Origin of the sequence: Leucobacter sp. MMO-125 (genome assembly GCF_037148395.1) — a bacterium.
In the GTDB taxonomy this organism is placed as follows: Bacteria; Actinomycetota; Actinomycetes; order Actinomycetales; family Microbacteriaceae; genus Leucobacter.
The window spans coordinates 114,137-171,594 of record NZ_JBBCTL010000003.1; the positions used below are offsets into that span (position 1 = coordinate 114,137).

Genomic DNA, 57,458 nt, shown 5'->3' on the forward strand with positions numbered 1-57,458 from the left:
CGAGAAGAGCTACGCCGAGATCTGCCGGGATCGCACGCAAACAGGCATGGTGTTTCAACACTTCAATCTGTTCGCGCACATGACCGTGCTTGAGAACATCATGCTCGCACCCAAGACCGTGCTCGGCGAGAAGCATGCCACGGTGCTGCCGCGCGCAATGGCGCTGCTCGAGCGGGTCGGCCTCGCCGATAAGGCGAAGTCGTATCCGCGGCAGCTTTCGGGCGGCCAGCAGCAGCGTGTCGCGATCGCGAGGGCGCTCTGCATGGAACCCAAGCTGATGCTCTTCGACGAGCCAACCTCGGCCCTCGACCCCGAGCTCGTCGGCGATGTGCTCGCGGTGATGCGTGATCTCGCAGCCTCGGGCATGACGATGATCGTGGTCACTCACGAAATGGGCTTTGCTCGCGAGGTGGCGGATCGCGTCGTGTTCATGCACGGCGGGCAGATCGTGGAGCAGGGTCCGCCGGAGCAAGTGCTCGGTGATCCGCAGCACGAGCGAACCAGAGCATTTCTCTCCGCGGTGCGCTGACGCGCAACGATTGAGGGGGCCGGCGCATGCGCCGGCCCCCTCAATCGTGCGTGCCGCCTCAGATGAGGTCGAGGCGCTGCACGGTCTGCTCGATACGCCCGATGCGCTCGCGAGCGGGCAGGCCGATCCGCGTGACGAGTTCTTCGAAGAGCGCCTCGATGAGCGCCATGACGGGCACCACCGAGTCGAAGGGGCCACGTTCAGCGGCGACGCTCGTAAGCACTGCGTCGGCTTCGCTCGCGCAAGGCGAGACCCATTTGTCGGTGACAACGATCACCGTGGCCTTGCGCGACTTCGCGTGCTGCACGAGGTTGCGCGTCTCGGTCTCGTAGCGCCGGAAGTCGAAGGCGACGAGCACGTCTTTGGAGTCGAATTCGGACATCGCCGCACCGCGCAAACTCGCCATCTGCGGCACCATCTGAACGCCGGATCGGAGCTGCAGGAGACTCGCGGAGAAGTACTCGCCGAGAAACATGCTGTAGCGCCCGCCGACGATCCAGATGCGTCGCTTCGGGTTTGCGAGCGCGGCGAGTGTTGTCTCGAAGTCATGCTCGGAAAGCCCAGCGAAGGTCGCTTTGAGATCGTCGGCGGGCACGGTGGCGAGGTCGGCGAGATCGTCTGGGTTGGCGGATCGCCGCACTCGATTCGTGCGCTCGTACAGCGTTGACGGCGAGGCGCTGCGCTGGTCGAGCTCTTCACGAAGCGCCCGCTGGATGTCGGGGAAGCCGCGGTATCCGAGCCGGGTGGTGAAGCGCACGACAGTGGCCCCGCTCACGTCTGCGAGCTCGGCGAGGCCTGCAACGGTTTCGAATCCGGCGACCGGGTAGGCGGCGAGAAGCGTACGGGCAACCTTCCGCTCAGATGGCGTGCATTCCCCCATACGTTCTCGGATGCGCGATGCCACCGTGTCGTCATCGGTCGACGGCGAGGAGTTTGATTGCTTCGCCTGTCGCGGGTCGCGGGTCACGTCGGCTCCTCGGTCTGCATGTACGTATCGCCGACTTGTGGTGAGCGCGCTCACCTCACCCTGTCAGCGATGACGTCGGGTGCCGCCGATTCTAGCAACGCAGAAGCGTTATGACACTGAAATGTTGAAATGTTCGTTTCTGCATTGCAGAAATATTCTCAACATGAAACACTTACGCCGAAGTATCCCCTCAACGACGAGACCAGGAGTGTGCCGTGTCCGCAGTTTCCCATCGAGGCAGACGCATCCGCGTCGGCCTCCTCACCGCTTCACTGACCGCAGGCCTCGCCGGCTTCGCCGCAGCCCCCGCCACCGCGCTCCCCACCGTGCCGAGCGGCACGGTCGTCGCAATCGGCGGCGCGATCTCCCCCGGCGAGCCCTACAGCACCGCGATCGTGCAGCGCATCGTCGACCTCGCCCAGGCGCACGCCGGAGCCGGGAACACTCCGAAGATTGCGGTGTTCACCACCGCCTCAGAGGTCGCGACCAACGCCGCGGAAGCCGCAGACTGGCAGAACGAGGACAACGCCACCGCCAACGGCCTGTACTACGCCAACTGGTTCCAGGCCTTCGGCGTCGACGTCTACCCCGTGCCGATCGACGTGAACGCCGGCGAAGACTACCCTGGCGACCCCTACAGCGCCGACAACGCACTTGACCCGTCGGTAGCGGCCGAGATCGCCTCCTCGGACGCGGTGTACTTCGGCGGCGGCGATCAGATCAACTACGTGCGCGCGCTTATGGGCTGCACCGCAGCCGATCCGGCAGACGCAGCGATCTTCCTGTTCGATACCTGCTCGGGCACCCCCGCCATGGCGGCGATCCGCTCGGTCGTCGACTCCGGCGGCGTATCCGCAGGCACCAGCGCTGGCCTCACCATCCAGCAGGGAAGCGACATGATCACCGGCGGCGACCCCTACCCGGCTTGGCGCGACGGAGCAGTCCCCGGCTGGTTCGAAGACGACCGTCTCGCCTACTCCCCCACCGGCGGCTTCGGATTCTTCAGCGAAGGCATGCTCGACTCCCACTTCGCCCGCCGCGACCGCCAACCGCGCATCGTAAAGCTCGCACTCGAGCGCCAGCACACCCTCGCCTTCGGCGTCGAAGAGAAGACTGCGCTCGTCGTCGATCGCGCCACCCGCACCGGTGAAGTCATCGGCGAACTCGGTGTCAGCCTGCTCGACGTCGGCGCCGCATCCACGGACGGCACGAACGCTGCGGGCGTCGTCTACTCGTACCTGAGTTCCGGATCCACAATCGACTTCGCAAGCGGCGAGATGACCCTCGCAGGCACGCCGCACAACGGCCCAGGCACCGCGGCGCCACCCGCCGCGCCCACCGACATCTGGGGCTCGTATGAGTGCGACTACGGCACCTTCGGCACGCTGCACCTCGCCCAGGGACTGGTCACCTCAACCGCATCGACAGCCTTCGGAGACAGCTGCGATACGCCGGTGGAATCACCTCGCTTCCGCACCACCTACCACCGCACCGCCGCCACAACATGGAACGACGATGGCGGCTTCACCAACCTCGAGATGAGCATCACCCGCATCCCCTCATTCACCGCGAGCGCCCGACTCATCGGCGCAGCCGCCAGCGGATCGCTGCCCGTCGGCAGCGAGGCCGACATCGAAGTCACCGTCACCAACACCGGCGGCACCCCACTCGGCGGCATCAGCATCAATGGCGCCGCAGCCGCGGGCGCACCCGCCTCCCTTGCACCCAACGCCTCAGCGGTGCTCACGATCCGCCGCACCGTCGCCGCCGGCCCTCAGACCTTCACAGTCGAGGTGGGCGCCACCGCGCTCGACACGAACGGAGCCGAGCTGCGTGTCGCCGCAGCCCCGCAGACGGTCTCCGCTCAGATCACCGGCACCCCGGCACCGCAGCAGCCGACGACCCCCGCCCCGAATGGCGGGTCGGCCACGCCTGCCACGCAGCACGGGAACGCCACCCTGGCGCGCACCGGCGGGCCCGAGTTCGGCTGGCCGCTCGCCATCGCCGGCCTCCTCCTCGCCGGAGCAGCCGGCGCCCTCGCAGGCACCAGGCGTCTCGCCCGCCGCTGACACCAGTGCCTCCCCGACCACACATCATCAACTCCGCAGAAGGAGCACCATCCATGCTGACCACAGCACCAGCCCTCCGGCAACGCCACAGCGCCCGCCGTCCGATCACCGTCGCCGCGGCACTCACCGCAGGCGCCCTGCTCCTCTCGGGCTGCGGCGCATCAGGCGGCGGTGACGACGCCACGAAGAACATCGTGAACGTCGTCACCCCGGCACAGCCCGAAAGCCTCGACCCGCAGATCGCCACCGACTCGATCATGGCGGAGATCACCCTCCCCGTGTACGAGACCCTGCTCGCCGCCGACGCCGAACTCCAGCCGCAGCCGATGCTCGCCGAATCCTTCGAACGGAGCGCCGACGGCCTCGAATACACCTTCCGCCTGCGCGAAGGCGTGCAGTTCCAAGACGGCAGCGCGCTCGACGCCGATGACGTGGTCGCCTCAATGAACCGTTGGGATCGCGTCTCGATCGCCGCTCAGGAAGCCTTCGCCGGGGCAGAATGGACAAAAGTCGACGATCTCACCGTGAAGCTCACCGTGCCGAGCGCGAGCTTCCTGCACCTGCTCTATCTCTCAAACGTCACCACCGCCTACGCCGCGATCATGCCCTCCGAGGTCATCGACAAAGTGGGCGACGAGCCGATCTCCGACGTCGCCGACATCATCGGCACCGGGCCGTACCGTCTCGCGAGCTGGGATGCCGACCGTGAGATCGTCATCGAGAAGTGGGACGACTACCAGTCGCGAGACGAAGCATCGAGCGGCTTCGCCGGGGCGAAGCACGCAAGCCTCGACAAGGTGGTGTTCAACTTCGTGTCCGATGCATCCACCCGGGCCATGGGCATCCAGTCCGGCCAGTACGACGCAACCACCGAACTCCCCTTCGACAGCCTCGACCAGTTCTCCAACGACCCCAATCTCGTGCTCGACACTTACCTCGTCGGCCCGATCAACCTGGTCTACAGCGACGACCCCGCGAGCCCCTTCTCGAACGTCACGAACCGGCAGGCGGTGAACACCGCCCTCGATCGCGACCCGATCATGCTCGCAGCGGTCGGCTCGGAAGAGCTCTACGACCTCGTGCACCACAACATGACCCGTGAGCAGCAGGCGATCTGGGATACCGAAGTCGGGAAAGACGGCTTCAACGTGCACGATGCGGCACAGGCGAAGGAAATGCTCGCGGAGGGCGGCTACACGGGAGAGCCCATCACCCTCCTCGCGAACAAGGACTACACCGAGGCGTACAACTCGGCCGTCGTCGTCGCAGAGCAGCTCAAGGCGATCGGCATGGACGTCACCCTCGACGCCTACGAGTGGGGCGCCTTCAGCGAGAAGTGGCGCGAGGCCCGCGACGAATGGGATCTCGTGGTGTTCCCGTTCAGCACCGAGGTGGATCCGACCCAGACGATCGGCTTCCTCCCCGACCGCGCCGGCTACTTCGACGGCCCTGAACTCCAGAGTCTGCTCACGCGCTTCCGTGCGGCACCGACGCAGGCCGATGCGAGCGCGATCTACGACGACATGCAGGCGTACGTCGAGAAGACCCGCCCCATGAGCCGTATCGGCGACGCGCACAACGTCTACGCCGCGAACAAGGATCTTGACCTGCCCTGGTTCCACGAGCACTTCGTGTGGTGGAACGCCGGCTGGAAGCAGGCCGACTGACCCGGTGCCGGGCCGTTCGCGGCCCGGCACCCCACCCCCACCCGTTCCTCTCACGGAAATCGCATGCTCACGTTCATCTTCAAGAGGCTGCTCAGCCTCGTCCCCGTCCTCTTCGTCGTCTCCGTGGTGATCTTCTCGCTCATCCACCTCACCCCCGGCGATCCCGCACGCCGCATTCTCGGCCAGAAAGCCCCCGACGAGCAGGTGGCGGCGCTGCGCGAAAGCATGGGTCTCGACGAACCCGTCATCACCCAGTACCTCAACTGGGTGGGCGGGGTGTTCCGCGGGGATCTCGGAGATTCCTACTTCCTCCACAAGAGCGTCGTGCAGGCCATCAGCGACAACGCGGTGCCGACCGTGCAACTCGCAGCAATCGCCATCATCGTAGCGATCCTCCTCTCCGTGCCGTTTGGCACCCTCGCCGCCCGCTACCGAGACGGCTGGCTCGACCGCTCGCTGCTCGGTTTCACCCTCGTCGGCATGACCGTGCCGAGCTTCGTGCTCGCCCTCGGCATGATGCTCCTCTTCGGGCTCGCACTGCGCTGGCTGCCGGTCTCCGGGTACGTGAACCCGTTCGACAACTTCAGCGACGGCATCCGCACGCTCATCATGCCCGGCATCGCGCTCGGCGCGATCACCGCAGCGATCATCACGCGCACCACGCGCGCCGCAGTGCTCGACGTACTCAACGCCGACTACATCGACGCCGCCCGTTCGCGAGGCGTGCTCGAACGCCGGCTGCTTTTCTCCCACACCCTCAAGAACGCGAGCCTCCCCGTGCTCACCATCGTCGGGCTCTCGCTCGGCGGGCTCGTCACCGGCGCCGCCGTCACCGAAACCATCTTCAACATCCCAGGGCTCGGACAGCTGCTCGTCACCTCGATCTCACGCCGCGACTACCCCGTGATCCAGGGTGTCATCCTGTTCGTCACCCTCATCTACCTGCTCACAAATCTCCTCATCGACCTGCTCTACGGCATCGTCGATCCACGGATCCGCGTCGGAAAGGCCTGACACCGATGACCGATCACACCCCTCGCACCGGCCAGGCCTCGGTGCCGAGCACTACGATGCTCTCCATGCGCCCGGCCCCGCCGGCCCGTATCTCGCTCTGGCAGCGCATGCTCGCGAACACCGGGCTCATGTCAGGCATCGTCATCGTGCTCGCGATGTTCCTCCTCTCCGTCGTGCTCCCGCCGCTCCTCCACCTCGACCCCTTCGCGGTGGATCCAGCGGATCGCCTCGCCCCGCCCTCCGCCCAGCACCTCTTCGGCACCGACAATTTCGGCCGAGACCTCCTCGCCCGCATCCTCTCCGGCGCCTCCACCTCGCTCCTCGTCGGCTTCGTCGTCGCACTGGTGAGCGGCGTGCTCGGCGCGATCATCGGTGTGCTCGCGGTGTTCTCGAGCGTGCTCGACGCAATCCTCATGCGCATCTGCGATGGCCTCATGGCGATCCCCGCGATCCTTCTCGCGGTCGCGCTCGCTGCGGCGCTCGGCCCCAGTGTGACCAACCTCATCATCGCGCTGACGATCGTCTACACCCCGGGCACCGCCCGGCTCGTACGCTCCCGGGCGCTCGCAGTGCGCTCGGAAACCTTCGTCACTGCAAGCACGATGCAGGGCGGCAGCATGCTCCACGTCATGCTCAGACACATTCTCCCCAACACCCTCTCCGTGCTCGTCGTGCAGGCCACCTTCACCTTCGCCGAGTCGGTGATCACCGAGGCCGCCATGAGCTTCCTCGGCGCCGGTGTGCCCGCCCCGCACGCGAGCTGGGGCAACATCCTCTACGACGGGAAATCGGTGATCATGCAGGCCCCGCAGATGATTCTCATCACGAGCGCCTTCCTCATCGTGACGGTGCTCGCGCTCAACCTCATCGGCGACGGCCTCCGCGACCTCGTGGATCAGCGCTCCCGCGCACTCGTGGCTCGACCCGGCATCTTCGCCAGGCTTGCCGCCGTCGTCACCCCGGGCCGATTCCGTCAGGAGAACCAGCGATGACCACGCCCTCTGCAGCTCCGCTGCGCTTCGAAGACCTCACCCTCGACATCGACACCCCGCAGGGCGTCGTGCACGCGGTCACCGGCGTCTGCTTGGATCTCGCCCCTGGCGAGATCCTCGCGATCGTCGGCGAGTCCGGCTCAGGGAAGACGCTCACGGCCCGTGCCGCGCTCGGCCTCCTCCCTCCCCGCACCCGCGCGCACGGCGCAGTCATTCTCTCCGGCACCGATGTGCTCACCGCCGACCCGCAGCGTCTCAGGGAGCTGCGCGGCGGTGAGGCCGCAATGATCTTCCAGGAGCCGTCGACCGCCCTCAACCCGGTGTTCCGCATCGGATGGCAGATCGAAGAGGGGCTCCGTGCGCACGGTATGAGCGACCGGGCCGAGCGACGCGCACGCGCCATCGAGATGCTTCGCGCGGTCGGCATCCCCGATCCTGAGCGCCGCATCGACGATTACCCTCATGAGTTCTCCGGCGGGCAGAAGCAGCGCATTGTCATCGCCACGGCGCTTGCGCTTCGCCCTGCGGTGATCATTGCCGACGAGCCGACGACAGCACTCGATGTCACCGTGCAGGCCGAGATCCTCGATCTGCTGCGCGCCTGCCGCGACGATTTCGGGGCCTCGATCGTGCTCATCACCCACAATATGGGCGTGGTGGCCGACATCGCCGACCGAGTCGCCGTGATGTACCGCGGCGACCTCGTCGAAGAGGCGCCCGTCGATGAGCTGTTCGCCGCGCCCCGCGAGGTATACACGCGCGAACTACTCGCAGCGGTGCCGCGCCTGGGCAGCGGGCTGGGCCCAGACGGCACCGTGCGGGTGGCGCCTGCGCACGACACGGGCATCCCGTCGGCCGAGGGCGCAACATCTGAGCCGGCGGTCAGGCTCGACGGCCTCGACATCGTCTACCGCGGAACCTTCGGCAGGAACCCTGTTCGCGCGGTGCACGGAGTCGATCTGACGATCGGGCGCGGCGAGGTGGTTGGGCTCGTTGGCGAGTCCGGCTCGGGAAAATCGACCATCGGGCGCGCGATCGGCGGGCTTGAAACGATCGCTGCGGGGCATCTCGAAGTGCTCGGGGCAGATCTCGCGCGGACCCGCGGGCGCGCGCTCCGTGCGCTGCGGCGGCGGATCGGATTCGTGTTCCAGGATCCGGCCGCGTCGTTCAACCCCTTCATGACCATCGAGGAGTGCGTCATGGAGCCGCTGCGCATCCACCGCAGCCCCGGCGGGCGGGCGGCGCATCGGGCGCGCGCAGCCGAACTGCTCGACGCGGTTGAACTCCCCGGCTCGTATGCCACGCGATACCCGTTCGAGCTCTCAGGCGGGCAGCGTCAGCGGGTGGGGCTCGCCCGCGCGCTCGCCCTGCACCCAGAACTCGTCATCGCCGACGAGCCGACCTCAGCGCTTGACGTTTCGGTGCAGGCGCGGGTGCTCGAGATCTTCTCGACGCTGCAGCGCGAACTCGGCTTCGCGGCGCTGTTCATCAGTCATGACCTCGCAGTCGTCGAGATGCTCGCCCACCGCGTGGGAGTGCTCTGCTCGGGCGAACTCGTCGAGATCGGGCGCACAGAACAGGTGCTGCACGCACCAGAACATCCCTACACGCAGCGGCTCATCGCCGCGGTTCCGGTACCCGACCCCGAAGTGCAACGGAGACGACGTGCCGGGGCGGGCGACCCCGCGCATCCGCTGCTCATCGAGGAGGCTCAGGCATGAACACGCAGCTGACGGCCGGCTCGCACCCCGCAGAGGCGATTCGCGCCGATCTCGTGATTCTCGGCGGCAGGGTGCACCGGGGGCTCGCGCCCGAGGCGTCGCAGGGCGAAGCACTCGCCGACGCTGTCGCCGTGAGCGGGCGCCGCATCGTGGCTGTCGCTTCGCGGGCCGACGCCGCAGGCTGGGACACTGCCGACGCTGAGGTGATTGATCTCGGTGACGCCACGATCACCGCCGGTTTCGTCGACGCCCACGTGCATCCGCTCTCCGGAGCAGAATCCCGGCATGAGGCGCTGCTGCTTCACGACTGCACCTCGATTGAGGATGTTGCTGCACGGCTCGCCGCATTCGCTGCGGATCGCGGGCCAGACGAGTGGATCCGCGGCTTCGGCCTGTCCTTCGACCTGTTCGTGGGCGGCGAGGTATCGAACGCGCCCTTTGCGGAGGCCTTCGGCGGCCGCCCCGGCTATCTCCTCCTCTTCGACGGCCACTCGGTGATCGCAAGCCCCCGCGCCCTCGAACTCGCAAGCATCGACGGTCCCCGCGACTTCGGCAACAATTCCTCGATCGAGGTCGACGCCGCAGGCGTGCCCACCGGATACCTCATCGAATCAGACGCGGAAATGCTCGTGACCGAGCTGTTTCCACGGATGCCCTTCGCCGAGCGAGTCGAAGCGGTGCGGGCGAAGCTCGCCGAGTTCGCAGCGACCGGCTACACCTCCCTCCACCAGATGAACATGGAAGAAGGCGACATAGACGTGCTCCGCGCCATCGAGGAGACCGGCGAGCTTGCCGTGCGCGTGCGTGTGTCGCCTCTGTGGCGGGCGACAGACCCCTGGCACGCCACCTTCGAACGCATGCTCGCACTGCAGGGTCTCGCTGGCAGGCGTTGGCAGGTCGAGGGCGTGAAGTTCATGCTTGACGGGAGCATCGACAACGGCTCCGCGTGGCTCTTCGAGCCGGATACGCGCGGCGGCGGCGGGGAGCCCTACTGGGTGCCGAGCGCTACCTTTGTGCGCACCATCCACGCGCTGGCCGAGAGCGGAGTGCCAACAGCAACCCACGCAATCGGCGACCGCGCGGTCGAGTTCGTGCTCGACACCGTCGCTGCGATACCGCCGCACGCACCGAAGGTCACCCACCGCATCGAGCACATCGAAACGATCCCTGACAGTCTCGTGCCGCGTTTCGCGGAGCTCGGTGTGCCCGCAAGCATGCAGCCGATCCACGCCTTCACCCAGCGAGCCGACGGCTGCGACATGTGGACCACGCTGCTCGGTAGGGGCAGCGAGCGCGCCAAGCACGGGTGGCGGATCGCGGATCTCGATCGCGCGGGAGCCACTGTGGCGCTCGGCTCGGATTGGCCAGTCGAAGAGTTCGATGCTCGGCGCGTGTTCGCGGCGAATGTCACCCGGAGGCGGCACGGATCGGAGCGTCCGGCTGTCGATCCGCATCAGGCATTGAGCCCTGAACGCACCCTCGCCGCGATCACCAGAAACTGCTGGACCGCGATCGACCGCGAGGGCGAGGGGGTGGTCGCCCCCGGCGCGATCGCAGATCTCGCGGTGTTCGCCGTTGATCCGCTCAGCGATGACCCTGACCGCTTTGCTGAGGGCGAGGTGCTGCTCACCGTCGTCGGAGGTCGTGTTGTGCACCGGGCAGAGGCGCAGCTTCGCCCCGAATCATAGACTGGGTCCATGACCGAGGATGACTCCCGAAACCGCATCGTTGCGGTGATCAGCCGCACCCCGTTCACCATTGCGTTCACACTCGCGCTCCTCGTGATCGCAGCGGCCACAGGCACACTCTTCACCCCGGCCTCGCAGCAGCCCTGGTATCCCCAGGTCGCCACGGGCATTCCGTCATTCGCCGACGGCCGGTGGTGGACCGTCTTCACCTCAGCATTTTTCGTCGATCATCCGCTCGTGCTCATCACGCTGCTGCCGCTCGTGCTCGGCGGGCTCGGCTGGGCGGAGTGGCGATTCGGGTCGCTGCGCACGATCGGCCTGTTCGCGGCGGGCCACCTCGTCGGAGTGCTCGGGGCGGCCGGCATCCTCGCACTCGTTGCGAGCACCGGCTGGCCCTGGGCGGTAGGCCTCACGAGGGTCTACGATGTGGGCCCGTCCTGCGGCGCCCTGACCGCGCTGGTCTTCGCGATCGCCACGCTGCCGGCTCCGTGGCGCCTGCGCGCCCGCATCGCGGTGGGGTTGTGGACCGGCATTTCGGTGCTCTACCTGGGCCATCTGCACGATCTCGAACATGCGGTCTCCATGGCAGCAGCGCTGGCGGTGAGCGGCTGGCTGCCGGCTTTCCGTCGCCGGGCGGGGCGGCCGAGTCAGCGCGAATGGCGGCTGATCGCGCTGTCGCTGCTCATCGCGATCGGCGCGATTCAGGTGCTCGATCTGATGGTTCCCTACAACGGGCCGCTCGGAGCGAACGATCCGATTGCGTCGTTCACCGATGTGACGATCGATGTGGTGGTGATCGCGCTCATCGCAAACGGTATTCGGCAGGGCTATCGCCTGGCCTGGACCATCGCGATCGTGCTCGGGGTCTTCAACGTGGTCACAGCGGCAGTGGTGCTGCCGCTGCTGCCGCTGCTCGTCGAGCAGGGCGTGCTCAGCGCCCCTTCGGAAGTCGTCGGTCTCGTGCTCGCGCCGGCCTTGTTCTGGCTCGGGCTCGTGCTCTTGCTCGTGCTGGCGCGGGGTGCGTTCCGGGTGCGGCTGCGCAAGTCCAATAGGCGGCTCGACGCGCAGGCGCTCAGCCGGCAGCAGCTCATCGAGCGGTTGCAGCACAGCGGCGGTGGCACGATCTCATGGATGTCAACGTGGGAGGGCAACCGGCGCATCGCTTCTGGTGAGGTCGGCGCTATCGCCTACCAGTCGCACTCGGGGGTCGCGATCATGCTCGGCGACCCGATCGTGCCTGCGGGTGAAACAGGCGCGGCGCTCGCCGATTTCGCGCGGGTGACCCAGCAGGCTGGGCTGATCCCGTGCGTGTTCTCGGCGGGTGAGGAGGCCGCTGCGGCGCGGCCGGAGGGGTGGCGCTCGGTGATCGTAGCGGAGGACACCATCGTCGATCTGCCGGGGCTCGCGTTCACGGGCAAGGCTTGGGGTGCTGCGCGCACTGCCCTCAATCGTGCCGCCCGCGAGGGCGTCGAGTTTCGCATGGTGCGGCTCGCCGAGGAACCCTGGAACGTGCTCGCTCAGGTGCGCGCGATCTCGGAGCAGTGGACGGGCGACAAGGGGCTTCCCGAGATGCGGTTCACGCTGGGTACTGTCGATGAGGCGCTGGATCCCGAGGTGCTCGTGGGCATCGCCGTCGACGGGCGGGGCGACCTGCACGGCGTCACCTCGTGGCTGCCGGTCTACGGGCCTGCCGATCCTGCGACCGGCGAACCACGCATCGTGGGGTGGACTCTCGACCTGATGCGTCGCCGCGACGGCGGATTCGGCCCGGTCATGGAGTTCTTGATCGCCGCGTCGGCGCAGCACCTGTCGGAGCAGGGCTACGAGTTCATCTCGCTCTCGGGCGCCCCGCTGGTGCGCCCGGCCGAAGCGGAGGCCGGCCCGGTGGATCAGGTGCTCGAGCAGATCGGCGGCCTCATCGAACCGCTCTACGGATTCAAGTCGCTGCACCGTTTCAAGCAGAAGTTCAATCCGCGCCACGAGTCGCTCTATCTGCTCTACCGCGATGAGGGTGATCTGCCGCGCATCGGCATCGCACTCACTCGCGCCTATCTGCCCGATGCTTCGCTGCGCGATCTGGTGGCCTCGGCTGCTTCGGCAGGGAAACCGGCCTGAGCCGCGGCCACCCCCTACAGTTGGATCATGGCTGACCCCCGCAACGCACGCGCCAGCATCGGAGCTGCCCTCAGCCTCGTCGGCGAGGTTGTCGGTGCGCTCATGCAGCTGCTGCTCATCTGGCTCGCCGCCGCAATCGTGTGGAACGACGACGGCCCCGACAATGGCACTCTGCTGCGCATCTTCTGGTGTCTCTTCGCGACGCTCTATCTCGGTGCCACCGTCATCTCGCTCAATGTGCTCGTCAGGCTCGATGTTCCTGATCCGCGAGCGACGCGCATCCTGGTGGGGCACCCGGTGGCGCGAGCGCTCGCCACGGTACTCACCTTTGGCGCGAGCCTGCTCGGCCTTACCGTTGCGATAGACCTCATCACTGCGCTCGGCAGTGGGCAAAGCGACACCGTGGCCGAGTTCACTGCGATCTGGTCGATGCTGCTGTCGTGGGCGATGTTCAACTGGGGGTACGCGCGCATCTACTTCTCGCGCTACCATCGCGAGGCGGATCCGCCCCTCGTCTTCCCGGGCTCCCCGATACCGCGGCTCGTCGACTTCGTCTACCTGGCGTTCACGAACGCGACCACGTTCGCGGTTTCGGATGTGCAGGTGCAGTCGACGCGCATGCGGTGGACGATCGTGTGGCACACCACGCTCGCGTTCTTCTTCAACGCGCTCATCATCGCGCTGGTGATCAATGTGATCACGCGGGGCGACCTGCTCGTCGATCTGCTCGACTAGTGCCATCCCCGCGGGGGCGAATCCCACCGGGAGCGAGTACAGTAAGAGGCGTGTTCCGGGGTCGGTGAGAATCCGAACCGGCGGTGACAGTCCGCGAACCTCGCACCCGCGAGGCCGAACCGGTGAAATTCCGGTGCCGACGGTGATGGCACGGCGGTTCGCCGCCTGTCGAGTCCGGATGAGAGGAACGCTGACCTCCGCTTCGCGCGGAGGCGTTTTCAGCACCCCGGATACGCGTCATAGAGCGAACGGGGGATCGAATGCTCGAGCAGGTGCTCCTCGAAGACGCGATGCGTCGCGCCCTCACGCTCGCACGCCGCGGCCCCGCCGACAACCCGAACCCGCAGGTGGGTTGCGTGCTGCTCGACCCCGCGGGGCGCATCGTGGCTGAGGGCTGGCATCTCGGATCCGGCACTCCGCACGCCGAGACCGTCGCACTCGCTCAACTGCCCGCTGAGTGGCGGGAGCGGGCCAGCGAGCTCACCGCTGTGGTCACCCTCGAACCATGCAATCACACGGGCCGCACAGGCCCCTGCGCAGTCGCACTGCTGGAGGCCGGGATCGGGGCGGTTGCCTACGCGGTGAGCGATCCGGGCGAGGCATCGGCTGGGGGCGCGGCGCGATTGCGCGCGGCGGGGGTCGAGGTGCGCGGCGGGGTGCTGCCCGGCGAGGCCAGGATCGTGCTCGCGCCGTGGCTGGCACGACAGGCCGCTGCGGAGATGGCGGATCGCGAAGCCCCGAGCAGCACACCGCAATCGGGCGGCGGATCAGCGCTCCCGCGCCCGCACGTCACTGTGAAGTGGGCGCAAACCCTCGACGGCAGGGCTGCCGCGGCCGACGGATCGAGCCAGTGGATCACCGGCGTCGACGCGCGAGCTGACGTACACCGGAGGCGCGCAGAGGCTGATGCGATCCTCGTCGGCACCGGCACGTTGATCGCCGATGATCCCGCACTCACCTCCCGCGCCGAACACGGCGGCCTGCTGGTGCCTGCTGAGCAGCAGCCGATCCCCGTCGTGCTCGGCCACCGCGCCATCCCTGCCGAGGCGCGGGTGATGCAGCACCCCGCACTCGTGGCGCACGGCCTCGACGCCCCGATCACGCTGCGAGGCGATGACCTCGCAGCCGATCTCGCAACGTTGCACGCCGGCGGAGTGCACCGCCTCTTCGTGGAAGGCGGGCCCACGGTCGCAAGCGCGCTCATCGCAGCGGGCCTCGCCGATGAGGTGCTCATCTACCTGGCACCGGCGCTGCTCGGCGGGCCGCGTCTCGCGCTCGGCGACCTCGGCATCGCCGATATCTCCGGCATCAAACGGCTGCGCATCTCACACACGAGCCAGCTCGGTGCGGATCTGCTCATCAAAGCCACCCTCGACGCTTCGCACACCGCATCGGCCCCCACGAAGGAGCACTAACCATGTTCACCGGACTTATCGAAGAGATCGGCGAAATCATCGCCGTCGAACCGATCGGCGACTCGATCCGCCTCACCATCGCGGGCCCGCTCGTCACCAGCGACGCCGAGCACGGTGCCTCGATCTGCGTGTCGGGCGTGTGTCTGACAGTCGTGGAACAGGGCCGCGCCGACGCAGACCCAGGCTCCGGCCGGGGCTGGTTCGCCGCTGATGTGATGCAGCAGTCGATCCGCATGTCGACGCTCGGAGAGCTGCGCCCGGGCAGCCCCGTCAACCTCGAACGCGCGGTGCGCGCCGATACCCGTCTCGGCGGCCACATCGTGCAAGGTCACGTCGACGGCACGGCCACGCTGCTCTCCACGACGGAGCACCCCGCCTGGCGCACGCTGCGCTTCTCGCTGTCGCCGGAGCTCGCTCCGCTGCTCGTCGACAAGGGGTCGGTGACCCTGTCAGGTGTTTCGCTCACCGTCTCGGCCATCTCAGACCCGCCCAGCGCAGGCGTGCCCGCCGACGCTCAGTGGTTCGAGGTGTCGCTGATCCCCGAAACGCTCACCGCGACCACGCTCGGTTCTCTTGAAGCGGGCGACCGCGTCAACGTCGAAACCGATATTCTCGCGCGCCATCTCGCGCGCATGCACAGCTTCTTCACCACGACCGGAGGAACCCCAGCATGACCACCACAACGCCCGGCATCAGCAGCATCGAAGAGGCTGTCGCCGCTATCAAAGCCGGTCGGCCAGTGATTGTCGCCGACAACGAGAACCGCGAGAACGAGGGCGACGTGATCCTCTCGGCAGAGCTCGCAAGCCCCGAGTGGATCGCGTGGACCGTGCACTGGTCTTCCGGCCTGCTGTGCGCCCCGATGACCAATGAGGTTGCCGACAGGCTCGATCTGCCGATGATGGTCGACCGCAACGAAGACGTACGCGGAACGGCATACACGGTGACCGTTGACGCCGCGCACGGCGTCACCACGGGCATCAGCGCGAGTGATCGTGCCACGACGGTGCGCGCCCTCGCCAACCCCAACGCGGTGCCGAGTGATGTGCGTCGCCCCGGCCATGTGCTGCCGCTGCGCGCCGTTGACGGGGGCGTTCGCGCTCGCGACGGGCACACCGAAGCAGGCGTGGAGCTGATGCGCCTGGCCGGCCTGAGCCCTGTCGCGGTGATCGGCGAGATCGTCGCTGCAGACGGCGAGATGATGCGCCTCCCCGCACTGCTCGAACTGGGGCAGCGTGAGAATGTGCCCGTCATTACTATCGAGCAGCTCATCGCATACCTCAACGAGCATGATCCTGTCGCCACCCCGGCACAGCAGGTGCAGCACCGCAGCGTGAGCCTGCGCGCCGAAACCCTGCTGCCCACTGTGCACGGCGACTTCCGCACCCGTGCCTACCGCGATCGTCGGCTCGGCATCGACCACCTCGCGCTGATCGCGCCCGGCCCGGACGGCTCGCTGCCCGGCAAAGAGGCGCTCGTGCGGGTGCACTCCGAGTGCATCACCGGCGAGGCCTTCGGCTCGCTGAAGTGCGAGTGCGGCCCGCAGCTCGATGCAGCACTCGACCTCGTGCACGAGCGCGGCGGCATCGTCATATACCTGCGCGGGCATGAGGGCCGCGGCATCGGCCTCGCCAACAAGCTGCGGGCCTACCAACTGCAGGAACAGGGCATCGACACCCTCGACGCCAACCTGCAGCTGGGGCTGCCTGCAGACAGCCGCGACTACACCGCTGCCGCCGAGATCCTCGCCGAGATCGGTGTGGAGCGGGTGCGCCTGCTCACCAACAACCCCGAGAAGGTTCGGCAGCTGGAGGAGCACGGCATCGTCGTCTCCGAGCGGGTGCCGCTGCTCGTGGGCGTCACCGAGCAGAACATCGGCTACCTCAACACCAAGCGCGACCGCATGGGCCACGAACTGCCCGCAGAGGTGCGCGAACAGTAGCCAGCGGCCGCCACGCCCGCCGCACCCTGGTGCGGCGGGCGCATCCCGATCCTGAAACCCACAACCCAAGGAGCGCCCCATGAGTGGAGCCGGAGCCCCCAACCTCACCGTCGACGCGAGCGGATTGCGCGTTGCCATCATCGCCGGCAGCTGGCACGACGAAGTCATGGCGCCCATGATCGCCGACGCGCAGACCACATCAGCGGCCGCCGGCGCAGAGCACGCCCTTTTCCGAGTGGCCGGCGCATTCGAACTGCCGCTCGCCGCGCAGACCGCACTCACCCCCGTCGAGCAGGGCGGCGGTGGCTTCGACGCAGCCGTCTGCCTCGGCGTGATCGTGCGCGGTGGCACCCCGCACTTCGACTACGTGTGCAACTCCGTCACCGACGGTCTCACGCGGGTGCAGCTCGACACCGGCCGCCCCGTCGGCTTCGGCGTGCTCACGACCGACGACGAGCAGCAGGCACTCGACCGCTCGGGCCGCCCCGGCGCCCCGGAGTCGAAGGGCCGCGAGGCTGCTGAGGCCGCACTGCATCTCGCGATCACCACGCGCACCATCGCCGCTACCGCCCTCTAGACGCCGCGATCCGCCTGCCCGTCCGACGCAGCCGCCGCAACCCTCCGCGATCCGCCGCGATCCGCCTCACCCAGCATCGAGGTCACCCGTGTGGCCCTTTCGGCCGCCCCCAAAGGGCCCCACGGGTGACCTCGATGCACACAGCATGCGGGCGAGGCGGGTCGCCCTCGGGCGGGGGTCGCGCATGCGCGGCGCGGGCGGGTTTTTTGTCAGCCGAGCTGGCCTAGAGTGGTGGCCGTGGCTGGCACATCTGATGAGACTTCTCCCGGCACCGCACGCACCCGGCAGCGGGGGCGCCCCGCAGGCTCCTTCCCTCGCGGGCCCCGCGCTTCGCTGCGGCAGCTGATCCCCTACCTGTTCGAGCAGCGCGGCCCCCTCGCCCTCGCCATCGCACTCGGTCTCGTGGGGGCCGTGGCCTCACTGGTGCAGCCGCCGCTGCTGGGCCAGGTGATCACCCGTGTCGAGGGCGGTCAGTCGCTCGGCGGGTTGCTCGCGGTGCTCACCGCTGTCGTGATCCTGGGTGCGGTGCTCGGCGGTCTGCAGCACTATGTGCTGCAACGCATGGGCGAGGGCATCGTGCTGACGAGCCGCCGCCGTCTCATCGCGAAGATCCTGCACCTGCCCATTTCGCAGTTCGACAGGCGCCGCACCGGCGACCTCGTCTCCCGCGTCGGCAGTGATACCACGCTGCTTCGGGCGGTGCTCACACAGGGACTTGTCGAAGCCATCAGCGGCATGCTCGTCTTCGTGGGTGCGCTCATCGGCATGCTGGTGATCGATCCGATGCTGTTCGGGATCACCTTCGGTGTGATTCTCGCCGCCCTCTTGGTGGTGGTGCTTGTGTCGAGCCGTATCAGGCCGGCAGTTGCGAAGGCTCAGGAGAAGGTCGGTGATCTTGCCGCGCAGGTGGATCGCACCATCTCGTCGATCCGCACCATCAGAGCTGCTGGTGCGGCCGAACGCGAGCAGCGCGTCACCGAGCGCGATGCTGAGGAAGCGTACCTGCTCGGGGTGAAGGTCGCGAAGATTTCGGCGTTCATCGTGCCTGTGTCGTTCCTCGCGATGCAGCTGTCGTTCCTAGTGGTGCTCGGACTCGGCGGCTATCGGGTTGCGACGGGGGCCATTACGATCGCGCAGCTGGTCACCTTCATCATCTTCTTGTTCCTGATGGTGATGCCACTGGGGCAGGCCTTCGGGGCGATCACCGCGATCAATCAGGCCCTGGGGGCGCTGGGCCGCATCCAGGAGATCTCCGAGCTTTCCACCGAGACCGAGCATGACGCCGAGCTTTCGCCGCTCGGCCGCATCATGCCGCTCGAATCGTCGAGGCGCGAATCCGCCGCGGCGATCCGCTTCTCCGAGGTGCGCTTCACGTACCGCTCAGCTGCTCCGGCCCGGGCCGACGCCCGCGATCTCGTGCGCGGCGGGCGCGGCGCCCGGCGCGATGCCGAGGCTGCGCCCGCCGAGATCATCGAAACACCGGTGCTGCACGGCGTGAGCTTCGAGGTGCCTCGCGGATCGCGCGTCGCTCTCGTCGGCCCTTCAGGTGCGGGTAAGTCGACGCTGCTGGGGCTCATCGAGCGCTTCTATGACCCTGACGAGGGTGCGGTGTCGCTGTTCGGTGCGGATCTGCGCACCCTCGACCGTTCCGAGGTGCGCGCGCAGATGGGGTACGTCGAGCAAGACGCACCCGTGCTTGCGGGCAGCCTGCGCGACAATCTGCGGCTCGGCGCCCCCGACGCCACCGACCACGCCTGCGAACGCGTGCTGCGAGCCGTAAACCTCGGCGGGCTTCTCGACCGTTCGGCCGGGCGAACAACCACTTCGCTGCCCGCTGCTGAGCTCGGCGAAGTCCCACCGCTCTCCGAGGCAGAACTCGCCCGCGCGCTCGATCAGCAGGTTGGTGAGAACGGCATCATGCTGTCGGGTGGGGAGAAGCAGCGACTCGCGATCGCGCGGGCGCTGCTCACCGCTCCCCCGATCCTGCTGCTCGACGAGTCGACGGCCAGCCTCGACGGGGTGAACGAGCGGCTGATGCGCGATGCACTCGATTCTGTTGCGACCGGGCGCACACTCGTGGTGATCGCGCACCGCCTGTCGACGGTGGTCGACTCCGACAAGATCATCGTGCTCGACCAGGGCCGTGTCGTCGGCGAGGGCACGCACGCCCAGCTACTCGACACAACACCGCTCTACCGCGAACTCGCCAAGCACCAGCTGCTGGTCCCGTCGGAGGGATAGCGGCGGGAACGCCGCTGCGGAGGTGAACACGGCGAGGCCTCGCAGCGAGGGAGACCTACCGCTGGGCTTGCCCAGCCCCGGTCTCACCACGACCGTGGGTTGGCGCATCGGCTTCGCTGCGGGCTACTGCGCCTTGATGCTCTCCAGCAGCGCTGAGAACGCCGGACGGTAGCGCTCGAGCGGCTGGCCCCCGGTGCCGCCTGCGGCTGCACCCGCTATGTCACTCCCGGTGTGGGCAGCGGTGTCGGCCGCGGTCTTGCCCGCGGCGCTACCGACGGCTTCGGCTCGCAGCGTGACCCAGCCTGACCCGGTATCGACAACCGCGGCGATCCCCCCATCGGAGTCAAGGTGCTGCACTTCGAAGCCAGACGCAAGGGTCTCACTGCGCACGGCCGCATCGCCGCTGTCACCGGAACGAACCCCACTTCCAGCATCCGCAGCATCGCCGGTCTCTGCCCCGTCTCCGGGAACCGCCCCACCCCCCGAATCGGCGCCGTCACGAGCATCCGCCCCGCGACCACCAGATGCATCGCTCTTGGACACTGACTCTCGCAGCCAGGCGCGCGCTGCGCGCTCGCTCCCCGGGCTCAGCACCTCAACCTCGACGCGCATGCCGTGATCGGGCGACAGCAGCAGCAGCCCGTTCGACTCCCCCAGCAGCACTGACCAGTCATGCAGCGGCGGCAAGGGCGGCCACTCCACGATCTCGCGCACGAGCGGCTGCACCACCCAGCCCTTGGCCGGCACGAGCTGCACCCCACCGCCCACCTCAGAGGCAGCCTCGCCATCGGCTGATACCGCCTGCGCACTCGCGTACTGCTCGGGAGCGAACGTGACCGCGTAGGCGGCAGCCGCGACAAGGAGCGCCAGCACCGCGAACAGCACCGATACCACCCAGACGCGGGCGCGTGACGGACGCCGCTGCCCTTGCTCGCGCGGCTCTTCCGGCCCGGCGGTCACCCGCACCGTCGCGGTGCGCGACTCCTGGCTGCGGCGGCTCATCGTCGTGTCACCCTTCCACCCGGCACCTGGCCGCCGAACAGTTGATCGACAGTCACCAGCGTGAAACCCCGATCGCGCAAGCCCCGCAGCACCACCTCAGCACTGTCGACAGTCTCGGCGTGCGAATCGTGGAAGAGAATGATGTCGCCGGGAGCGGCGACGCCTACTGATCGCTGCACGAGTTCTTCACGGCCCGGCTTTTTCCAATCGAGCGTGTCGATCGACCACAGAATCGCCGGCTGCCCTACAGCGGCGAGCACCCGCTCATTCACCGCACCGTAGGGCGGGCGGTAGGTGGTGATGGTGCGCCCTGTGACCCGTGTGAGCATCGCCTCGGCGTCGAGCACCTCCGTGCGAGCTTTGTCAGGGCTGACCGTTGTGAGGTCGGGGTGGGTCATCGTGTGGCTGCCGATGCCGTGCCCCTCAGTGGCGACGCGCTGCGCGAGTTCGGGCTGCGCGCGCACGGCGGAACCGATCATGAAGAAGGTGGCCGCCGACCGCTCAGCGCGCAGAGTGTCGAGCAGCCGCGCGGTGTGCTCGGAAGGCCCATCATCGTAGGTCACCGCCACGCAGGCGAGCAGGCTGCAATCGACCGGTTGATCAGCCCGCCAGGTCGGCATCCCCACGAAAGGTGCGCCCCGACCGGCCTGCATCTCAACCCCGAACGGGCTCAGCCACGCTGCCAGTTGCTCGCCGCTGATGTCGACTGTCGTGACAGCGTCTGTGGCTTTCATGCCGAGACCGGCCAGCTCGGGCGCGCTGATGCCGACAGGCAGCACGACGCTGGCACCGCTCTCGGTGAAACGTGCCGAAGCAAGCGCGCGGCGGGCGAGCTGCAGTTGCGCATCATCGGGCGCAGCGACAGGGGCCGCGCTCAGCCCTCCGGCTTGCCGCCGCAGCAGCTCGACGGTGCTCGTCCACATCTGGCCAGGAGCCTCAGCACTCCACAGATCGCCTGACTCGTGCACCTCGCCCGTCGCCACATCGGCGTAGAGCGTGACCGCGCTGTCGCTCGTGACACCCTCGGGGCCGCCCACGACAGTTCTCGCGGTCACCCCGACGATCGAACCGAACGCCGTGGTGATCTCGCAGACGAACGAGGTGCCTGCTCCGGTACCATCAAGCGGGCCCGTCAACGGATCGGCGAGCAGCTGTGCCGCCGGCCGACTCGCCGAACCAGGCACGCAGCCGCCGTGCGACAGCCCTGCCGCAACCGGGAACACCTCAGGCGCAATCGCGGTGCCCGTCGCGGCAATAGCGCCGTGCAGCAGTTCAATCATGCGCTCATTGAAGCGATGCCATCCGGGTATCTCGACGTAGCGCGCCTGCAGGCGAGCCCGGTCATTGCGCAATCGCCGCTCGATGAAGCCGAGATCCTTCCCACCGATCGCGGCCATTCCATCAGCAACCACCGAACCCGCGCTGCCACCCGTGGCCTCGTCAGCCACCACCAAGCTCACCCCCGCAGCCGAGGGCCACTCCGGGGGCTGCCACCCGGCGACAGGGGCGATCTGTGCACAACCCGCGAGCAGCGCCACCACGACCGTGCCGCAGACGAGCCGCATCGCACGCACAGAACGCGCGTTGCGCCGATCTCGCTGCTGCCGATGCACGGTGACCTCCTCTGCGATGCCCGTGCTCCGAACGTACCGCGACCCACGGACATTTCTCGCACGCGGCACGCGAAGACACGCCGCTACGGGCTCCGCAGCAGCCAGTCGACACGCGGTTCGATCACCGGTCGAAACACGCGCGCGATCCACATCAGCGAGAACAGCACCGCGAGGGCAACCCCAAACGCCACAAGCACCAGCAGGCCACCAGCATCGGCCATCGCGTCGACCGCTCCGCTCTCACGCAGCGCCCACACCACGGGGCCGTGCAACAGGTAGACGTAGAGCGTGCGCGCGCCCCACACCGTGATGATGCTGCGACGGCGCGGCGTCACCACGAGCATCGCCAGCGTCAGCGCTGCCGCCAAGACCAGCAGCGCCGCAGTCACCGCCATACCCCCGAGCGACACCCACACCCACGCGCTCGGCTGCCAGTCGCCGAGCGGGGCTCGCTCGAACAGGGTGAGGTAGTCGTCACGCCAGGTCAACCAACGGTCGATACGCCAGATTTCTCGCAGCCGGGGAGTGAGGGCCAGCAGGAACGCGAGCGCCCCGAACAAACCCCACGCCGCGAGGCGAGCCCACTTTGCTGGGTGCACGAACCACTCGCCGTCGAGCCAACCGCGATCCTTGATCAACCAGCCGGCCACAAAAAACGGCAGAAACACTAGCGTGCGCGACGCGGAGAATGCCGTGCCTACCGCGGGCAGCAGCCCCGACCCCAACGCCAGCACAACCGAGAACAGCAACGGGTGCCGAAGCTTCGCAATGTAGGGCAGCAGGATCCGCATCGTCACCAGCGAGACCAAGAACCACAACGTCCATGCGGGATTGACCAGAAAGCCAGCCCCCGGCTCCTGGCCCGTAACCGTGAACCTGATTCCCGCCCAGATGCCCTCCCAGAGCAGCCAGGTAGCGAGCAACTGCACGGTTGAGGCGAGCGCCTTCGGAGTGATCTCCGGCTTCGAAAACAGCCCAGCCAGCAATATCATCGCGGGCATGTGGAACAGGTAGATGAAGGTGTAGAGGGCGAACCCCTCAGCGGAGTCGGTGCGCACCGTCGAGATCATGTGGCCTACCACGACGAGCACGATCAGCAGAAACCGCGCGTTATCCCAGTACGCGATACGCGGCTTCGACGCGCCCGGCGAGGCAGCAACAGCTGGTTCGTTCACGCCACCAGCCTACGCGGCGCAAAGCGGGGCGAAAGCTGCTGGGAGCTTCCCGGAAACGGGAACAGCCCCCGCCGAAGCGAGGACTGTCGATGAGAGCCGCCTGTCGGATTTGAACCGACGACCTGTTCTTTACGAGGGAACTGCTCTACCCCTGAGCTAAGGCGGCCTGGTGCGGAATTGCTCCCGCACACAAGCGCCTACTTTACCACAAGCGCGCAGCCCGATTCGAGTCGCGCAAGACCGCTACGAACAGAGCGGATCCTGCTTCGGCACGACCCCCTTGAGCAGGTAGGCATCGACCACATCGCGCACGCAGTCGCTCTCACCGTAGGCGGTGTGGCCCTCGCCACGGTAGGTGACAAGCACACCACTCTCGAGCTGATCGGCGAGCGATTCGGCCCAACGATACGGGGTCGCCGGATCACCAGTGGTGCCCACCACAAGAATGGGCGCAGCACCGGCAGCCGTCACCGGTAGGCGCTCAGACACGCCCTGCACCGGCCATTCGGCGCACGCCAGGTCGCCGAAGCCCTGGAAACGCCCGATCGTGGGCGCGATGCGGTCGAGTTCTGCCGCATCAGCCCGCATGCGGTCCCGGTCCAGCTCTGCTGTGGGGTAATCAAGGCAGTTGATCGCCGAGAACGCCTCGGTCGAGTTGCTTGCGTACTCGCCGCCGACCCGGTCGTAGTAGAAATCGGCGAGCGACAGCGCCACCTCGGCGTCGCCCTGTTCTGCTGAGGCGAATAGCTGATCGAGGTAGCCCCAGTTGCCCTGCGAGTAGAGCGGCGTGATGATCGCGGTGAGCATCGTGTTCGCGCCGACCATGCGGCCGTCTGCTCCCTTGAGTGGCTTCGCGTCGACTCTGTCGAGAAGCGCACCGATACGTTCCATCGCATCGTCGACGCTGCCCGTGAAGGGGCAATCCTTGCGCTGCAGACAGTCGGTGAGGTATGCCCGCAGGGAAAGTTCGAACCCGCGGGTTTGCTCGCGCACCACGTCGGAGAGGGATGCCGTTGGGTCCATCGCGCCGTCGAGCACAAGACGGCCCACGCGCTCAGGGTAGGCGTCGGCGTACCGCGCACCGATGTAGGTGCCGTACGAGAAGCCGAGGTAGTGCAGCTGCTCGTCGCCGACGATGGCGCGCAGCATGTCGAGGTCTTGCACGGTGTCGGCGGTGCTCACATGGCCGATGAGGTCTCCGGTGCCCTTCTTGCAGGCTTCGCCGAAGGCGCGAGACTCTTCGAGGGCGGCGTCGATCCAAGCGTCGTCTCCGCGCACGGGCTCAGCCCCGGGCTCAACCCCGAAGAGGAAGTCGTCCATTCCGGCTGCGTCGAAGCAGCGCACCTGCGTCGACTGCCCCACTCCGCGCGGGTCCCAGCCGATGATGTCGTAGGCGCGCTGCACCTCGTCTGGCACGGCGTAGTCGAGGCTCTCGGCCACGTAGTCTGCCCCCGAGGCGCCCGGACCGCCGGGATTCACGAACAGGGTGCCGATGCGGTTGTCTCCCGTGGCAGGGTGCTTCACGAGTCGCAGCGTGATCGTTTCGCCGCCGGGATCGCCCCAGTCCAGCGGGGCATATACGTCGGCGCACTGCATGCCGTCGCCGCAGGGCGACCAGGCGGGCTGCTGAGCAGCGAAGCCCTCGACACCGCCGCTCGGGCGTTCAGGCAGTTTGACCGCCGGCGATCCGCCGCCGAAGAACGACATCAGGGGGCTGCAGCCCGTGAGCAGCAGTGATGCTGAGAGGATCGCCGCGGCCACTGCGCGGCCCGCAACCCGACGAGCGGTGCGGCGGGCTGCTGCGCTCCCCGCGCTGCCGGCGCTCATGCCCTCGCTCCTGCCTGAAGCGCCGCACCACTCGGCACAGGTGTGACGATCGCGGCGAACAGTGCTTCGAGCACGAGCCCTGGCGTGATGCCGCGGGTGAGACGCTGCCGCGCGGTTTCGACTGCGGTGACCATCGCGAGCGCCCGCGTGGGCGACCACCGTTCAGCGAGCTCTGCGATGCGCTTCGCGTGCTCGCGGTTGATGAGCTCGGGTTCTGCGCCGAGGGCCACGAGCAGCACATCTCGGTAGAGCGAGAGCAGGTCGGTGAGAATGCGATCGATGCCGTCGCGCAGGCTGCGGGTGGCCCGGCGTTTCTGGTCTTCTTCGAGCGCGCGCACCTGAGCGCGCATCTGAAGCGGGATCGCCGCGCCGGGTGCGAGCCCCAGGCTGCGCAGGGCTTCCTCGCGTTCGCGGGCGTCGAGCTGCTCGGTGAGCGCTGCGGCGTCGGCCTCAGCAACCTTCACGAGTGATGCGGCTGCGCGCATGGCATCGCCCAGGGTGCTAATCGAGAGCGCCACTTCGAGGGAACGCTCGCGACGCGCCATCGCCTCGGGGTCACTCGCAAGCCGGCGGGCCATGCCGATGTGGCTCTGAGCCAGACGGGCCGCACGTTCGGCTGCGGCGACGTCGATGCCGTCGCGTTCGTGGAGCAGTCGCGCAATGTCATCGGGGCTGGGGGTCACCAGGCGCAGCGAGCGGGTGCGAGAGCGGATCGTGGGCAGCAGATCGGCCTCACTGGGTGCGCAGAGCACCCAGATGGTGCGCTCCGGCGGCTCTTCGAGGGCTTTGAGCAGCACGTTCGAGGTGCGCTCGGGCATGCGATCGGCATCTTCGATGACGATCACCCTGAACCGCCCTTCCGCGGGCGCGTAGTGCGCGGTGGTGACGATTTCGCGGGCGGCCTTGATATCGATGAGCAGCTTCTGCGTGGTGAGCACCCCCAGGTCGGGGTGGGTGCGGGCTCGCACCTGCTCGAACACGATCTGGCGTTCGGCCTCGGTGCGCGCGATGAGTGCGGCGGCGAAGCGGAACGCGAGGTTGGAGCGGCCCGATCCTGGTGGGCCTGTGATGAGCCAGGCATGCGCGGGAGGCGCGGCGGCTGCGGGATCGGAGGCATGCTGCAGCGCTCGCACCGCATCGGCCTGACCGACGATCTCTGACCAGAAGTTCACTCCCACAGGCTATCGCGGGCCTCCGACAGAGAACTGGGGTTCAAAAATTCACCCTTTTCCGTTCTGTACCCCACCCGCGGGTGAAAGGACGGGTGAAGTTCGATGCTTTTCGCACCTGTGCGAAATCTACGCTTTTAGTATCAATATCGGCGCTCAACCCAGTTCCCCCCGGGAAGACGTCACTCTCTCCCACCGGTGTCCATCTCCGCGGGAGGGATTGAGCCCCCGGCCCTGTCCCCCAGGTCGTCGGGGGCTTCTTCGTTCCCCTCGGTGTGCCCCTCCGAGGGGAACGAATTCACTTACACGGCTTCAGTCCGGCAGATCGATGTACGCGGCCTCGCCCGGCTTCACTTCGGCGGTCCCCGCGCTGAGTTCGGCTGCGACGGCAGCAAGGGCGGCAAGATCGTCGTCTGCGACGAGGTAGCGTTGCTCCACCCGATCGCTGTAACCGGCATCGCCGACACCGTAGCCTCGCCGTCGAGCCTCGGCTTCGATCACCGGCGCCACCTCATACCCGCTCGTCACCACAACCTCACGGCGCAGGCCCCGCTGCAGCCGCGTCGATTGCAACACTGCCTCCGCGACGGAGGCCCGATAGGCGCGGGTGAGGCCGCCGGCCCCGAGCAGCACCCCGCCGAAGTATCTGGTGACCACAGCGACAACATCGCTGAGGCCCGCCGACACGAGCGCGTCGAGCATCGGCGCACCTGCAGTGCCACTCGGCTCGCCATCGTCGTTGGATCGCTGCACCCGGCCATCCGGCCCGAGCACGAATGCCGAGCAGTGGTGCCTGGCGCGAGGGTGATCGGCGCGCACCCTGGCGATGACGGCTCGCGCGTGCTCCTCGTTGTCGACGCGCTCGAGGCGCGTCAGAAAGCGCGAGCGTGAGATTTCGAGCTCGGCCTCGACGGGCGCGGCGATGGTCTCGTATTCGGCGCTCATGCTCCCATCCTGCCTGATCACCCGCCGGGTTTGAGGTGAGGCGGGTAGCCTGATCTGCATGGATTCGGTGCGACTCGACAGCTGGGTGTGGGCAGCTCGGCTCGCAAAAACCCGCAGCCAGGCCACGGCGGCGTGCCGGGCCGGGCATGTGCGCGTGAACGATCAGCCAGCGAAGGCCGCGCAGGCGGTGCGGGTGGGCGATGAGGTGCGGGTGCGTCTGCACGGCTTCGATCGTGTCTACCGCGTGACGGGGCTGGCGTCACGTCGCGGCAGCGCAGCCGATGCGGCGCACTACTTCGAAGATCTGACCCCGCCGGCACCGCCACGCGTTGAGCGCCCGTCACCGGTGCTGCGCGACCGCGGCGCGGGCAGGCCGACAAAGCGCGAACGCCGCGAGATCGACAAGCTGCGGGGCATGGAGCACTGATGCTGCGTCAGAACGAGTGGCGGTCACGCGAGATCGCCCACCAGTTGCGCGCTGATGCCCTCACCGCGGCGCATCGCGAGCGGAAGCTGCTCGGGGAGCGGCATCCGGTGGAAGACTTCCTGTGGACTTACTACTCGGTCAAGCCTGCGGAGCTGCGCAGGTGGCACCCGGGTGCCGGGGTGGTGCTGGAGAATGCGGCTCCGGATCGCGGGGCGTGGCGGCACTACACGCCCGTGCGCCGGGGCGACTCGGAGGCGCGCATTGCTGCGGGGTCGGCGGGCTCGACTGCTGAGCATGCGGCAGTCGATGTTGTGGGCTTCTTCGCCAAGCGCGGGGGCACCGTTGACTACGTCGAGACGCTACTGCGCCGCACGCTCGATCGGGCACCTCGCTTCGGCTGTTTCGGCCTGCACGAGTGGGCGATGGTCTACCGCATGACTTCTGAGCAGCTGCGGCACACTGCGCTGCCGCTGCGTATTGGCCACGAGGCCACAGACCTCGTCGTCGAGAGTCACCCTATTGGCTGCACCCACTTCGATGCGTTTCGGTTCTTTACCCCCGAGGCCGCGCCGCTCAATGCACTGCAACCCACCCGGGAGTCGCAGCCCGAACTGGAACAGCCGGGCTGCCTGCACGCCGGCATGGACGTCTACAAATGGGCGGCGAAGCTCGGGCCGATCGTGCCTGGCGAAACGCTACTCGATGCCTTTGAGTTGGCGCGGGACATTCGGGAAGTCGATATGCGGGCCTCGCCCTACGACGTGAGCGCCTTCGTCGGCGCTTCGGGGGTGCAACTGCAGGCGATCCCCATTGAGACTGCGGCCGGCAAGCGAGAGTACGCCCGCCTGCAGCGCGGTTTTGCGGACCGCGGGAACGCGCTGCGCCTGCGGGTGCTCGATGCGATTGCCGAGGCGCGCACCGCGAGCACCACGATGGCTCGATCCGCCGCCTGAGCGCAGCGAGGCGATCGCGCCCCCGCACGCTCTCATCTCTGCCTCGTCGCATTCTCACCTCGCGTCTCCTCGCCTCTCAGAACAGCGTGGGTGCGGGAACCCCGGGTGGGCCGATCGTGGCGAGCTGCTCAGCAGAGAACTGCGCCCTGCTTCGCGCGGCGCCGGTGTCGCGCGGCGCCGACCATTCGAGCCCGAGGCGCCGGATGATGGGGCGGATCCGCGCAGCCAGCTCTATGCGGTAGGCCTGCGGGGCGCGGCTCGCACTGCCTGGGTAGAGCGAATGGTAGACCGGCAGGAGCTCCGGGTATGCCCGCTCGAGCCATGCGAAGAACCATGGTTTGACGTGAGCCCTGAGATGCAGCGGGCCGTACATGACCGAGCGGGCGCCCGCGGCGCGGATGTCGCGCAATAGCGAGCCGAGTTGCTCGGTGGAGTCGGTGAGGTGCGGCATCACTGGCATCACGAAGACGTCGGGCGCGAAGCCGGCATCGCGGGCTGTGGCGATGGTGTCGAGCCTTGCACGGGCCGAGGGCACCCCCGGCTCGATCGCGCGTTGCAGCTCGGGGTCGGTCACCGCGATCGACATCGACAGCGTGACGGGGGCACGCTGCGCGACTTCAACGAGTTGCGGCAGATCGCGGCGCAGCAGGGTGCCCTTGGTGAGGATCGACATGGGCGTTGCGCTGCGGGCGAGGGCATCGATAATGCCGGGCATGAGCCGGTACCGACCCTCAGCGCGCTGATAGGGATCGGTGTTGGTGCCGAGCGCCACATGCTCTCCCGCCCAGCTCGGCCTGCCCAGCTCACGGCCGAGCACCTCCGCGATATTGACCTTCACCACGATCTGCGAATCGAAGTCGCGGCCCGTGTCGAAGTCGAGGTAGCGGTGAGATCCCCTGGCGAAGCAGTACACGCAGGCGTGAGAACAGCCGCGATAGGGGTTGATGGTCCAGGAGAAGGGCATCGAAGACGAGGCCGGCACCCGGTTGAGCGCGCTCTTCGCGATCACCTCGTGAAAGACCAGGCCGGCGAACTCGGGCGCTCTGACCGTGCGCAGGTGGCCGGGCAGCGCTGCAACCTCGCCGAGGCCGAGCCCCGGCAGCGTCGCCTCCGACGCCGCGTCTACGCGTTGACCGTTCCACCTCATGCGCTCATTCGAACATATGTTCGAATGATTCGCAAGTGCGATGTTCTGTTCGGCCTGCGACCCCGCCGCTACTCCGACTCGTTCGCGATGCGGGTGTGGTGGCGAATCACCTCTGCCACCACGAAGTTGAACCACTTCTCGGCGAACTCGGGGTCGAGGTGCGCGTCCTCGGCGAGGGAACGCAAACGCGCAATCTGCCGCGCCTCACGCGAAGGGTCCGACGGCGGCATGTCGTGATCGGCCTTCAATCGACCAACCTCCTGCGTGCAGCGGAAGCGCTCCGCGAGCATGTGCACGAGCGCCGCATCGATGTTGTCGATGCTGGAGCGCAGCGCGGTGAGGCGCTGCTCAGGCGTCGGCTCGCTCACACTCGCCCCCTCAGTCGAGCAGGTCGTGGCGCACCACGACCTGCTCGCGCTCGGGGCCGACGCCGATCGCTGAGATACGAGCACCGCTCATCGCTTCGAGCGCGAGGATGTAATCCTGCGCGTTCTTCGGCAGATCTTCGAAGCGTCGCGCGCCCGAGATGTCTTCCGACCAACCGGGGAACTCCTCGTAGATCGGCTTCGCGTGGTGGAAGTCGCTCTGATTCACGGGCATCTCATCGTGCCGCACGCCGTTCACGTCGTAGGCGACGCAGACCGGGATCGTTTCAAGACCAGAAAGCACATCCAGCTTGGTAAGTACGAAGTCGGTGACACCGTTGATGCGGGCTGCGTAACGCGCGATGGGCGCGTCGTACCAGCCGCAGCGGCGGGCCCGGCCCGTGGTGGTGCCGTATTCGTGGCCGACGCTCGCGAGGTGCTCGCCGAACTCATCGAAGAGCTCAGTGGGGAACGGGCCGGCACCGACGCGGGTCGTGTAGGCCTTCACCACGGAGATGATGCGGTCGAGCTGGTGCGGGGGCAGACCCGAGCCGGTGCTCGCACCGCCTGCGGTCGCGTTCGATGAGGTGACGAAGGGGTAGGTGCCGTGGTCGATGTCGAGCATCGTGGCCTGTCCAGCCTCGAACAGCACGGTCTTGCCGTCTTGCATGGCCTCATGCAGCAGCAGCCCGGTGTCGCACACCATCGGCTCGAGCATTTCGCGGAAGCTCAGCAGGTCGGCGATCACCTCGTCGGCCTCGATGGCGCGTCGGTTGTAGATCTTGACGAGCACCTGGTTCTTGAACTCAAGCGCCGCTTCGACCTTCTGGCGCAGAATGCTCTCGTCGAAGAGATCCTGGATGCGGATTCCCACCCTGTTGATCTTGTCGGCGTAGGCCGGGCCGATGCCGCGGCCCGTCGTGCCGATCTGACGCTTGCCCAGGAAGCGTTCGGTGACCTTGTCGAGGGTGCGGTGGTAGGCGGTGATGACGTGCGCGTTCGCGCTCACCTTCAGGCGCGACACGTCGACGCCGCGGCTGCTGAGGGCATCGAGCTCCTGCTTGAGCACGCCGAGGTCGATCACCACACCGTTACCGATGACGGGCACGACGCCGGGAGTCAGAATGCCGGAGGGGAGCAAGTGCAGGGCGTACTTCTCGTTGCCCACCACAACAGTGTGGCCGGCGTTGTTGCCGCCGTTGAACTTGACCACGTACTCGACGCGGCTGCCGAGCAGGTCGGTCGCTCGCCCCTTCCCCTCGTCGCCCCACTGGGCACCGGTGATGAGCACTGCGGGCATTTCAGCCCCTTCCTTTGCAGCTGTGGCAGATACCGCCCCAGTCTACCCGGCACCCCCGACGAAGCCGATTCGGCTGGATCGGAAGGCCCGCGGCGCACCCACAGGGGTGGCGACCGAAGGTTGCTTCGGCCGTTGGCACTCAGGCGTTAGTGGCGTCGGTGGCCTCGATGGCCGCGATGGCTTGCGGGTCGGCTCCGTCGAGAAACTCGGTGAGCCGGGTGACCTCGCTGTGCTCGCCTATGCGGGCGGCGGATCGGCGCAGCGCATAGAGCGCGCGCAGCACTCCCCTGTTGGGCTCGTGAGCCCACGGCAGTGGCCCGGCCCCGCGCCAGCCCGCCTTGCGCAGCGCATCGAGCCCGCGATGGTAGCCCACACGGGCATAGGCGTAGGCCTCGATCTCACGCCCCTCGGAGTCGGCGCTGTCGGCGAGCAGCGCCCAGGCGAGCGGCGACTCGGGGTGCTCCCGCACGACCGATTCGAGATCGGCGCCGGCGGCGAGCGCCGCGACAACTTCAGGCTCGGGCTGCAGATGGGTGGGCTCTGGTCCGAGCAGGTTCTGGCCGATCATGTTCAGCGGAAGTTGACGAACTGCAAGGCCACGTCGACGTCGGCACCCTTGAGCAGCGCGATAGTCTCCTGCAGATCGTCACGGCTCTTCGAGCTGACGCGCAGCTCGTCGCCCTGGATCTGCGACTTGACGGCCTTCGGGGCCTCGTCGCGGATCAGCTTGTTCAACTTCTTGGCGGTGGCCTGGTCGATGCCCTCCTTCAGCTTGGAGTCGATGCGATACTCCTTACCGCTCGGGTAGGGCTCGCCACTGTCGAGCGCCTTGAGCGAGAGGCCGCGCTTGATGAACTTCGACTGCAGCACGTCGAGCACGGCGTTCGCGCGCTCCTCGGTGTTGGCCCTGATCTGAATGTTGTCACCCGAGAAGGTCACGTCAGCACCCACACCCTTGAAGTCGTAGCGCTGTTCGACCTCCTTGCGGGCCTGGTTGACCGCGTTCTCGACCTCCATCGAATCGATCTTGCTCACCACGTCAAACGAAGAATCTGCCATAGGGCCAGGATACCCGGCCTCGCCACATTCGGCAGCGGATCGCGGCGCGACAGCGCCGCCGATCCGCCGCCGCACAGCGCAAGCAAGCACATCTCAACTCAACAATTTGCAATATGTGGAATAACTCAGGCGAATAGCTTGCTACACTCTCCTGCGGCCCGGGCTTCACGCCCGCACGCACTTCGCGCAGATCCGCACACCTCAGATCCCGCGCTCACCATCGAAAGGAACCCTGTCGTGTCGACTTCTCCGACCGCACCCGAAACGCGGCGCCGCCTCCCCAAGTGGGTGACCTCCTTCGGGTGGCAAATCCTCGCCGCACTAGCGCTCGGCCTCGTGCTCGGCGGCATCGCCCGCTCGATCGGGGCCGACGCAGAAGGCAATCCGAACGGCCTTCAGGCAACCCTCGGCACCATCGGTGACAGCTACGTGTCACTGCTGCGCGCCGCAGTCGTGCCGCTCATCTTCACCGCCATTGTGTCGAGCATCGTCGGCCTGCGCCAGGTCACGAACGCCGCTCGCCTCGCAGGCCAGACCCTGCTGTGGTTCGCCATCACCGCCCTTATCGCCGTCACCATTGGCATCGCGCTCGGCGTCGTGTTCCAGCCCGGCGCGCAGGCCTCCCAGAGCGAACTCGAGACCGGCGATCCCTACGCCGTCGGCAGCTGGTGGAACTTCCTCATCGGCCTCGTGCCCTCGAACTTCCTGGGCCTCGGCGTGAACGGCGGCGTCGACGCCGAGACGGGCTCCTTCACCGGATCCGCCAGCTTCAACGTGCTGCAAGTCATCGTGATCTCGGTCGCTGTCGGCATCGCAGCGCTCAAGATCGGCGAGAAGGCGGAACCGTTCATCAAGCTCACCGAATCCGCGCTCGCGGTCATCCAGAAGGTGCTGTGGTGGATCATCAGGATCGCGCCCCTGGGCACCCTCGGCCTCATCGGCAACGCCGTCGCCGAGTACGGCTGGGACAAGATGGGCTCGCTCACCTGGTTCGTCGCGGTGCTTTACCTGGGACTCGCACTCGTGCTCTTCGTGGTCTACCCCGTGCTCGTGAAGGCGCATGGCCTCTCGGTCAAGCAGTACTTCTCAGGGGTGTGGCCCGCTGTTCAGCTGGCCTTCGTGAGCCGCTCGTCGATCGGCACACTGCCGCTCACCCAGCGCGTCACCGAGCGCAACCTCGGCGTGCCGCGCGGCTACGCCTCCTTCGCAGTGCCGCTCGGCGCAACCACCAAGATGGACGGCTGCGCCGCGGTCTACCCCGCCCTCGCCGCGATCTTCATCGCGCAGTTCTTCGGCATCGACCTCACCATCGTGCAGTACCTGCTCATCGTGATCGTTTCGGTGGTCGGCTCGGCCGCCACCGCGGGCACCACCGGCGCGACCGTGATGCTCACGCTGACCCTGTCGACGCTGGGTCTGCCCCTTGAAGGCGTGGGCCTGCTGCTCGCTGTCGACCCCATCATCGACATGGGCCGCACCGCGGTGAATGTCGCCGGCCAGGCACTCGTGCCTACGATCGTCGCGAAGCGCGAGGGCATCCTCGACGTCGATCTCTACAACGCTCCTCGCAAGGGCCAGGCCTTCGACAACACCGATGTGGAGACCGTGGTGGCGCACCCCGGCGGCCCGTCGACGGACGAGATCCGGGATCCGGAGCCCGCGAAGGCGTAGCCCTCACCCGCCGAAGCTGAGCCCCGGATCGCAGCCTCATCTCATAAGGAGCTGCGACCCGGGGCTCAGTTGTTCGTATGCGCGGCGGCAATTTGAGGGTTCCCATCGGCACCCAGCAGTGGCAGTGTCGAATCAGGACCCGAACCGAATGGAGTTCACCATGAAATACATGCTGATCATGCGCGCCACCGACGAAGCACTGCAGGCCTCGAAAGACGTGCCCTTCGAGCAGATCATCGAGGCCATGGGACGTTACAACGAATCGCTCATCGAAGCCGGTGTCATGGCTGGCGGCGACGGCCTCACCCCGCCGGCCGAGGGCGCCGTCGTCGACTTCTCAACCCACCCCCCACTCGTCACCCAGGGCGCCTACGGCACCACCGAGTCGCAGTTCAACGGCTTCTGGGTGCTCGACGTACCCACCCAGGAGGAGGCCATCGAGTGGGCCAAACGCTGCCCGCTCGGCCCGGGCAACAAGCTCGAAGTGCGCCGCATCACCAGCGAGGAAGACTTCCCGCAGGACAACGAGTGGATCGAGAAGGAGAAGGGCTGGCGCGAGGCGGCAGAGCAGAAGTAGCGGTGGCTAGGGCGGGGCAGGCACCCCGCCCCGGCGCTGCTTGCAAGGGCGACGACAACGGCGACGATGCACGAGACACGCCCTAGACTGGCGCCATGACAGCCAACGTTGATGTCACTCCCCGACCGGGTGCCGAAACACGCCTTTCGCGCATGATCAGCATCCCCACGGTTTCCGCAGAACTCGAAGAGCGCGGCTCACAGCCTTTCGAAGACTTCGTGGCCCTGCTCGAAGAGCTCTACCCGCTCACGCACCAGCAGTTGGAGCGCGAGCGCATCACCGACTTCGGCCTGCTGTTCCGCTGGCAGGGGCGCGGCAGCTCGGCCGATCCCGCGGTGCTGATGGCGCACTACGACGTCGTGCCCGTCGACCCGAGCGATCACTGGCGATTCCCCGCATTCGAGGGGCGCATCGAGGACGGCTTCGTGCACGGCCGCGGCGCCCTCGATGACAAGGGTCCGCTGCTCGTGGTGCTCGAAGCTGTCGAGAACCTCCTCGCGGCAGGCTTCACGCCCGCACGAGACGTGCTGCTCTCATTCGGAGGCAATGAGGAGACGTTCGGGGCCGCCGCGCGCACCATCTCCGACACACTGCACGAACGAGGCGTGCGGCCGTGGATCGTGCTCGACGAAGGCGGTGCCGTGACCGACGCGCCGCTGCCATTCGTCACGGGCACCGCCGGCATGGTGGGTGTGGGTGAGAAGGGCATCGCCACTGTGCGGATCAGCGCCAGGGGCGATGGCGGTCACGCCTCGGTGCCGCCAGAGCTCACTGCTGTGGGCCGTGTCGCCCGTGCGGTGAACCGGCTCACGCCGGGCACGTTCCGCGCCCGTGCGCCCCGCGCGATCCCGCGCATGCTCGGCCTGTTCGCGCCGCGTTCACGCGGCATCGGGCGCCCGCTGTACCGGCTGCTCGCCTCCTGGCCCTGGCTCAACGCGCGCGTGTTCGCGGCGCTCGGCGGTGAGGCAGCTGCGCTCGTGCGCACCACCATCGCCCCCACCCGACTCGCCGGCGGCACAGCCAACAATGTGCTGCCCTCAGAGGCGAGCGCCACCCTCAATCTGCGGCTCGCCCTCGGCGAGACGGTTGCGGGTGCTGCTGAGCGCCTGCGCCGTCGCATCGGCGACGATGCCGTCTCGGTCGACGTGCTCGAAGGCAACGACGCGTCGCCCGAGTCGCCATCAGACGGCCCACAGTTCGCCCTGATCGCCGCCGCGCTCAGGGCCTCCCACCCGGACGCGGTCGCCGTGCCCTATGTGACGCTTGCCGCGACCGACTCCCGCTACTTTCACCGCTATGCCCCGGCAACCTACCGTTTCGCTCCGCTCATGATGAACGCCGAACAGCGCGCCACGATCCACGGCGTTGACGAGCGCGTCGCAGTTGCAGAGCTTGCACGCGGTGAGCTGTTCCATCGCCGCCTCATCGAGGGGCTACCTGCGTGACCCCGGCAAAGCAGACCTCCCCCGCTGCGGCGAAGCCGCGCGTGCGACTGGGAGCGCTCGCCGGCGTTGTCGGCTTCCTCGCCTTCATCGAGTTCACGAGCGGCATCCTGCAGGGCTACTACACGCCCATGCTCACCGACATCGCCAGGCACCTTGGGGTGCATGACGCCGACGTGAACTGGCTCGAGGGCAGTCAGCTCATGCTGTCAGCGCTCGTGGTGCCCGCCTTCGCGAAGCTCGGCGACATGTTCGGCCACAAGCGCATGCTGCTGTGGTCCACAGCGCTCACCGCGATCGCCTCCTTCGCCTTGCCCTTCACCGATTCATTCGCGGTGTTCCTGATTGCCTGGGCGTTGCAGGGCTTCTACGTGGTGTGGCTGCCGCTCGAGATTGCAATCATCTGGTCGCGCAGTCGCGGCCGCGAAGGGTCTTCGCTGCTCACCGCACGCGCCGCCGGCATCCTGGTGGCATTTCTCGAACTCGGGGCGATTCTGGGCGCGCTTCTCGGCGGTCAACTCATCGACGCGCTGCCGCTGCAGATCGTGCTCGTGGTGCCGGCGCTCTTCGTGGCGGCCTGCTTCGTGGTGGTGGCGTTCGGGGTGCGCGAAAGCGATCTCCGGCCTGGTGGGCGCCTCGATCTGACGGGGCTTGTGCTCGTCTCGCTCGCACTGATCGCGTTCACCGGCGGCCTCAGCCTGCTGCGTCTGAACGGCCCCGCCGATCCGGCAGCGTGGCTGGTCACCGTGCTGGGTGTCGCCCTGATCGTGCCGTTCGTGCTGTTCGAACTGCGGCACCCGGATCCGCTCATCGACGTGCGCATGTTCCGCTCGCCCGCGCTTGCGCCGGTGTTTCTCACCGCAGGCCTCTTCGGTGTCAGCGTGCTGGGAGCACAGGCCCCACTCTCCACCTTCGCGCGCACCGACCCCGCAGTGTACGGCTACGGGCTCGGTACCAGCGGCTTCACCACCTCGCTCATCATCGGCCTGTACCTAGTGGCGATGATCGCGGGCGCGCTTATCTTTCCGAAGGTGGCGCGGTGGGCAACGCCGCGAGTCACCCTCATCGGCGCGGCCTGCCTGGTGGGTGTCGGCTATCTCCTGTTTTTGCCGCTGCACGAGAGCTACCTCCAGGTCACCGTGAACATGATGATCGCGGGTGCCGGATCCGGCGCGCTCGTGGCGGCGCTCCCCGCAGCCGCGGCCGCAGCCGCCCCAGCCACGCAGACGGGCGTCGCAACAGGTCTCACGAATTCGGTGAAGACCGTGGGCGGGGCGGTCGCCTCGGCAACATTCGGCATCGCACTCATGCACGGTGCCACCGGGGCCGCCGCGGAGGGCACCGCCGGTTCCCTCGCCGGCTACGTCACCGTGTGGACCATCTGCGGCGTCACCGCCCTCGTCGCAGCCGCACTGCTCTGCTTCGTGCCGAAGAACGCCTTTACCGACGGCGCCACCCCCGCGCTCACCGTCTGAGCGCAGCAGCAGAGCCGCGATCCGCCATCTCAGAGAAAGAGATGGTGGATCGCGGCTCCCGCGCCCGCTACCGCACCGAGGCGCGCCGCATCGCGAACCACGTGCCCACGAGCGCGATCGCCATCACCACGATCGAAGCAAGCGCGAGCGATGCCCCGGTGGTGGCCGCGATGATTTCGCCCAGCTGCGGGGCGAACAGCAGCAGCAAGAGGGCAAGCACGAGGCCCAGCGCCAAACCCATGACCGCCGGGCCCTTCGGCCCAAACCGCACCCACACCGCGCCGAAGAGGCCGCCGACGGTGAGGCAGAACAGGGTGCCCAGGAATGCGCCGAGCCCCAGGATCAGCGGGTTGCCTGATCCCGTCGCGTAGACGTCGAGCACGTAGAGACCCATGAACCAGTGATTCGTCGCAAGCTCGAGCCCGAGCAGCACCAGCAATACCACCGCCACGTATGCCGCCTGAACTGCGTTCGCGAGCATGGTGCCCAAGATGAAGTTGCGGCGCGTCACACCGAGCGCCAGCCCGAACGGGTAGGTCGTCGCGATGGCCTGCACCCCGTAGTAGACGAGGAAACCCGGGAGCGACCACACGATCGCCTGATTCCAGCGGGCGTTCTCGGCGTAGCCGGGCGACGAGGGGCCGAGGCCGGTGCCGCGCTGAATCGCGATCTGAATGATGATCGAGACCAGCATCACCACCGCCAGGATCATGAGCGGGGTGAGAGTGTAGGTGCCGAGCTTGTTGAGGTGCAACCGTGTCACCTTGACGATGCGGTTCATGATGCGCTCCTTCCGGTGAGCGGCGAAACAGTGGCGAGTTCGAGATCCGCATCGCCGGCGGACTCCGCGAGATCTCCGAGACCGTAAGCGGCAACGAGGTCCTGCAGAGACACCGGTGTGATCTCGAGACCGCCGGCGGCGGCCGCTGCCCGATCCGCCTCTCCCAGCACGCCCTCGATGACGGCCGTGCCGAGCCCCCCGATGGTGCGGCGCGAAAGGGCCCGACGCTCCCGGGCGAACTCGGCGACCGCAGCCGCCTTGCCCGCCACCTGATAGGCGCCGCCGCGCAGCTCGTCGACGTCGGCGTGCCGCACGACACGTCCCTGATCCAGCACGATCACGCGTTCGAGCAGGCGATCCATCTCATCGATGAGGTGCGTCGAGAGGATGATCGTGCGCGGGTGTGCCGCGTAGTCGCGCAGCAGTTCGTCGTAGAAGATGCCGCGGGCTGTGGCATCGAGACCCAAATAGGGCTCATCGAAGAAGGTGATGGGTGACCGCGAGGCGAGGCCCAGCACGATGCCGAGCGCCGACAGCTGCCCACGCGAGAACTTCTTCACGATCGGCTTCGTCGGAATGCGGAACAGCTCAACCAGCCGTTCCGCCACCTCTTGCGACCAGTTCGGGTAGAAGATCGCGGCCGCGCGGATCGCGTGCTTCAGCTTGTAATCATCGGGGTAGCGCTGGTTGTCGCGCACGAAACACATCTGCTCGATGATGTCGGCATGCTCGAACGGTTCGCGGCCGTTCACGCTGACCGTGCCGGCACTCGGCCGATCCTGCGCGGTGATGAGCGACATGAGCGTCGTCTTGCCAGCGCCGTTGCGGCCGAGGAGCCCCGTGATCACACCGGGCTCAATGTCGAGGGTCACGTCTTCGAGCGCGACGGTGCCCCGATAGCGGCGGGTGAGGCCGCGCGTGGCGATGATGGGTGCGGTCATTGTTCTTCCTTCGCTTGCTGCGCCGCGAACGGGGCGACGATGGGTGGCGCGGCCTGGTGAGGGCCGGATTGCTGCTCAATGAGGCGGATGACGTCATGCGCTCCGAGACCGAGGCTGCGGGCCTCGGTCAGCAGTGGCGCGATGAATCGCTGCGCGAAGGCCTGTTGGCGCTCATTCGCGATGAGTGCGCGGGCACCGGGAGCGACGAACATGCCGATGCCGCGGCGCTTGTAGAGCACGCCGCGCTCGACAAGTAGGTTTAGACCCTTGCCCGCCGTGGCGGGATTGATGCGCAGGTGCGCGGCGAGTTCGTTCGTGGAGGGCACCTGTTCCTCCTCGGCGTAGACCCCCCGCAGCACGTCGTCGGCGATGCGATCGGCGAGCTGCAGGAAGATGGGGCGCGTGTCATCGAACATCCGGCGCCTCCGTTCTGGTGGGAGAGACTGGCGGATCCGGATCCACCGCGGCTCTTTGGTTCATTACTTCACTAATGAACCTACGCACCAATAGCGGCGGCGTCAAGACCGGGGTGTGAATTACAACGGTGTAATTATCCACAGGCGGGAGGGAGCCTGTGGGGAAGGAGCTGCGCGGATCACGAAAAAGGTCGTGCTGCCACGCCTCCTGCCGCATTTTCATGCGGATCTACCCGGCTGCGCGCCGGGAATTACAACGATGTAATTATCCACAGCCCCTTCGCCGGGCTGTGCGGAACCGTGGGAAAACTCTCTTGGTTCCCGGCCCTGTCCCCATGCTCAGGGCTCAAGCCTGAGACCCCAGAGCTCAGATCAGGCCGAACTCCATTGCGCGGATCACGGCGCGAGTGCGATCAGAGACCTCGAGCTTTTCGAACACGTGCAACAGGTGCGTCTTCACGGTGGATTCGCCAATGAAGAGTCGCGCAGCGATCTCAGGATTGCTCAGCCCCTCTGCCACCAGCCCCACGATTTCAGCCTCGCGCGCAGTGAGCCGCGGCGCCGAGCGGAGACCCTCTGCCGCCGAATTTGCAGGCACCCGCCCCTCCGCCACGTCGCCGCTGGGCACGACCGCAGGCCCACTGGCGGGCGCTGCCTCGGGCACGACCGCTCGACCTCGGGCGGCCATCGCCAGGGCTGCAGCAACGGAGGGCGCAAGCACTGTCTGCCCCGCGACGACGGCGCGCACGCCCGCCGCGAGTTCGGCGGCGGGCGCCGCCTTCACGAGATACCCGCCAGCGCCGGCCTCGATCGCCGCGAGAATTTGGTCGTCGTCTTCATAGGTGGTGAAGACGAGCACCCGCACCGGCTGAGCGGATCTACCGCCCGCACCGGGCGCCCTCTCAGCTCCGGTCGATCCCGGCTCCGCACCCGGCTCCAACGACATGGCTGCGATGCACCGCGTGGCCTCGACCCCGCCCATGCCGGGCATGCGCAGATCCATGAGCACAACGTCGGGCAGCATCTCTGGAACCAACTCGATCGCCTGTTCACCGGACTCGGCTTCGGCGACCACCTCAAAATCGGGTTCGGTGTCGAGCAGGCCCACAATACCCGCCCGCACAATGGGGTGGTCATCGACAACCATGACCCGGATCATGCGCCCACCCCATTCGCCTCTCGCGCTTCGTCGAGCATCACTTCGAGGCGGGCTCCGCCGAGCGGCGATGCCTCGAACACCACAGACCCGCCGACGCTTCGCGCTCGGGCTGCCAGGCCGCTCAGCCCGAATCCCCCGCCCCCGTCGCCTGCCTCCGCGGCACCGCCACCAGGCAGCCCTACCCCGTCGTCGTCGATGTGCAGCAACGCGCCACCCTTTGGACGCGCGACGAGGCGCACATGCACCCGCGAGGCGCCGGCGTGCCGGCGCGCATTCGCAAGCCCTTCTTGCACCGCCCGCAACAGCACCACCTGCCGCTCACGGTCGAGTGGCACCGTCTCGAGTTCGCAGCTCACATCGAGCCCGGCGTCGGCTCGCAAGCGTGCCACGACCCGCTCGATAGCCGCTTCGAGCCCTCCGTCGCCCAGCGGGTGCGTGGTCGCTACCAAAGCGCGCGCCTCGGCAACCGCTTCTCGAGCCGCCGACTCGACGCGCGCGACGCGATCCCGCGCCCGCTCCGTGTCGCCGGCGGCGAGCGCGCGATCCGCCTGCTCACTAAGCATCACGAGGCCTGCGAGGGTCTGCGTGAGGGTGTCGTGCAGTTCCTGCGACAGACGCTCTCGCTCGCGCCCGGCCCCGGCCTGCTCTGAGAGCAGCGCCACCTCCGCCTGCGAGGCGCGCAGGCGCTCTGCCACCTGCCGGTACTGCTCGCCCTGCTCGAAGATGCGGGTGATCCAGGTGCCCATGGCCACTGCGAAGGCGAAGGAGAGCACCACGAGCACCGCGGTTCCGCTCAGCGCGTCAGCAAGGCCGGAAGGAGCAAGCCCCGCGAAGAAGCCGGCCCCCACGGAGAGCGCAAAAGCTGCGCTCAAGATGATCGCGTCGCGGTAGCGCGCCACGATCGTCCAGATCATGGGGTAACCGATCGTCTGCAGCGTGGCATAGCTCGGCATGACGAATGCGGCCAGGCCGCAAAGCAGCACCAGCACCCCCAGGAAGATGAAGTCGACCCGTTGAGCCCCCTCACCGCTTGCGGCACGGTGCAGGGCCGGGCGCCCCAGGGCCACGTACCAAGCCCCCACCAGTGCGAGCACTCCGAACTCCACGGCCATCTCGGGCGGCGTGAACGGCGCTTCGGAGGCCAGCTCGATCCCGCCGATCGCGGCCAGCACCACGAGGGTGGCCGCAACGCCGAGATCCCACCACCGCAGCACCGGGCGGCGAGGCCGCTCGTTCTCGGGGGTGTGGTGCTGTGCGTTCATGGTTTCACTCTCTCACGGGCCTCTGACATTGACGGCGCGCAGACCTCACGCGATCCGTCATTGATCATCGAAGTCACCCATGTGGTCGTTTCGCGTGCCTGCAAAGGGCCACACAGGTGACCTCGATGCAACCTAGGCAGAACCCCGGCGATCCCGAGCAGCCCGAGCAGCCCGAGCAGCCCGGGCCACACCAGCTCACGAGCGGCGCTGCCACCTGAACGTTATGAGGCTGAGCACCAGACCCACCACCAGCCACACCGCCAGGTTGAGCGCGACGAGGCCCAGATCCCACGCCCCCGAAGGCTCGGCTGCGGCGAAACTCTCGGGAAGAAACACCGATCGCATCCCCTGCGCCAGCCACTTCAACGGGAACGCGGAGGCGATATTCTGCAGCCACTCCGGCAGCATCGAGAACTGCAGGTAGACGCCCGAGATGAACTGCAGCAGCAGCACGATCGGCAGCACCACCGCGGTTGCGCTGCGCGAGGATCGCGGCACCGCCGAGAGCGCGATGCCGAGCAGTGTCATCGTCACGATCCCGAGCAGGAACAGCCAGGCGAAACGCCCCCACAGCTCCGGCTCCGTGGGCAGCTCCACACCCAGCACCAGCACGGCGAAGGCGAGCAGCAGCCCGAGTTGCGCGATGGAGGTAACCAAAATCATGCCGGCCTTGCCGATGAAGTACGACACCGGGGAGACCGGCGTGCCGCCCAGCCGCCGCAGCCACCCCTCCCCTTTTTCTCGCGCGATGTCGACGGTGAGGTTCTGTACGCCGGTGAGCAGCAAACCTGCGGCGATCATGCCGGGCAGGTAGTAGTCGGCCATGGTGACGCCGGGCGCGATCTCCCCCGCAGATTCGAAAGCGACGCCGAAGATGCCGAGCATCAAGACGGGGAACAGGAAGGTGAAGAACACCGTGTCGGGTGTGCGGAAGTAGGCGCGCAGCTCTAAGCCGATCGAGGCGAGCCCGGCACGCAGAATCGACGGTGCGCCCACGCTGCGATGCTGAGGGGATGGCGGATCGGGCAGTGCCGTCGCACCGCCGGCACGGGCCCCTGCCCGCATCTCACCGGGTCCATCCACTGCCGGCGCCTGGTTTCGTGCTGCGGTCATCGTGCTGCTCCGTTCGGCGTCTGCGCGGCGTCCTGCCGCTCCTGGGTATCTGACCCTCCGATGAGGTCCAGGTAGATCTGCTCGAGCGAGGGCCTGCGCACCTCAAGCTCGACGGGCTCGAGACCGGCGAATCCGGCCGCCCCGCCGGCGCTGTCAGATCCGCCCCCATCGCGAAGGCCCGCCCCAGCGCTCTCGCACAGGCTCGCCACGAACAGGCCCGGCGTTTCCGTGCGCTGCTCGTGTCGCACCCCTGCCGCGTCGCGCCAGCTCACCACGGGCACTCGCGCCTGCGGCCCGCCGAGTTCTGCGGGCGGGGCTTCCGCCACGATCCGCCCCCCTGAGAGCACGCCCACCCGGTGGGCAAGATGCGCTGCTTCGTCGAGGTAGTGGGTGGTGAGCAGGATCGCGGTGCCCTCGTCACTGAGCCCCGAGATCATGTTCCAGAATTGCCGGCGCGCCTCAGGGTCGAAGCCTGTGGTGGGCTCGTCGAGGAACAGCATTTCGGGCCTGCCGACAATACCGAGCGCCACGTCGAGGCGGCGCTGCTGACCGCCAGAGAGCTTGTTCGCCCGCCTGCTCGCGTGCTCGGTGAGCCCCACGAGCTCGAGCACCTCATCGGTGCTGCGTCGCCGAGGGTAGAGCGCTCCGAAGTGGGCGATGAGCTCGCGCGGCGTGTAGGGGCCGAGATCGTCGGTGCTCTGGGCAACGATGCCGATCCGCGACCGCCACGAGCGGGGCGCCCCCAGCGGCTCCTCGCCGAGCACGCGCACCTCGCCGCTGTCGGGGCGGCGGATACCTTCGAGGATCTCGATGGTGGTGCTCTTGCCTGCCCCATTCGGGCCGAGCAGCGCGTAGGTCTCGCCCGGGGCGATATCGAGGTCGATGCCGGCGAGCACGCTCCGCTCGCGGTAGTTCTTGGTCAGGCCTCTGACGCGGATCGCGGCTGCGCCGTGCGCGCTGGGGTGAGTGTTCATGCTTCCACTCTGGCCTGCCGTTGCGCACATCGATAGCGCCCGGTAGAGGGATCTTCACGTCGCCTCGCATCCACCGATCGGTGGATGCCTGCTCTGGGCGCAACCCCGCTGAGTCGACCTATTCGTATCGAGTCGGCCCAGAATGCACGCGAATCGCAGGCCGGCTCGATACAAGTGGGCCGGCTCGATGGGACGCCTCCGCCCCGGGCATAAGCTGAAGCGGTGAACGACATCAGCGCCTCCCTCGTCTCCTTCGCCTCCGACAACTGGGCGGGCATCCACCCAGAGGTGCTCGATGCGATTGCGGCGGCCAATGTCGGCCACGCGCCCGCGTACGGCGGTGATGCGTGGACGGAGCGCTTCGAGCAGCTCGCCAGAACCCTCTTCGGTGCCGACGCTGAGGCGTTTCCGGTGGTCAACGGCACGGGCGCGAACGTGCTCGCGTTGCAGGCGGCGCTGCCCCGCTGGGGTGCTGTGATCTGCGCGCACACCGCGCACATCCACACCGATGAGACGGGCGCGCCGGAGAAGACTGGCGGGCTGAAGCTGCTGCCGGTCGAGGCGCCGGGCGGCAAGCTCACCCCCGAGCTGGTGGCGCGCGAGGCGTGGGGCTGGGGCAACGAGCACCGAGCCGAGCCGCTCGCCGTGTCGATCACGCAGTCGACCGAACTGGGCACCTGCTACACCCCCGACGAGATCCGAGCGCTCGCCGACCAGGCGCACGAGCACGGCATGGTGCTGCACCTCGACGGCTCGCGGCTGGGCAATGCGGCGGCGGCGCTGGGGGTTTCGCTGCGGGAGCTGACGAGCGATGTCGGCGTCGATCTGCTGAGCCTGGGTGGCACGAAGAACGGGCTCCTTGGCGCGGAGGCTGTGGTGGTGCTGCGACCCGGATCCGCCCCTGGCCTGCCTTACCTGCGCAAGATGAACCTGCAGCTCACCTCGAAGATGCGTTTCGCGTCGGCGCAGTTGCTCGCGCTGTATGAGGGTGATCTGTGGCTGCGCTCGGCGAGCCACGCGAACGCGATGGCGGCGCGGCTCGCAGCGGGTCTTGAGGCGCTTGCGGCTTCCGGTGCGCTGTCGGGGGTACGGATCGCGCAGCCTGTGGAGGTAAACGCGGTGTTCGCGACGCTGCCCCCCGAGGTGGCTGCGCGGGTGCGTTCGCAGTTCGCATTCGGTGCGTGGCCGACAGAGCCGGGGCTGTACCGCCTGATGTGCGCCTTTGACACGCGGCCTGAGGATGTCGACGCGTTGCTGGCTGCGCTCGCCAAGGGCTGAGCGGATCCGAATCGCGGATCGCGCTTCGCGCTACACGCCGAGGCCGCCGAATACGAGCCTGGCGGCGATCACGAGCATGACCACTGCGACGACCCAGTCGAGGATCTGCCAGGAGCGCGGTGTGGCGAAGAAGCGCGTCAGCGCTCGCGCGCCATAGCCGAGCAGGAAGAACCAGGCGATGCTTGCGAGCGCGCCGCCCGCCACGAACCACCACCGTGCTGGGTCGCCCTGCGCGTTGCCGATCGACCCCATCAGCACCATCGTGTCGAGGTAGACGTGGGGGTTGAGATAGGTGATGGCGAGACAGGCGAGGATGGTGCTTTTGAGGCTGCTGCCTGAGCCCTCCGGGCCTTCGCCCGCCACGAGCGCTTCGGGTCGCATGGCGCGGCGCGCGGCCGACCAGGCATACCAGAGCAGGAAGGCGACGCCGCCCCAGCGCACGATTTCGAGCAGGATCGGAGCACGTTCAACCACGAGGCCGATGCCTGCGACGCCGAGCAGTTCGAGCAGTGCGTCGGTGAGACCGCAGATGAGCACCACCGGCAGCACGTGTTCGCGGCGGATTCCCTGGCGCAGCACGAACGCGTTCTGGGCGCCGATGGCGACGATGAGGGAGAGGCCGCTGCCGGCGCCGATGAGGAGGGGAAGGATCACGCAGTCGACGTTACGGGCGGGCAGCTCAGCTTCGCTACTTCAGCAGCGCTACGGATTGTGATGCAGCATAAGCTGAGCTTCAGGTAACGTGGGGCCTCGGCGCGCGCAGAAGCGACAGCGGCCGGTCAGCGGCGGATGAGCGGCGGATCGGCGGCAGCGAAGCCGCAACCACTATTCGAACGAGAAGAGACATCGTGGACCTGCCAGTCGAGCACCTCGCCACCTTCGCCGCCATCATTGACGAGGGCAGCTTCGAGGGCGCGGCGCGGCGCCTGCACATCACACCCTCGGCCGTGAGCCAGCGCGTGCGCTCGATGGAGCAGCGGGTAGGGTCGGTGCTGCTGCGCCGCACGCGCCCCGTCGAGACGACAACGGCGGGGTCCGCGGTGCTGCGGGCCGCCCGGCAGGTCGAGCGCGTGCTCGACGACGTGGCCGAGGAGCTGGGGCAGGGGCCGTCGGGTGGCACGCTGATCCCGGTGGTGGTGAACGCCGATTCGCTGGCAACCTGGTTCGTGCCGGCGCTGGCGCGGGCGGCGCGGGAGACGGGCGCCCGCTTCGAGGTGGTGCGCTCGGATGAGACGGTGTCGACGGAACGACTGCGCAGCGGCGAAGTGATGGCGGCGCTCACCGCCACGGCGGAGGCGGTGCCGGGATGCACCTCGACCCTCATCGGTGTGGACCGCTACCGCGCGGTGGCCGCGCCGTCGTTCGTGGCCGAGCACTTCTCCGAGGGGGTCTCGACGGAGGCGCTCTCGGTGGCGCCGATGATCGAGTTCGATCGGCACGACATGTTTCAGCGGCGCTTCATCGAGCGCGTTATGGGCGGTGCCGTGCGCGGTGCCGTGGATGCGGGCTCCGGGCACGGCGACCGGCCTCACGCAGCTATCGAACCTCCCCGCCACCTGGTGCCGTCGTCGGCCGAGTTCGCGCTTGCGGTCGAGCTTGGCATGGGCTGGGGCATGCTGCCGCACCGGCAGTGCGCCGAGGCGCTCGCGAGCGATCGCATGGTCGAGCTGGTGCGGGGTTCGGCGTTCGAGCTGCCGCTGTACTGGCAGCGCTGGAACCTGCGCTCCCCGGTGCTCGACAGGCTCTCGGAGGTCATCGCGGAGGAAGCCGCGATCGCGCTCGATGTCAGTGGTGCGCGATAGCCTGGAACGGCACTGCTCACCGCATATTCGCACCTCGACGAGGAGGATCCATGTCCCTCATCCCAGAACTGCTCGGCGCCATCGGCTCGGGATCGCTGCGCGTGGTCGATCTCACGAACAAGCTGCAGGCTTCGACCCCGACACTGCGACTGCCCGAGCCCTTTGCCAACCTCATCGATTTCTCGCTCGAAACCGTGAGCGAGTACAACGAGCCGGGCCCGTTCTGGAAGCACGCGAACATCCACACGGGCGAGCACATCGGCACGCACATCGACGCCCCGATCCACTGGATCAGCGGCCGTGAGGGCCATGATGTCTCCGAGATTCCGCCCGCGCGCCTGTTCGGCCCGGCCGCGGTGCTCGATTTCTCGGCCGAGGCCGCGGCCGACAACGACTTCCTGCTCGACGTGCACCACGTCGAGGCATGGGAGGCCGAGCACGGCGCTTTCGCGCACGGCACCTGGCTGTTGCTGCGCACAGGTTGGGATCGTTTCTCGGGTTCGCAGGAGGCCTTCCTTAACGCCGACGAGACCGGCTCCCACACGCCGGGGTTCACGGCCGAGTGCGCGGCTTGGCTGGCCGGTCGCGCCGAGATCTCGGGCGTCGGCGTCGAGACCGTCGGCATCGATGCGGGGCGAGGCGCCGAGCTGGATCCGCCATTCCCCGTGCACTACCACCTGCTCGGTGCCGACAAGTACGGCATCACCTCACTGCAAAACCTCTCACTGCTGCCGCCCACGGGAGCCGCAATCGTAGTGGCACCGCTGCCCATCGTGGGCGGCACGGGCAGCCCCGCCCGCGTGTACGCCCTCGTGGAGGCCTGATGCCACACGTCGCCCCTGCCGAGGCAGCCCCGGCCGAAGCCGCCGTCGCCGGGGCCGGGGCCGGGGCCGGGGCCGGGACGAGCGTGACGCCCGAAACCGCTCCCGCGTCCGCTCCCACCACTGTGGCCGAGCTCGTGGGGCACGCACTCGCGCGTCTCGGGGCCGGTCACTGCTTTGGCGTGGTCGGATCCGGCAACTTCGCCGTGACGAACGCGCTGCGGGGGGCCGGAGTGCCCTTCACCGCAGCGCGGCACGAGGGCGGGGCGGCCACCATGGCCGACGCGTTCTCGCGCATGTCGGGCACGGTGGCAGTCGTGTCGGTGCACCAGGGCTGCGGGCTCACGAACGCGGCGACGGGGATCGGCGAGGCGGCGAAGAGCCGCACGCCCGTCATCGTGCTCGCAGCGGAGGCCTCCGGTGCGGCGGTCGGGTCGAACTTCTCAATGGATCAGCCCGGCTTCGCTCGGTCTGTGCTGGCCGAGGCGCACCGCGTGCACTCCGCCGCGAGCGCTCTCCCCGATGTGGTGCGGGCCTTCCGCACCGCCCGCGACGAACGCCGCACGGTGGTGCTCAATTTGCCGCTCGATGTGCAGGCGCAGCCCGCGCCAGCCGACGCGCTGCGGGCTCTCGACACGCTTGCCCCACCCCCGGCCCCCGTACTGCCGTGCGCTGACTCGGAGGCGGTGTCGGCGCTCGTCCAGCTGATCTCGTCGGCCGAGCGCCCGGTGATCGTCGCGGGACGGGGCGCACGAGGCGCCGGCCCCGAGCTGCGGGCACTCGCCTCGGCATCCGGGGCGCTGCTGGCCACCTCCGCCGTGGCGAAGGGGCTCTTCGCGGGCGATCCCTTCGACCTGGGCATCTCGGGCGGCTTCTCGTCTCCGCTCACGGCCGAGCTGATCTCGGAGGCCGACCTCATCATCGGCGCGGGGTGCGCGCTCAACATGTGGACCATGCGGCACGGGCGCCTAATCGGCCCCAACACGCGCATCGTGCAGATCGACCTCGAAGTGTCCGCGCTCGGGGCGCAACGCCCGATCGATCTCGGGGTGCTCGGCGACGTCGCGTCGACTGCAGTCGCTGTGCTGGGCGAACTCACCCGTTTCGGGGCCGACGCCGCCCCGCGGTACCGCACGCCCGAGATCGCGGCCCGCATCGCCGCCGAGGGCCGCTGGGCCGATGTGCCCCTCGACCCGCCTGATTTCGGCGGGCCGGGCCGGGCCGCACGCGCAGCCGGGCGAGACGGTGCCGGCGAGGTCGGCGACTCCGGGGCGCGCATCGATCCGCGCGTGCTCAGCCGCGAGCTGAACGCGCTGATTCCCACTGAGCGCATCGTCTCGGTCGATTCCGGCAACTTCATGGGGTACCCGTCGGCCTACCTCGATGCGCCTGACGAGCACGGCTTCTGCTTCACGCAGGCGTTCCAATCGATCGGGCTGGGGCTCGCCACGGCGGTGGGCGCGGCGCTCGCACGGCCGGACCGGCTGCCGGTGCTCGGCGCGGGCGACGGCGGCTTCCTCATGGGCGTCGCCGAACTCGAAACCGCGGTGCGGCTCGGACTGCCGCTGCTCGTGGTGGTCTACAACGACGACGCCTACGGCGCCGAGATCCATCACTTCGGCGTGAGCGACGACCCCGGCTTCGTCACCCCCGACCTCGGCACGGTGACGTTCCCTCGCGTCGATATCGCGAGCATCGCCCGCGGTTTCGGCGCGCAGGGCATCACGGTGCGGGATCGCAACGATCTCGCGGCGGTGCGGGAGTGGCTCGCTTCCGGCCCGTCGGGCCCGCTCGTGCTCGACGCCCGCATCGCCTCAGACGGGGGCGCGTGGTGGCTGGCCGAAGCGTTCCGAGGGCACTAGACCTCCGATGCTGGGGGTGCTGCAAGGCTTCGCGCTGATCCTGGGCGTGATCGGTGCCGGCTACCTCACCGCGCTGTTCAAGGTGGTGCAGGGCGATCAACGGCGCGTGCTCAACAACGTGGCGTTCTACATCGCCACCCCCGCTCTGCTGTTCACGGTGCTGAGCCGCAGCGATCCCGCGGTGATCCTCTCGCCTGTCATCCTGGTGACAAGCGCGGGAGCCGTGATCGTCGCGGCCGTGTTCGTCGTCGCATCGCGGCTGTGGTTCACACGGGATCTCGCGAGCACCACGCTGGGCGCGACGTGCGCGGGCTACGTCAACGCGAACAACCTCGGTCTGCCGGTCGCGGTCTACATCCTGGGCGACGCCGCCTACGTGGCCCCGCTGATGCTGGTGCAGCTGCTGTTCTTCGCTCCGGTGGTGCTCGCGATCCTCGAAAGCGTGCGCGGCAACCAGCGCGGCTTCCTGGTGGCGCTCGGGCGGGCGCTCTCGAATCCGATCATCGTCGGGTCGATTGCGGGCCTCGTCGTGGCGCTGACCGGCCTGCCCGTGCCTCAGATCGTGATGGCACCCCTCGACATGCTCGGTGCCGCGGCAATCCCGATGGTGCTGCTGAGCTTCGGCATCTCGCTGCGGGGCCAGCGCGCGCTGCAGCGGGGCACGGGGCGGGCGGCGGTGTTCGCGGCGAGCGGTCTGAAGGTGCTGCTCATGCCGCTCATCACCTGGGTGATCGCGGTGCTGTGCGGGCTGGGCGCTCATGAGGTGTTCGTCGCGACGACCATCGCGGCGCTGCCCACGGCGCAGAACGTGTATAACTACGCCGCCACCTATCGGCGCGCGGAGACGGCGACGCGGGACACGGTCTTCCTCACGACGTTCGCGTCGCTGCCCGTCATCGCGTTGATCGCCTGGCTGCTCGGCTCTTGAGCGGGGCGCGGGCCCGAGGGAATAGCGGCGGCGGATCGCGTGTTGCAGAGAGGCGGAACACGGGCCCGCCAGTGAGGGCCCGCCAGCATCACCTCGAAGGAGACTCACGTGAGTTCGCGCATCGCCCAGACCACCGCCCCCGTTCTCGACGCCCTCGCGCAGCGGTGGAGCCCGCGAGCGTTCGACGCCGAGCACGCCTTCCCCGAGGGCGCTCTGCGCAGCGTCTTCGAAGCGGCGCGTTGGGCACCCAGCGCCAACAACTCGCAGCCGTGGCGTTTCATCGTGGCCCGCCGCGGCAGCGAAAGCTACGCGCGCGTCGAGCAGACCCTCGTCGGCTTCAACCGCGAGTGGGCCGTATCGGCGGCCGCTCTCATCGTGAACATCGCCGAGGTTGCCGACGCCGAGGGCAATCCGCGCCCGTGGGCCGAGTACGACCTCGGCCAGGCGGTCGCGCACCTCACCGTGCAGGCGCACGCCGACGGGTTCTACACGCACCAGATGGGCGGCTTCGACCGCGAGGCACTGCAGGCGGCGTTCGACCTCGATGAGCGCCTGGTGCCGGTCTCGATCACCGCGATCGGGGCGATCGGCACCCCCGAGCAGCTTTCAGAGGTGCTGCGCGAGCGTGAGACCGCGCCCCGCACGCGGCTCCCGCTCGAAGAGCTCGTCATCGTGCGCGACTAACGCGCCGCCGGAGCTTCCGGGACCGACGCACCCCTGCTCTGTGGGCCGGTCGAGTCCCCACGCCGCCCCCAGCACGCCCATCGAGAGGCGGATTTCGCAGCCTGATCTCAAGGATCACCTGCGAAATCCGCCTCTCGGCGTTGTGGGGCGCGGGGCAAGGGGGCACAGCAGGTAGGCCACGCAGGTCAGACAGGCAAGTCAGGTGCCAAGGGAGGCAGAGGCCAGGGCAAGCCAGGCAAGGCTATGCCGGTCAAGCCAAAGCCAGGCAAGGCAAAGCCAGGTCAGGGCCTGGTCCTGAGCGATCTAGTCGAGCATGTCGCTCTGATCGATAACCGATTCGACGGTCTCGATGAGGGCGCGCTTGGTGGCGTAGAGCGGGTGCGAGGGATCGTCGGCTTCCGAGGGAAGCCCCACGGCTGCTGCCGCTTCGATCGTGTTGACGCCGACGCAGGGCACGATTGTGGATTCGGGGAACGAGGGGAACTGCGATGCGACCTCTTCGGCGATCCTCGCCGAAGCGACGAGCACGGCGTTGATGCGGCCCGACTCGATGTCTTCGCGGATGTGCACCGAGGCCGGCACTCCGACGGTGCGGAAGGCGAGCACCTGGGTGACCTGGTGGCCGCGCTCGATGAGCCCCTGGGTGAGTACCGGGATCGCCACGTCTGAACGCAGAGTGAGCACGCGCAGCACTTCGCCGGTGTCGATCTCGGGCCACTCTTCGAGGAGGGCGTGGGTGCTGTTCTCGCGCTCGGGGGTGCGGGTGATGTGGTAGCCGGCGTCACGGAAGGCGACCGCGGTGGCTTCGCCGACCACGGCGACTTTCGTCTCGGGCGGAATCACGGCGTTGTGGTGCTGCAGAACGTCGGCGACTGTAGAGCTGGTGGCAGTCATCCAGTCGAAGCCGCCCTCTTCGAGGGTCTTCAGCGCTTCGACGAGCTTTTCTTCTTCGCGCGTGTGGGCGAAGTCTACGAGCGGCGCGATGACCGTGTGGGCACCCTGCTCTCGCAGCGCCTTGGAGACGATGTCCCCCCAGGTGCCGCCCCTGGGCACGAGCACCCGCAGGCCGCTGAGCGGTTTAGCCTCTCCCGACATACACCCCACTCACTCGACACCAACAGAAAAGCCATACGATCAGTCGTGAACGAACCCTCAGGTATGGCTAGGACGGAAATCCGTCTGACCCTATTCTTACTCTGCGTATTGCCAGGAAGCAAAACGAGGGCTTGCGGCTGAAGGAACGCAACTCAACTGTGACCTGCGTTCACCCCGCTCCGGCTACTCGAAGCGCCTGATCACAGCGCTTGTCACGGTCCAGACGGCGATACCGGCGATGGCCGCGGCACCGGCAACTCCCGCAGCGAAGGCGAGCGGGTTGCGACGCTTCTGCTCGGCGATGCGGTGCTTCACATCATCGACTGCGTCATCGACGCGCTGGGCGTAGTTGAGGCGCACCTTCAACTGCGCGAGCGTGTCGTACAGTTCGGCGCGCGCCTGCGCGGCCTGAGCGACGCCCTGCTGCTTCTCGTGTGCGTTCATCGCCAGTTTCCTTCCTCGCCGACGCGCGGCATCTGCGAGCCGGCGTGCCGCGGTGCTGAGGCGTCAGCGTTGATCCGCACCTCGCTGATAGCTGAGATGTCGTCACCCACACGTTCAAGGGTTTCCTCGGGAACGGGGTTGCCGCGCTTGATGAGCGCAACGCCGGCGAGGATCGCGAGTGCGGCGAGCACGAGCAGCCCTGCCGCTACGACGAGTGCTGCCAGCCACCAGGGCCAGACCAGGGCGAGCGCGGCGATGGCAGCGATCACGAGTGCTTCGAGCATGAAGAACACGAAGAACAGGGCGATGAGGATCGCGCCGGCACCGATGCCTGCCTTCTTGGCCTTCGAAACGATTTCACGCTTCGCGTTCTCGTACTCGATCTTGGCGAGCGAAACGATCTGCTGCGGCAGGCGGGTCAGGAGCTCGAAGGTGCCCGCCTGATCCTTCTTGCGGTTCATGCCTCGCCGCCAGACTTCGCTGCGGCCCCCGAGCTGCGCTTCTTCGAGCCCGTGGAGGCCTGAGACGACTTCGCAGTGCCAGCCGACTTTGCGGCGCTGTTCGACTTCGCGGTGCCGCTGGACGCTTTCTTCTTGGAGGCGTCGGAGCCGTTTGAGGTGCCGGATCCGCCGGAATCCTTCTGCCCACCCGATGCTGCATCGGCAACCGGCTTGGCCGACGCGGTGCTCGAAGCGGGCCGCGCTGCGGTCTCGTCGTCACGGAAGAAGGCCGCGACGGCGTTCTTGCCGGCACGCGTGGCCGAGGCTTTGAGCTCGTCGATGCGGGTCTGTGCGGCGTCGCGCACCACGCCTACACCGCGCTGCACCGGGGCCGTCTGCCAGAGGTTCTGGGCGCCGTTCTTGATCTGCTCGTAGCGTTCGCGGCCTGCCCGGGTGCCGAGCACGTAGCCGACTGCCGCGCCGAGAACGAATGCGATCTTGCCCTTCATCACTGCCTCCCGCCGTTGGCGATTCACTTGCCTGTGGTTAGCCTACCGCCCGCGAGGTTGTTCATGCCGCTTCAGGCATCCCGGTGGTCACGGCCGCCCGAATTCTGTAAGATTCGCGGACTCTGCAAGAAGCCGATCAGTCGGCCCACCTGAGCAGACCTTTGGCGCACCGAGGCACAAGCCATCGGCCCGAGCATGGCGCGCACACCCGTCGCTCCCGGGCAGCACGCCACGCACACAGGCCCATCCCCTGAGCCCTGGACCTAGACCTAGACCTAGACCTAGACCTTGACCCACCCGCCGGTGCCCTGCCCCGAGCGCCCCGCACCTCAGAGCGTTAGTCAGCGATGCCTGCGAGGCGGCGGCGCAGCAGCACAGCCTGGGTGCGCGCGTCTGCCACTGCCGTGGCGAGCGAGCCGCCGTGCAGCGCTTCGCCCACGGGAAGCAGCGTGGGAGCCGCTTCGCGCGCCGACGCGAGGCGCGCCTCGGCAGCTTCGCGCAACTCGGTGGAACTGTAGGGCGCGAGCCGCAGCTGCGCTTCGACGGCACCCTGCTGAGTCAGCCCGAGCGCTGCAAGCACCTCAGCCGCCACGCGGTCGAGCTTCGCCAACGCATCGCGATCCGCCTCCGATTCGAAGACGGGCCCCGAGAGCCTGGCGCGGTGCGCACCCTCAGCATCGCGTTCGATGCGAATCGCCCAGTGCTCGCCATCTGCGAGTTCGACTGCGGTCAGCGCAGCATGTTCGCCGACTTCGGCGGGCGCAGCCGCGACCGCAACGTCTGCTTGCACCCGCCAGCGACGCGGCAGCAGTTCGCGCAGTGGCTCATGCGCTGCCAGCAAGGCGCCCCGCGCCGAGACCGCATCGACGCCGGTGACAATCGCACGTGCCTCCACAACTGTGCCATCGGCCTCTTCGATGCGCCAGGTATCGTCAGCGCCCGATACGAACGCCGACACGGGGGCTGAGGCATGCTGCGCCTCGTACAGTTCAAGCCGATGCCGCAGCTCTTCGAACGCGGCCGGCCAACCGGTTTCGGGCACGACTCCGGTTTCACGTGCAACATCGCGATCCGAGTTGGCGAGCACCCCGCCGGAAAGCGAACCCGCGCGCGTCAGGGCCTCGTTGAGACCCGGCAGCGCGGCGGCCACCTCAACATCATCAGGGGCGAGCCCGAAGCGCTCACGCACAAAGGGGTCGACGAGCTTCGTCACCACGGCCTGGCCCATTCGGCTGCGCACCAGCTCGCCGAGCGAGTGCACCTTGCCGATCGTCAGCACCGGCTTCACGCGATCAAGATACGCGCGCGCCGCCGCACCGCCGCCGATCACGGCCACCGCCTGCGACGAAATCGGCACCGCTGGAATGCCGAGCGCAGCGGGAACGGGCTGCGGCACCCAGCCACCCTTCGCGCCGCGCAGCAGCACCGGCTTGGGCGCAACCGCCACTGCGCGCACCGCAGCATTCGCGTGCCCGCCCTGCGCGATCGGGGCTGCGATGTGTTGCAGCAGTTCGCGCAGCACGCCCTCGGGATCAGGCAAGGCACCCCGGGGTTCGCGGTGCGCAACCGTTCGGCCCGGGGCCACCGTGGCATCCGAGACAGGGCTCTCTGGCTGCCAGTTGGTGAGGCGCACAGAGAGCCCCACCTCGGCAAGTTCCAGCGCGGCAGCCAACTCGGGCAGCCCGCCACCGATCACATAGACGTCAACCACGCTGGGGCTCCTCTGAATCAGGGTTGGACTGGGGAGGTGCGGGCGGCACCGCCGGTGCCTCTGGCTCTGCCGGCACCTCAGTGCCGAGCTGCGGCGGGACAGGCTGCTCGAATGCAGTCGGCGCAGCCACCGTCGGCGCAACAGCCGACTGGGCCACCGCAACCGGCGCCGCAACCGGCACCTGCACCAGATCAATACGGGCGCGACCGTGCCCGCCCCGGCGGAACACCTTGAGGCTCAGCCAGACAAACACGGCCAGCCCCGCGATCTCGCCCAGAAGACTTGCCGCGCTGCCCCCATCGGCCGTCTGCGCGGTCTGCCCACCAACACCGGCCACCATGAACCCGAAGCCCACAAGGTTGTTGACGATGTGAATCGCGATCGCCGCTTCCAGGCCACCCGTGCGCCAGGTCAGCCAGGCAGCCACCAGCCCCATCGTGCCCACGGCCGCAAGACCCCAGTAATCGTAGATATGCGCCGCTGCGAACGCGACGGAAGGAACCAGGATCGCAAGCCACGGACTACGCAGCCACGAGCCGAGCACCTGCATAAACAGGCCGCGAAACACGACCTCCTCCGTCGCCGCCTGAATCGGCACGAGCACCAGCACGAGCAGCAACGACACCAGCGCCGCACTCACATCGAAGTCGCGGCTCGCCTCCGCGGGAGGAGCGGAAAGCGCCGCCGGATCCACTATCGCCTGCAGCCCGAGATCGGCCGCCATGCTCACCACCGTCATCGCGATCATCGCAATCACCGCAGCCCCCAGCAGACGCAGCAACAACCCCCACCGCATACGGGCAGCCACCGACCAGATACGCCCCACAGGGCGCATCCCCATCGACAACATCGCCAACAGCACCGCGGGCAGCATGACAATGATCGAGAGCATGCTCATCAGCACTGAGAGCGGCCGCTGCGTATCAAGCACCTCAGTGGTGCCGGCAGCGAGATCGTTCAAGTAGCCCGGATCGCCAACCATCATGACCGGAATGAACACCACAGTCAGAATGACCGTGAACACCCCGAAATAGACACCCGCGAGCAGCACCAGCAGCAGCGGCTTCCACCAGCGGTAATTCGCCGTGCCACGCAGCAAGCGGTGATATTCGAGCGGTTCGGTCTCGACAGTCTGCATCGTCGGCGCCGGAGCCGCCCACGCCCACTGCTGCGGCGCGGCCGGCGGCTGCACGGGTTGCTCTGGGGCCGTCATGAGTGTCTCCTTCATCTCGCCGAACCTCGCCCGGTTCGCAGAATGGGGCAGGATCCTGTCGCTACAGAATCCTGCCCCATACCTCTGACATTCTCAGGGGAACAGCGATCCGCCCCCACACACGCAAGCAGCGCACTCCCCCACCGCGCTACGCGGCGGAGATGATCCGCCTATGCGCCGCGAAGTCGCGCAGCGAGGTATCCGTG

The 57,458-nt window shown here is 67.9% G+C and carries 53 protein-coding genes, 1 tRNA gene and 1 riboswitch (2 of these 55 running past the window's edge); of the genes, 26 read left to right on the forward strand and 28 right to left on the reverse strand.

Features of this window, described 5'->3' with window-relative positions; translation table 11 throughout:
• Positions 1-529: the 3' portion of an amino acid ABC transporter ATP-binding protein gene (locus WFI54_RS08160; RefSeq protein WP_336652297.1), read on the forward strand. It extends 245 nt beyond the left edge of the window; only the last 529 of its 774 coding nucleotides appear in the window; the start codon falls outside the window, past its left edge; its stop codon occupies positions 527-529.
• Between the two features lie 58 nt (positions 530-587).
• On the opposite strand, the gene WFI54_RS08165 is transcribed toward WFI54_RS08160, so the two are convergent.
• On the reverse strand, positions 588-1,496 hold the full coding sequence (locus WFI54_RS08165) for a MurR/RpiR family transcriptional regulator (RefSeq protein ID WP_336652298.1): 909 nt from the start codon (positions 1,494-1,496) through the stop codon (positions 588-590).
• Positions 1,497-1,711: 215 nt separating this feature from the next.
• Here WFI54_RS08165 and WFI54_RS08170 point away from each other — a divergent pair, with 215 nt between their 5' ends.
• The 13 genes from WFI54_RS08170 to WFI54_RS08230 all read left to right on the forward strand — a co-directional run bounded on the left by WFI54_RS08170 (position 1,712) and on the right by WFI54_RS08230 (position 19,672).
• Positions 1,712-3,565, forward strand: coding sequence for a cyanophycinase (locus tag WFI54_RS08170; protein ID WP_336652299.1), 1,854 nt, complete (start codon positions 1,712-1,714; stop codon positions 3,563-3,565).
• A 53-nt stretch (positions 3,566-3,618) separates the two neighbouring features.
• Positions 3,619-5,232 (forward strand): ABC transporter substrate-binding protein, encoded by a 1,614-nt coding sequence (locus WFI54_RS08175; protein ID WP_336652300.1) that lies wholly within the window; start codon positions 3,619-3,621, stop codon positions 5,230-5,232.
• 63 nt (positions 5,233-5,295) lie between these two features.
• Positions 5,296-6,246 carry an ABC transporter permease gene (locus WFI54_RS08180; RefSeq protein WP_336652301.1) on the forward strand — a complete coding sequence of 317 codons (951 nt, stop codon included), beginning with the start codon at positions 5,296-5,298 and terminating at the stop codon, positions 6,244-6,246.
• A gap of 5 nt (positions 6,247-6,251) precedes the next feature.
• Positions 6,252-7,238: an ABC transporter permease gene (locus WFI54_RS08185; RefSeq protein WP_336652302.1), complete on the forward strand. Its 987-nt coding sequence runs from the start codon at positions 6,252-6,254 to the stop codon at positions 7,236-7,238.
• Positions 7,235-8,959 (forward strand): ABC transporter ATP-binding protein, encoded by a 1,725-nt coding sequence (locus WFI54_RS08190; RefSeq protein ID WP_336652303.1) that lies wholly within the window; start codon positions 7,235-7,237, stop codon positions 8,957-8,959. The genes WFI54_RS08185 and WFI54_RS08190 overlap by 4 nt, the downstream gene beginning before the upstream one ends.
• Positions 8,956-10,647, forward strand: a complete 1,692-nt coding sequence (locus tag WFI54_RS08195) for an amidohydrolase (protein ID WP_336652304.1) — start codon at positions 8,956-8,958, stop codon at positions 10,645-10,647. The genes WFI54_RS08190 and WFI54_RS08195 overlap by 4 nt, the downstream gene beginning before the upstream one ends.
• Before the next feature lie 9 nt (positions 10,648-10,656).
• Positions 10,657-12,762: a bifunctional lysylphosphatidylglycerol flippase/synthetase MprF gene (locus WFI54_RS08200; RefSeq protein WP_336652305.1), complete on the forward strand. Its 2,106-nt coding sequence runs from the start codon at positions 10,657-10,659 to the stop codon at positions 12,760-12,762.
• A 27-nt stretch (positions 12,763-12,789) separates the two neighbouring features.
• A complete protein-coding gene (locus WFI54_RS08205) occupies positions 12,790-13,497 on the forward strand; it encodes a DUF1345 domain-containing protein (RefSeq protein ID WP_336652306.1) in 708 nt (235 codons plus the stop codon).
• A 47-nt stretch (positions 13,498-13,544) separates the two neighbouring features.
• Positions 13,545-13,691, forward strand: a riboswitch (FMN riboswitch).
• 66 nt (positions 13,692-13,757) lie between these two features.
• The gene (locus tag WFI54_RS08210) at positions 13,758-14,912 is read left to right on the forward strand and encodes a bifunctional diaminohydroxyphosphoribosylaminopyrimidine deaminase/5-amino-6-(5-phosphoribosylamino)uracil reductase RibD (RefSeq protein ID WP_336652307.1); all 1,155 of its coding nucleotides are present in this window, start codon (positions 13,758-13,760) and stop codon (positions 14,910-14,912) included.
• A 2-nt stretch (positions 14,913-14,914) separates the two neighbouring features.
• Entirely contained in the window at positions 14,915-15,586 is a 672-nt protein-coding gene (locus WFI54_RS08215; RefSeq protein ID WP_336652308.1) for a riboflavin synthase, read from the forward strand.
• On the forward strand, positions 15,583-16,854 hold the full coding sequence (gene ribB / locus WFI54_RS08220) for a 3,4-dihydroxy-2-butanone-4-phosphate synthase (protein ID WP_336652309.1): 1,272 nt from the start codon (positions 15,583-15,585) through the stop codon (positions 16,852-16,854). Before WFI54_RS08215 ends, ribB begins: the two co-directional genes overlap by 4 nt.
• A gap of 79 nt (positions 16,855-16,933) precedes the next feature.
• Positions 16,934-17,431, forward strand: coding sequence for a 6,7-dimethyl-8-ribityllumazine synthase (gene ribH / locus WFI54_RS08225; RefSeq protein WP_336652310.1), 498 nt, complete (start codon positions 16,934-16,936; stop codon positions 17,429-17,431).
• A gap of 237 nt (positions 17,432-17,668) precedes the next feature.
• Positions 17,669-19,672: an ABC transporter ATP-binding protein gene (locus WFI54_RS08230; RefSeq protein ID WP_442918622.1), complete on the forward strand. Its 2,004-nt coding sequence runs from the start codon at positions 17,669-17,671 to the stop codon at positions 19,670-19,672.
• 123 nt (positions 19,673-19,795) lie between these two features.
• On the opposite strand, the gene WFI54_RS08235 is transcribed toward WFI54_RS08230, so the two are convergent.
• The 7 genes from WFI54_RS08235 to WFI54_RS08265 form a co-directional block, all read right to left on the reverse strand.
• A complete protein-coding gene (locus WFI54_RS08235) occupies positions 19,796-20,674 on the reverse strand; it encodes a hypothetical protein (protein WP_336652311.1) in 879 nt (292 codons plus the stop codon).
• Positions 20,671-22,287: a polysaccharide deacetylase family protein gene (locus WFI54_RS08240; protein WP_336652312.1), complete on the reverse strand. Its 1,617-nt coding sequence runs from the start codon at positions 22,285-22,287 to the stop codon at positions 20,671-20,673. Before WFI54_RS08240 ends, WFI54_RS08235 begins: the two co-directional genes overlap by 4 nt.
• Before the next feature lie 83 nt (positions 22,288-22,370).
• Complete coding sequence (locus tag WFI54_RS08245; protein WP_336652313.1) at positions 22,371-23,462, reverse strand: acyltransferase family protein; 1,092 nt, start codon at positions 23,460-23,462, stop codon at positions 22,371-22,373.
• Between the two features lie 94 nt (positions 23,463-23,556).
• A tRNA-Thr gene (locus tag WFI54_RS08250) sits at positions 23,557-23,628 on the reverse strand.
• Positions 23,629-23,705: 77 nt separating this feature from the next.
• Positions 23,706-25,289, reverse strand: a complete 1,584-nt coding sequence (locus WFI54_RS08255) for an alpha/beta hydrolase (protein WP_336652314.1) — start codon at positions 25,287-25,289, stop codon at positions 23,706-23,708.
• Positions 25,286-26,461, reverse strand: coding sequence for a DNA polymerase III subunit delta' (locus WFI54_RS08260; RefSeq protein ID WP_336652315.1), 1,176 nt, complete (start codon positions 26,459-26,461; stop codon positions 25,286-25,288). Before WFI54_RS08260 ends, WFI54_RS08255 begins: the two co-directional genes overlap by 4 nt.
• Positions 26,462-26,770: 309 nt before the next feature.
• A complete protein-coding gene (locus WFI54_RS08265; protein WP_336652316.1) occupies positions 26,771-27,403 on the reverse strand; it encodes a YigZ family protein in 633 nt (210 codons plus the stop codon).
• A gap of 58 nt (positions 27,404-27,461) precedes the next feature.
• On the opposite strand from WFI54_RS08265, the gene WFI54_RS08270 reads away from it, so the two are divergent.
• The gene (locus WFI54_RS08270; protein WP_336652317.1) at positions 27,462-27,830 is read left to right on the forward strand and encodes an RNA-binding S4 domain-containing protein; all 369 of its coding nucleotides are present in this window, start codon (positions 27,462-27,464) and stop codon (positions 27,828-27,830) included.
• Entirely contained in the window at positions 27,830-28,783 is a 954-nt protein-coding gene (locus tag WFI54_RS08275; protein WP_336652318.1) for a 3-methyladenine DNA glycosylase, read from the forward strand. Before WFI54_RS08270 ends, WFI54_RS08275 begins: the two co-directional genes overlap by 1 nt.
• A 76-nt stretch (positions 28,784-28,859) precedes the next feature.
• On the opposite strand, the gene WFI54_RS08280 is transcribed toward WFI54_RS08275, so the two are convergent.
• From WFI54_RS08280 to WFI54_RS08300, 5 genes are all read right to left on the reverse strand, one after another.
• Complete coding sequence (locus WFI54_RS08280; RefSeq protein WP_336652319.1) at positions 28,860-29,930, reverse strand: Rv2578c family radical SAM protein; 1,071 nt, start codon at positions 29,928-29,930, stop codon at positions 28,860-28,862.
• Between the two features lie 68 nt (positions 29,931-29,998).
• Positions 29,999-30,298, reverse strand: coding sequence for a chorismate mutase (locus WFI54_RS08285; RefSeq protein ID WP_336652320.1), 300 nt, complete (start codon positions 30,296-30,298; stop codon positions 29,999-30,001).
• A gap of 10 nt (positions 30,299-30,308) precedes the next feature.
• Complete coding sequence (locus WFI54_RS08290) at positions 30,309-31,595, reverse strand: adenylosuccinate synthase (protein WP_336652321.1); 1,287 nt, start codon at positions 31,593-31,595, stop codon at positions 30,309-30,311.
• 139 nt (positions 31,596-31,734) lie between these two features.
• Positions 31,735-32,163, reverse strand: coding sequence for a DUF3151 domain-containing protein (locus WFI54_RS08295; RefSeq protein WP_336652322.1), 429 nt, complete (start codon positions 32,161-32,163; stop codon positions 31,735-31,737).
• Between the two features lie 2 nt (positions 32,164-32,165).
• The gene (locus WFI54_RS08300; protein ID WP_336652323.1) at positions 32,166-32,654 is read right to left on the reverse strand and encodes a YajQ family cyclic di-GMP-binding protein; all 489 of its coding nucleotides are present in this window, start codon (positions 32,652-32,654) and stop codon (positions 32,166-32,168) included.
• A gap of 237 nt (positions 32,655-32,891) precedes the next feature.
• Between WFI54_RS08300 and WFI54_RS08305 the strand changes: the two genes are divergently transcribed.
• The 4 genes from WFI54_RS08305 to WFI54_RS08320 all read left to right on the forward strand — a co-directional run bounded on the left by WFI54_RS08305 (position 32,892) and on the right by WFI54_RS08320 (position 37,819).
• Positions 32,892-34,325, forward strand: coding sequence for a dicarboxylate/amino acid:cation symporter (locus WFI54_RS08305; RefSeq protein WP_336652324.1), 1,434 nt, complete (start codon positions 32,892-32,894; stop codon positions 34,323-34,325).
• 160 nt (positions 34,326-34,485) lie between these two features.
• On the forward strand, positions 34,486-34,902 hold the full coding sequence (locus WFI54_RS08310; protein ID WP_336652325.1) for a YciI family protein: 417 nt from the start codon (positions 34,486-34,488) through the stop codon (positions 34,900-34,902).
• 95 nt (positions 34,903-34,997) lie between these two features.
• A complete protein-coding gene (locus tag WFI54_RS08315; RefSeq protein ID WP_336652326.1) occupies positions 34,998-36,347 on the forward strand; it encodes a M20/M25/M40 family metallo-hydrolase in 1,350 nt (449 codons plus the stop codon).
• Positions 36,344-37,819 carry an MFS transporter gene (locus WFI54_RS08320; protein ID WP_336652327.1) on the forward strand — a complete coding sequence of 492 codons (1,476 nt, stop codon included), beginning with the start codon at positions 36,344-36,346 and terminating at the stop codon, positions 37,817-37,819. Before WFI54_RS08315 ends, WFI54_RS08320 begins: the two co-directional genes overlap by 4 nt.
• A 67-nt stretch (positions 37,820-37,886) precedes the next feature.
• Here the strand turns inward: WFI54_RS08320 and WFI54_RS08325 are convergent, their stop codons facing one another.
• From WFI54_RS08325 to WFI54_RS08355, 7 genes are all read right to left on the reverse strand, one after another.
• The gene (locus WFI54_RS08325) at positions 37,887-38,600 is read right to left on the reverse strand and encodes a hypothetical protein (protein WP_336652328.1); all 714 of its coding nucleotides are present in this window, start codon (positions 38,598-38,600) and stop codon (positions 37,887-37,889) included.
• Positions 38,597-39,541, reverse strand: coding sequence for an ABC transporter ATP-binding protein (locus WFI54_RS08330; protein ID WP_336652329.1), 945 nt, complete (start codon positions 39,539-39,541; stop codon positions 38,597-38,599). Before WFI54_RS08330 ends, WFI54_RS08325 begins: the two co-directional genes overlap by 4 nt.
• Entirely contained in the window at positions 39,538-39,957 is a 420-nt protein-coding gene (locus WFI54_RS08335) for a GntR family transcriptional regulator (protein WP_336652330.1), read from the reverse strand. The genes WFI54_RS08330 and WFI54_RS08335 overlap by 4 nt, the downstream gene beginning before the upstream one ends.
• 367 nt (positions 39,958-40,324) lie before the next feature.
• Positions 40,325-41,104 carry a response regulator transcription factor gene (locus WFI54_RS08340; protein WP_336652331.1) on the reverse strand — a complete coding sequence of 260 codons (780 nt, stop codon included), beginning with the start codon at positions 41,102-41,104 and terminating at the stop codon, positions 40,325-40,327.
• Positions 41,105-41,112: 8 nt separating this feature from the next.
• Positions 41,113-42,378, reverse strand: coding sequence for a sensor histidine kinase (locus WFI54_RS08345; protein ID WP_336652332.1), 1,266 nt, complete (start codon positions 42,376-42,378; stop codon positions 41,113-41,115).
• A 195-nt stretch (positions 42,379-42,573) separates the two neighbouring features.
• Positions 42,574-43,491, reverse strand: a complete 918-nt coding sequence (locus WFI54_RS08350) for an ABC transporter permease (RefSeq protein WP_336652333.1) — start codon at positions 43,489-43,491, stop codon at positions 42,574-42,576.
• Positions 43,488-44,465 carry an ABC transporter ATP-binding protein gene (locus WFI54_RS08355; protein ID WP_336652334.1) on the reverse strand — a complete coding sequence of 326 codons (978 nt, stop codon included), beginning with the start codon at positions 44,463-44,465 and terminating at the stop codon, positions 43,488-43,490. The genes WFI54_RS08350 and WFI54_RS08355 overlap by 4 nt, the downstream gene beginning before the upstream one ends.
• Before the next feature lie 222 nt (positions 44,466-44,687).
• On the opposite strand from WFI54_RS08355, the gene WFI54_RS08360 reads away from it, so the two are divergent.
• Entirely contained in the window at positions 44,688-45,743 is a 1,056-nt protein-coding gene (locus tag WFI54_RS08360) for a threonine aldolase family protein (RefSeq protein ID WP_336652335.1), read from the forward strand.
• Between the two features lie 30 nt (positions 45,744-45,773).
• On the opposite strand, the gene WFI54_RS08365 is transcribed toward WFI54_RS08360, so the two are convergent.
• Entirely contained in the window at positions 45,774-46,397 is a 624-nt protein-coding gene (locus WFI54_RS08365; protein ID WP_336652336.1) for a LysE/ArgO family amino acid transporter, read from the reverse strand.
• Positions 46,398-46,591: 194 nt separating this feature from the next.
• Here WFI54_RS08365 and WFI54_RS08370 point away from each other — a divergent pair, with 194 nt between their 5' ends.
• The 5 genes from WFI54_RS08370 (at position 46,592) to WFI54_RS08390 (ending at position 51,840) form a co-directional block, all read left to right on the forward strand.
• Positions 46,592-47,545, forward strand: a complete 954-nt coding sequence (locus WFI54_RS08370; protein ID WP_336652337.1) for a LysR family transcriptional regulator ArgP — start codon at positions 46,592-46,594, stop codon at positions 47,543-47,545.
• A 50-nt stretch (positions 47,546-47,595) separates the two neighbouring features.
• Positions 47,596-48,369 carry a cyclase family protein gene (locus tag WFI54_RS08375; protein WP_024357060.1) on the forward strand — a complete coding sequence of 258 codons (774 nt, stop codon included), beginning with the start codon at positions 47,596-47,598 and terminating at the stop codon, positions 48,367-48,369.
• A complete protein-coding gene (locus tag WFI54_RS08380; RefSeq protein ID WP_336652338.1) occupies positions 48,369-50,228 on the forward strand; it encodes a thiamine pyrophosphate-binding protein in 1,860 nt (619 codons plus the stop codon). The genes WFI54_RS08375 and WFI54_RS08380 overlap by 1 nt, the downstream gene beginning before the upstream one ends.
• Before the next feature lie 7 nt (positions 50,229-50,235).
• Complete coding sequence (locus tag WFI54_RS08385; protein WP_336652339.1) at positions 50,236-51,156, forward strand: AEC family transporter; 921 nt, start codon at positions 50,236-50,238, stop codon at positions 51,154-51,156.
• A gap of 108 nt (positions 51,157-51,264) precedes the next feature.
• Positions 51,265-51,840, forward strand: coding sequence for a nitroreductase family protein (locus WFI54_RS08390; RefSeq protein ID WP_336652340.1), 576 nt, complete (start codon positions 51,265-51,267; stop codon positions 51,838-51,840).
• Between the two features lie 303 nt (positions 51,841-52,143).
• Here the strand turns inward: WFI54_RS08390 and WFI54_RS08395 are convergent, their stop codons facing one another.
• From WFI54_RS08395 to WFI54_RS08425, 7 genes are all read right to left on the reverse strand, one after another.
• Entirely contained in the window at positions 52,144-52,935 is a 792-nt protein-coding gene (locus WFI54_RS08395; protein WP_336652341.1) for a uroporphyrinogen-III synthase, read from the reverse strand.
• A 183-nt stretch (positions 52,936-53,118) separates the two neighbouring features.
• Entirely contained in the window at positions 53,119-53,379 is a 261-nt protein-coding gene (locus WFI54_RS08400) for a DUF3618 domain-containing protein (RefSeq protein ID WP_336652342.1), read from the reverse strand.
• A complete protein-coding gene (locus WFI54_RS08405) occupies positions 53,376-53,840 on the reverse strand; it encodes a phage holin family protein (RefSeq protein ID WP_336652343.1) in 465 nt (154 codons plus the stop codon). The genes WFI54_RS08400 and WFI54_RS08405 overlap by 4 nt, the downstream gene beginning before the upstream one ends.
• Positions 53,837-54,328 (reverse strand): YtxH domain-containing protein, encoded by a 492-nt coding sequence (locus WFI54_RS08410; RefSeq protein ID WP_336652344.1) that lies wholly within the window; start codon positions 54,326-54,328, stop codon positions 53,837-53,839. Before WFI54_RS08410 ends, WFI54_RS08405 begins: the two co-directional genes overlap by 4 nt.
• Positions 54,329-54,665: 337 nt before the next feature.
• Positions 54,666-56,039, reverse strand: coding sequence for a hypothetical protein (locus WFI54_RS08415; protein WP_336652345.1), 1,374 nt, complete (start codon positions 56,037-56,039; stop codon positions 54,666-54,668).
• Positions 56,032-57,252, reverse strand: coding sequence for a CPBP family intramembrane glutamic endopeptidase (locus WFI54_RS08420; protein WP_336652346.1), 1,221 nt, complete (start codon positions 57,250-57,252; stop codon positions 56,032-56,034). Before WFI54_RS08420 ends, WFI54_RS08415 begins: the two co-directional genes overlap by 8 nt.
• Before the next feature lie 170 nt (positions 57,253-57,422).
• Positions 57,423-57,458, reverse strand: partial view of a glycine--tRNA ligase gene (locus WFI54_RS08425; protein ID WP_336652347.1) — the 3' portion only. The gene runs 1,350 nt beyond the window's last position; only the last 36 of its 1,386 coding nucleotides appear in the window; its start codon lies beyond the right edge, outside the window; the stop codon is at positions 57,423-57,425.

Bases quoted from the DNA above. Each gene is read 5' to 3' on its own strand.
- WFI54_RS08405 (WP_336652343.1), bottom strand. From the start codon at position 53,840: ATGAACCGCAAGAAGGATCAGGCGGGCACCTTCGAGCTCCTGACCCGC.
- WFI54_RS08265 (WP_336652316.1), bottom strand. From the start codon at position 27,403: ATGAGCGCCGAATACGAGACCATCGCCGCGCCCGTCGAGGCCGAGCTC.
- WFI54_RS08335 (WP_336652330.1), bottom strand. From the start codon at position 39,957: ATGTTCGATGACACGCGCCCCATCTTCCTGCAGCTCGCCGATCGCATC.
- ribH (WP_336652310.1), top strand. From the start codon at position 16,934: ATGAGTGGAGCCGGAGCCCCCAACCTCACCGTCGACGCGAGCGGATTG.
- WFI54_RS08325 (WP_336652328.1), bottom strand. From the start codon at position 38,600: ATGAACCGCATCGTCAAGGTGACACGGTTGCACCTCAACAAGCTCGGC.
- WFI54_RS08190 (WP_336652303.1), top strand. From the start codon at position 7,235: ATGACCACGCCCTCTGCAGCTCCGCTGCGCTTCGAAGACCTCACCCTC.
- WFI54_RS08395 (WP_336652341.1), bottom strand. From the start codon at position 52,935: ATGTCGGGAGAGGCTAAACCGCTCAGCGGCCTGCGGGTGCTCGTGCCC.
- WFI54_RS08195 (WP_336652304.1), top strand. From the start codon at position 8,956: ATGAACACGCAGCTGACGGCCGGCTCGCACCCCGCAGAGGCGATTCGC.
- WFI54_RS08235 (WP_336652311.1), bottom strand. From the start codon at position 20,674: ATGAGCCGCCGCAGCCAGGAGTCGCGCACCGCGACGGTGCGGGTGACC.
- WFI54_RS08205 (WP_336652306.1), top strand. From the start codon at position 12,790: ATGGCTGACCCCCGCAACGCACGCGCCAGCATCGGAGCTGCCCTCAGC.
- WFI54_RS08420 (WP_336652346.1), bottom strand. From the start codon at position 57,252: ATGACGGCCCCAGAGCAACCCGTGCAGCCGCCGGCCGCGCCGCAGCAG.
- WFI54_RS08295 (WP_336652322.1), bottom strand. From the start codon at position 32,163: ATGATCGGCCAGAACCTGCTCGGACCAGAGCCCACCCATCTGCAGCCC.
- WFI54_RS08340 (WP_336652331.1), bottom strand. From the start codon at position 41,104: ATGGTTGTCGATGACCACCCCATTGTGCGGGCGGGTATTGTGGGCCTG.
- WFI54_RS08315 (WP_336652326.1), top strand. From the start codon at position 34,998: ATGACAGCCAACGTTGATGTCACTCCCCGACCGGGTGCCGAAACACGC.
- WFI54_RS08290 (WP_336652321.1), bottom strand. From the start codon at position 31,595: ATGCCCGCAGTGCTCATCACCGGTGCCCAGTGGGGCGACGAGGGGAAG.
- WFI54_RS08215 (WP_336652308.1), top strand. From the start codon at position 14,915: ATGTTCACCGGACTTATCGAAGAGATCGGCGAAATCATCGCCGTCGAA.
- WFI54_RS08300 (WP_336652323.1), bottom strand. From the start codon at position 32,654: ATGGCAGATTCTTCGTTTGACGTGGTGAGCAAGATCGATTCGATGGAG.
- WFI54_RS08330 (WP_336652329.1), bottom strand. From the start codon at position 39,541: ATGACCGCACCCATCATCGCCACGCGCGGCCTCACCCGCCGCTATCGG.
- WFI54_RS08200 (WP_336652305.1), top strand. From the start codon at position 10,657: ATGACCGAGGATGACTCCCGAAACCGCATCGTTGCGGTGATCAGCCGC.
- WFI54_RS08350 (WP_336652333.1), bottom strand. From the start codon at position 43,491: ATGACCGCAGCACGAAACCAGGCGCCGGCAGTGGATGGACCCGGTGAG.
- WFI54_RS08275 (WP_336652318.1), top strand. From the start codon at position 27,830: ATGCTGCGTCAGAACGAGTGGCGGTCACGCGAGATCGCCCACCAGTTG.
- WFI54_RS08375 (WP_024357060.1), top strand. From the start codon at position 47,596: ATGTCCCTCATCCCAGAACTGCTCGGCGCCATCGGCTCGGGATCGCTG.
- ribB (WP_336652309.1), top strand. From the start codon at position 15,583: ATGACCACCACAACGCCCGGCATCAGCAGCATCGAAGAGGCTGTCGCC.
- WFI54_RS08410 (WP_336652344.1), bottom strand. From the start codon at position 54,328: ATGAAGGGCAAGATCGCATTCGTTCTCGGCGCGGCAGTCGGCTACGTG.
- WFI54_RS08180 (WP_336652301.1), top strand. From the start codon at position 5,296: ATGCTCACGTTCATCTTCAAGAGGCTGCTCAGCCTCGTCCCCGTCCTC.
- WFI54_RS08310 (WP_336652325.1), top strand. From the start codon at position 34,486: ATGAAATACATGCTGATCATGCGCGCCACCGACGAAGCACTGCAGGCC.
- WFI54_RS08175 (WP_336652300.1), top strand. From the start codon at position 3,619: ATGCTGACCACAGCACCAGCCCTCCGGCAACGCCACAGCGCCCGCCGT.
- WFI54_RS08185 (WP_336652302.1), top strand. From the start codon at position 6,252: ATGACCGATCACACCCCTCGCACCGGCCAGGCCTCGGTGCCGAGCACT.
- WFI54_RS08400 (WP_336652342.1), bottom strand. From the start codon at position 53,379: ATGAACGCACACGAGAAGCAGCAGGGCGTCGCTCAGGCCGCGCAGGCG.
- WFI54_RS08280 (WP_336652319.1), bottom strand. From the start codon at position 29,930: ATGAGGTGGAACGGTCAACGCGTAGACGCGGCGTCGGAGGCGACGCTG.
- WFI54_RS08355 (WP_336652334.1), bottom strand. From the start codon at position 44,465: ATGAACACTCACCCCAGCGCGCACGGCGCAGCCGCGATCCGCGTCAGA.
- WFI54_RS08255 (WP_336652314.1), bottom strand. From the start codon at position 25,289: ATGAGCGCCGGCAGCGCGGGGAGCGCAGCAGCCCGCCGCACCGCTCGT.
- WFI54_RS08210 (WP_336652307.1), top strand. From the start codon at position 13,758: ATGCTCGAGCAGGTGCTCCTCGAAGACGCGATGCGTCGCGCCCTCACG.
- WFI54_RS08380 (WP_336652338.1), top strand. From the start codon at position 48,369: ATGCCACACGTCGCCCCTGCCGAGGCAGCCCCGGCCGAAGCCGCCGTC.
- WFI54_RS08270 (WP_336652317.1), top strand. From the start codon at position 27,462: ATGGATTCGGTGCGACTCGACAGCTGGGTGTGGGCAGCTCGGCTCGCA.
- WFI54_RS08345 (WP_336652332.1), bottom strand. From the start codon at position 42,378: ATGAACGCACAGCACCACACCCCCGAGAACGAGCGGCCTCGCCGCCCG.
- WFI54_RS08385 (WP_336652339.1), top strand. From the start codon at position 50,236: ATGCTGGGGGTGCTGCAAGGCTTCGCGCTGATCCTGGGCGTGATCGGT.